At 39.0% G+C, this 57,671-nt stretch carries 53 protein-coding genes and 2 riboswitches (1 of these 55 running past the window's edge); of the genes, 12 read left to right on the forward strand and 41 right to left on the reverse strand.

The features are described from left to right. The 3 genes from BM390_RS08735 to BM390_RS08745 form a co-directional block, all read left to right on the forward strand. Positions 1-238: transposase (locus BM390_RS08735; protein ID WP_143103161.1), on the forward strand; the 238-nt coding region annotated here is incomplete at its 5' end. Positions 239-937: 699 nt separating this feature from the next. Further along, positions 938-1,315 carry a PH domain-containing protein gene (locus BM390_RS08740; RefSeq protein WP_062322553.1) on the forward strand — a complete coding sequence of 126 codons (378 nt, stop codon included), beginning with the start codon at positions 938-940 and terminating at the stop codon, positions 1,313-1,315. 248 nt (positions 1,316-1,563) lie between these two features. Continuing rightward, complete coding sequence (locus tag BM390_RS08745) at positions 1,564-1,821, forward strand: hypothetical protein (RefSeq protein ID WP_062322551.1); 258 nt, start codon at positions 1,564-1,566, stop codon at positions 1,819-1,821. A 91-nt stretch (positions 1,822-1,912) separates the two neighbouring features. Here BM390_RS08745 and BM390_RS08750 read toward each other — a convergent pair whose 3' ends face one another. The 3 genes from BM390_RS08750 to BM390_RS08760 form a co-directional block, all read right to left on the reverse strand. Continuing rightward, complete coding sequence (locus BM390_RS08750; RefSeq protein ID WP_082394532.1) at positions 1,913-2,356, reverse strand: YitT family protein; 444 nt, start codon at positions 2,354-2,356, stop codon at positions 1,913-1,915. Positions 2,357-2,427: 71 nt separating this feature from the next. Next, entirely contained in the window at positions 2,428-2,784 is a 357-nt protein-coding gene (locus tag BM390_RS08755; protein ID WP_062322547.1) for a hypothetical protein, read from the reverse strand. Between the two features lie 509 nt (positions 2,785-3,293). Beyond that, positions 3,294-4,106 carry a YitT family protein gene (locus tag BM390_RS08760; protein ID WP_062322545.1) on the reverse strand — a complete coding sequence of 271 codons (813 nt, stop codon included), beginning with the start codon at positions 4,104-4,106 and terminating at the stop codon, positions 3,294-3,296. Positions 4,107-4,780: 674 nt separating this feature from the next. Between BM390_RS08760 and BM390_RS08765 the strand changes: the two genes are divergently transcribed. Beyond that, positions 4,781-5,323, forward strand: a complete 543-nt coding sequence (locus BM390_RS08765) for a site-specific integrase (RefSeq protein WP_062322555.1) — start codon at positions 4,781-4,783, stop codon at positions 5,321-5,323. A gap of 70 nt (positions 5,324-5,393) precedes the next feature. Here BM390_RS08765 and BM390_RS08770 read toward each other — a convergent pair whose 3' ends face one another. From BM390_RS08770 to BM390_RS08795, 6 genes are all read right to left on the reverse strand, one after another. Beyond that, on the reverse strand, positions 5,394-6,383 hold the full coding sequence (locus tag BM390_RS08770; protein ID WP_062322543.1) for a hypothetical protein: 990 nt from the start codon (positions 6,381-6,383) through the stop codon (positions 5,394-5,396). A 15-nt stretch (positions 6,384-6,398) separates the two neighbouring features. Further along, positions 6,399-7,508: a tetratricopeptide repeat protein gene (locus tag BM390_RS08775; protein WP_062322540.1), complete on the reverse strand. Its 1,110-nt coding sequence runs from the start codon at positions 7,506-7,508 to the stop codon at positions 6,399-6,401. Between the two features lie 309 nt (positions 7,509-7,817). After that, on the reverse strand, positions 7,818-8,510 hold the full coding sequence (gene tenA, locus BM390_RS08780; RefSeq protein ID WP_089854345.1) for a thiaminase II: 693 nt from the start codon (positions 8,508-8,510) through the stop codon (positions 7,818-7,820). Positions 8,511-8,585: 75 nt separating this feature from the next. Further along, a riboswitch (TPP riboswitch) is annotated at positions 8,586-8,695 on the reverse strand. Between the two features lie 56 nt (positions 8,696-8,751). Further along, positions 8,752-10,626 (reverse strand): molecular chaperone HtpG, encoded by a 1,875-nt coding sequence (gene htpG, locus BM390_RS08785; protein ID WP_062322536.1) that lies wholly within the window; start codon positions 10,624-10,626, stop codon positions 8,752-8,754. A gap of 185 nt (positions 10,627-10,811) precedes the next feature. Then, positions 10,812-11,171: an IDEAL domain-containing protein gene (locus BM390_RS08790; protein WP_089854349.1), complete on the reverse strand. Its 360-nt coding sequence runs from the start codon at positions 11,169-11,171 to the stop codon at positions 10,812-10,814. Positions 11,172-11,273: 102 nt separating this feature from the next. Then, positions 11,274-14,024, reverse strand: coding sequence for an EAL domain-containing protein (locus BM390_RS08795; RefSeq protein WP_089854352.1), 2,751 nt, complete (start codon positions 14,022-14,024; stop codon positions 11,274-11,276). 167 nt (positions 14,025-14,191) lie between these two features. Continuing rightward, positions 14,192-14,378: riboswitch (Lysine riboswitch) on the forward strand. Positions 14,379-14,487: 109 nt separating this feature from the next. On the opposite strand from BM390_RS08795, the gene dapA reads away from it, so the two are divergent. Further along, positions 14,488-15,360, forward strand: a complete 873-nt coding sequence (gene dapA, locus BM390_RS08800) for a 4-hydroxy-tetrahydrodipicolinate synthase (RefSeq protein ID WP_082394530.1) — start codon at positions 14,488-14,490, stop codon at positions 15,358-15,360. 162 nt (positions 15,361-15,522) lie between these two features. On the opposite strand, the gene BM390_RS08805 is transcribed toward dapA, so the two are convergent. From BM390_RS08805 to BM390_RS08850, 10 genes are all read right to left on the reverse strand, one after another. Next, positions 15,523-16,152: a V-type ATP synthase subunit D gene (locus BM390_RS08805; RefSeq protein ID WP_062322526.1), complete on the reverse strand. Its 630-nt coding sequence runs from the start codon at positions 16,150-16,152 to the stop codon at positions 15,523-15,525. A gap of 7 nt (positions 16,153-16,159) precedes the next feature. Continuing rightward, entirely contained in the window at positions 16,160-17,536 is a 1,377-nt protein-coding gene (locus BM390_RS08810; protein WP_089854355.1) for a V-type ATP synthase subunit B, read from the reverse strand. Then, positions 17,529-19,313 carry a V-type ATP synthase subunit A gene (locus BM390_RS08815; protein WP_089854359.1) on the reverse strand — a complete coding sequence of 595 codons (1,785 nt, stop codon included), beginning with the start codon at positions 19,311-19,313 and terminating at the stop codon, positions 17,529-17,531. Before BM390_RS08815 ends, BM390_RS08810 begins: the two co-directional genes overlap by 8 nt. 17 nt (positions 19,314-19,330) lie before the next feature. Beyond that, on the reverse strand, positions 19,331-19,642 hold the full coding sequence (locus tag BM390_RS08820; protein WP_062322524.1) for a V-type ATP synthase subunit F: 312 nt from the start codon (positions 19,640-19,642) through the stop codon (positions 19,331-19,333). Next, positions 19,632-20,639 (reverse strand): V-type ATPase subunit, encoded by a 1,008-nt coding sequence (locus BM390_RS08825; RefSeq protein WP_062322523.1) that lies wholly within the window; start codon positions 20,637-20,639, stop codon positions 19,632-19,634. Before BM390_RS08825 ends, BM390_RS08820 begins: the two co-directional genes overlap by 11 nt. Before the next feature lie 20 nt (positions 20,640-20,659). Next, complete coding sequence (locus BM390_RS08830) at positions 20,660-21,244, reverse strand: V-type ATP synthase subunit E (RefSeq protein WP_062322521.1); 585 nt, start codon at positions 21,242-21,244, stop codon at positions 20,660-20,662. A 29-nt stretch (positions 21,245-21,273) separates the two neighbouring features. Beyond that, on the reverse strand, positions 21,274-21,750 hold the full coding sequence (locus tag BM390_RS08835; RefSeq protein ID WP_062322519.1) for a V-type ATP synthase subunit K: 477 nt from the start codon (positions 21,748-21,750) through the stop codon (positions 21,274-21,276). Between the two features lie 19 nt (positions 21,751-21,769). Further along, positions 21,770-23,734, reverse strand: a complete 1,965-nt coding sequence (locus tag BM390_RS08840; protein ID WP_089854362.1) for a V-type ATP synthase subunit I — start codon at positions 23,732-23,734, stop codon at positions 21,770-21,772. Beyond that, positions 23,721-24,047 carry a hypothetical protein gene (locus BM390_RS08845; protein WP_062322513.1) on the reverse strand — a complete coding sequence of 109 codons (327 nt, stop codon included), beginning with the start codon at positions 24,045-24,047 and terminating at the stop codon, positions 23,721-23,723. Before BM390_RS08845 ends, BM390_RS08840 begins: the two co-directional genes overlap by 14 nt. Before the next feature lie 232 nt (positions 24,048-24,279). Further along, positions 24,280-25,167, reverse strand: coding sequence for a CvfB family protein (locus BM390_RS08850; protein WP_062322511.1), 888 nt, complete (start codon positions 25,165-25,167; stop codon positions 24,280-24,282). A gap of 90 nt (positions 25,168-25,257) precedes the next feature. Here BM390_RS08850 and BM390_RS08855 point away from each other — a divergent pair, with 90 nt between their 5' ends. Then, positions 25,258-25,698 carry a YaiI/YqxD family protein gene (locus BM390_RS08855; protein WP_062322509.1) on the forward strand — a complete coding sequence of 147 codons (441 nt, stop codon included), beginning with the start codon at positions 25,258-25,260 and terminating at the stop codon, positions 25,696-25,698. On the opposite strand, the gene BM390_RS15480 is transcribed toward BM390_RS08855, so the two are convergent. The 8 genes from BM390_RS15480 to gltB all read right to left on the reverse strand — a co-directional run bounded on the left by BM390_RS15480 (position 25,681) and on the right by gltB (position 38,589). Beyond that, positions 25,681-25,836: a hypothetical protein gene (locus BM390_RS15480; RefSeq protein ID WP_177220690.1), complete on the reverse strand. Its 156-nt coding sequence runs from the start codon at positions 25,834-25,836 to the stop codon at positions 25,681-25,683. The genes BM390_RS08855 and BM390_RS15480 overlap by 18 nt on opposite strands. Positions 25,837-25,960: 124 nt before the next feature. After that, positions 25,961-27,217, reverse strand: coding sequence for a threonine ammonia-lyase IlvA (gene ilvA, locus BM390_RS08860; protein WP_062322507.1), 1,257 nt, complete (start codon positions 27,215-27,217; stop codon positions 25,961-25,963). A 228-nt stretch (positions 27,218-27,445) separates the two neighbouring features. Next, the gene (locus BM390_RS08865; protein WP_089854365.1) at positions 27,446-28,372 is read right to left on the reverse strand and encodes a manganese-dependent inorganic pyrophosphatase; all 927 of its coding nucleotides are present in this window, start codon (positions 28,370-28,372) and stop codon (positions 27,446-27,448) included. 87 nt (positions 28,373-28,459) lie between these two features. After that, positions 28,460-29,707: a glutamate-5-semialdehyde dehydrogenase gene (locus tag BM390_RS08870; RefSeq protein WP_062322505.1), complete on the reverse strand. Its 1,248-nt coding sequence runs from the start codon at positions 29,705-29,707 to the stop codon at positions 28,460-28,462. After that, positions 29,707-30,825 (reverse strand): glutamate 5-kinase, encoded by a 1,119-nt coding sequence (proB, locus tag BM390_RS08875; RefSeq protein WP_062322503.1) that lies wholly within the window; start codon positions 30,823-30,825, stop codon positions 29,707-29,709. Before proB ends, BM390_RS08870 begins: the two co-directional genes overlap by 1 nt. A gap of 410 nt (positions 30,826-31,235) precedes the next feature. Then, positions 31,236-32,309: a branched-chain amino acid aminotransferase gene (locus BM390_RS08880; RefSeq protein WP_062322500.1), complete on the reverse strand. Its 1,074-nt coding sequence runs from the start codon at positions 32,307-32,309 to the stop codon at positions 31,236-31,238. A gap of 255 nt (positions 32,310-32,564) precedes the next feature. Next, positions 32,565-34,040, reverse strand: coding sequence for a glutamate synthase subunit beta (locus BM390_RS08885; RefSeq protein ID WP_062322498.1), 1,476 nt, complete (start codon positions 34,038-34,040; stop codon positions 32,565-32,567). Between the two features lie 16 nt (positions 34,041-34,056). Continuing rightward, positions 34,057-38,589: a glutamate synthase large subunit gene (gene gltB, locus BM390_RS08890; RefSeq protein ID WP_089854368.1), complete on the reverse strand. Its 4,533-nt coding sequence runs from the start codon at positions 38,587-38,589 to the stop codon at positions 34,057-34,059. 197 nt (positions 38,590-38,786) lie between these two features. Here gltB and gltC point away from each other — a divergent pair, with 197 nt between their 5' ends. Further along, the gene (gene gltC, locus BM390_RS08895) at positions 38,787-39,734 is read left to right on the forward strand and encodes a glutamate biosynthesis transcriptional regulator GltC (RefSeq protein WP_062322496.1); all 948 of its coding nucleotides are present in this window, start codon (positions 38,787-38,789) and stop codon (positions 39,732-39,734) included. Between the two features lie 35 nt (positions 39,735-39,769). After that, positions 39,770-40,297 (forward strand): peptide-methionine (S)-S-oxide reductase MsrA, encoded by a 528-nt coding sequence (gene msrA, locus BM390_RS08900; protein WP_089854372.1) that lies wholly within the window; start codon positions 39,770-39,772, stop codon positions 40,295-40,297. Between the two features lie 841 nt (positions 40,298-41,138). On the opposite strand, the gene hisIE is transcribed toward msrA, so the two are convergent. From hisIE to BM390_RS08940, 8 genes are read right to left on the reverse strand one after another with little or no spacing between them, the layout of a single operon-like run. Beyond that, positions 41,139-41,792, reverse strand: coding sequence for a bifunctional phosphoribosyl-AMP cyclohydrolase/phosphoribosyl-ATP diphosphatase HisIE (gene hisIE, locus BM390_RS08905; protein WP_062322494.1), 654 nt, complete (start codon positions 41,790-41,792; stop codon positions 41,139-41,141). Beyond that, a complete protein-coding gene (gene hisF / locus BM390_RS08910) occupies positions 41,782-42,540 on the reverse strand; it encodes an imidazole glycerol phosphate synthase subunit HisF (RefSeq protein WP_062322492.1) in 759 nt (252 codons plus the stop codon). The genes hisIE and hisF overlap by 11 nt, the downstream gene beginning before the upstream one ends. Next, positions 42,537-43,244 (reverse strand): 1-(5-phosphoribosyl)-5-[(5-phosphoribosylamino)methylideneamino]imidazole-4-carboxamide isomerase, encoded by a 708-nt coding sequence (gene hisA / locus BM390_RS08915; RefSeq protein ID WP_062322490.1) that lies wholly within the window; start codon positions 43,242-43,244, stop codon positions 42,537-42,539. Before hisA ends, hisF begins: the two co-directional genes overlap by 4 nt. After that, positions 43,241-43,840, reverse strand: a complete 600-nt coding sequence (gene hisH / locus BM390_RS08920) for an imidazole glycerol phosphate synthase subunit HisH (protein WP_089854375.1) — start codon at positions 43,838-43,840, stop codon at positions 43,241-43,243. The genes hisA and hisH overlap by 4 nt, the downstream gene beginning before the upstream one ends. Then, positions 43,837-44,424 (reverse strand): imidazoleglycerol-phosphate dehydratase HisB, encoded by a 588-nt coding sequence (gene hisB, locus BM390_RS08925; RefSeq protein ID WP_089854379.1) that lies wholly within the window; start codon positions 44,422-44,424, stop codon positions 43,837-43,839. Before hisB ends, hisH begins: the two co-directional genes overlap by 4 nt. 28 nt (positions 44,425-44,452) lie before the next feature. Then, positions 44,453-45,733 (reverse strand): histidinol dehydrogenase, encoded by a 1,281-nt coding sequence (gene hisD / locus BM390_RS08930; protein ID WP_089854381.1) that lies wholly within the window; start codon positions 45,731-45,733, stop codon positions 44,453-44,455. Beyond that, a complete protein-coding gene (hisG, locus tag BM390_RS08935) occupies positions 45,726-46,352 on the reverse strand; it encodes an ATP phosphoribosyltransferase (RefSeq protein WP_062322488.1) in 627 nt (208 codons plus the stop codon). The genes hisD and hisG overlap by 8 nt, the downstream gene beginning before the upstream one ends. Further along, a complete protein-coding gene (locus BM390_RS08940; RefSeq protein ID WP_089854384.1) occupies positions 46,349-47,446 on the reverse strand; it encodes an ATP phosphoribosyltransferase regulatory subunit in 1,098 nt (365 codons plus the stop codon). Before BM390_RS08940 ends, hisG begins: the two co-directional genes overlap by 4 nt. 155 nt (positions 47,447-47,601) lie before the next feature. On the opposite strand from BM390_RS08940, the gene hisJ reads away from it, so the two are divergent. Further along, positions 47,602-48,411: a histidinol-phosphatase HisJ gene (gene hisJ / locus BM390_RS08945; RefSeq protein ID WP_062322486.1), complete on the forward strand. Its 810-nt coding sequence runs from the start codon at positions 47,602-47,604 to the stop codon at positions 48,409-48,411. Positions 48,412-48,504: 93 nt separating this feature from the next. Here the strand turns inward: hisJ and parC are convergent, their stop codons facing one another. The 3 genes from parC to BM390_RS08960 all read right to left on the reverse strand — a co-directional run bounded on the left by parC (position 48,505) and on the right by BM390_RS08960 (position 53,464). Then, positions 48,505-50,955, reverse strand: coding sequence for a DNA topoisomerase IV subunit A (gene parC, locus BM390_RS08950; RefSeq protein WP_089854387.1), 2,451 nt, complete (start codon positions 50,953-50,955; stop codon positions 48,505-48,507). A gap of 28 nt (positions 50,956-50,983) precedes the next feature. Continuing rightward, a complete protein-coding gene (parE, locus tag BM390_RS08955) occupies positions 50,984-52,939 on the reverse strand; it encodes a DNA topoisomerase IV subunit B (protein WP_089854390.1) in 1,956 nt (651 codons plus the stop codon). Between the two features lie 111 nt (positions 52,940-53,050). After that, entirely contained in the window at positions 53,051-53,464 is a 414-nt protein-coding gene (locus BM390_RS08960; RefSeq protein WP_062322484.1) for a CoA-binding protein, read from the reverse strand. A 253-nt stretch (positions 53,465-53,717) separates the two neighbouring features. Here BM390_RS08960 and plsY point away from each other — a divergent pair, with 253 nt between their 5' ends. The 3 genes from plsY (at position 53,718) to yidD (ending at position 55,628) form a co-directional block, all read left to right on the forward strand. Beyond that, positions 53,718-54,305 carry a glycerol-3-phosphate 1-O-acyltransferase PlsY gene (plsY, locus tag BM390_RS08965; RefSeq protein ID WP_062322482.1) on the forward strand — a complete coding sequence of 196 codons (588 nt, stop codon included), beginning with the start codon at positions 53,718-53,720 and terminating at the stop codon, positions 54,303-54,305. 145 nt (positions 54,306-54,450) lie between these two features. Beyond that, the gene (gene folE2, locus BM390_RS08970; protein ID WP_062322479.1) at positions 54,451-55,374 is read left to right on the forward strand and encodes a GTP cyclohydrolase FolE2; all 924 of its coding nucleotides are present in this window, start codon (positions 54,451-54,453) and stop codon (positions 55,372-55,374) included. Beyond that, complete coding sequence (gene yidD / locus BM390_RS08975; RefSeq protein WP_062322477.1) at positions 55,371-55,628, forward strand: membrane protein insertion efficiency factor YidD; 258 nt, start codon at positions 55,371-55,373, stop codon at positions 55,626-55,628. Before folE2 ends, yidD begins: the two co-directional genes overlap by 4 nt. A 118-nt stretch (positions 55,629-55,746) precedes the next feature. Here yidD and BM390_RS08980 read toward each other — a convergent pair whose 3' ends face one another. From BM390_RS08980 to BM390_RS08990, 3 genes are all read right to left on the reverse strand, one after another. Beyond that, entirely contained in the window at positions 55,747-56,733 is a 987-nt protein-coding gene (locus tag BM390_RS08980; protein WP_218161156.1) for an Rpn family recombination-promoting nuclease/putative transposase, read from the reverse strand. 499 nt (positions 56,734-57,232) lie between these two features. Beyond that, positions 57,233-57,532: a hypothetical protein gene (locus tag BM390_RS08985; protein WP_062323433.1), complete on the reverse strand. Its 300-nt coding sequence runs from the start codon at positions 57,530-57,532 to the stop codon at positions 57,233-57,235. Positions 57,533-57,534: 2 nt separating this feature from the next. Then, positions 57,535-57,671 carry the 3' end of an acyl-CoA thioesterase gene (locus tag BM390_RS08990; RefSeq protein ID WP_082394572.1) on the reverse strand. Its footprint extends 280 nt past the window's final position, so the window shows 137 of its 417 coding nt (coding positions 281-417); its start codon lies off the right edge, out of view; its stop codon occupies positions 57,535-57,537.

Here is a 57,671-nt window from a genome sequence, read left to right on the forward strand (position 1 = left end):
TCGGAAATATTCAGCTCCTGCTCGTGGTTCACAGGCATGGAAAACTATTGCTAAACGTCGCAGTTCTGTCGAAAGAGTAAATGGCTATCTTAAGGAGTTTTTCCAGCTTAATAATGTTCGTTACCGTACAGGAAAACGTGCAAAAGCTCACTTTGATTTAGTAACGCTTATTTATAATGCATCAAAACTAGCATCAGATCGTTTAGGCTCATTCCTAAAGCAATATCAAATAGCATAAAAAATTTTTAAGACAAATATTGAAATTCTGGTCGTGTTTGATTTTTTAAAAAGAGCAATTATGAAATTGATTCAGATTTCAATTATAAAATAGTGGCGTTATAATAATTGAAGAATACACCGCTATAGCAATAATCACCTGTGTTAATTGGCTCTTAGAGAATGTTCGACGTCCGTAAAACTTTTTATTCTCATATAACATGATGAAGAAAAGAATCGGAGACAGATAGTACGATATAAGGACTGGAAACAGGATGATTTCCTGTAGTCGAAAGCTTGGTATTACAGGATAAATCATGAGACAAGAACCTGCCGCATAAATTGGATAAATAAACATATGATACGAGAAAAGGAATTGCTTGTTGTTTTTCAATTGGAATCACTCCTTGCGTTTTTTGCTTGAATCATTGGTTAAGAGTTTAGTTACCACCCTGTTATTAATGCAATGCATTTACATATTATCATACGTGTTTTTTGTAAAATAGTAAATGAAATGGAAGTAAAATCATGTATATAATTAAATAAGGTAACACTTATCGGTTCCTGCCCTAATTTAAAATCAGAGAAAATAGAAGCTGATCAAGAAAATATTTTATATTTTATTTACAAGCAGATGGAATATTCATCTAATAATTTACAAGTAATAACCCATGTGGTAGGATTGAAATGAAATAAAAGATACGAAATGGAGTGAATGTTGATGGGTTTATTTGATGGTTTGATGGGCAACGCGACCGATGCGACAAGTAATGATATTGAAAAAGCGATTGGGCATTTATTGACTGACGGTGAAACTATCGAAGCGGGATTTAAGTTAATCCGTGATTTAATGGTGTTCACTAATAAACGTTTAATTATGGTTGATAAGCAAGGGGTTACGGGTAAGAAAACCGATTTTCACTCTGTCCCTTATCGCTCAATTTCTCATTTTAGTGTTGAGACAGCGGGTACTTTTGATCTTGATGCGGAACTTAAAATCTGGATTTCTAGTGCACAGGCGCCTTTATTTGATTTACAATTTAGAAAAGATGACAGTATCGCTAAAATTCAGCGTCTATTAGCTGCACATTGCTTATAAGTCTTATTAAGGAGCGTTTCTTATGATAGTCATGCGAGTCATTATCATAATCACCCTTCTCATTTTAGGTGTTTGGAATTGGAATTCGAGGTCCAAATGGGTGCGCGATAAAATGGAAGAGTTCAAAAGAGACCAGCGTTAAATGTTAAATAGTTAAGAGTAAAATACAGGTTAATAAGAGGTAAATTAGAAATCAGTTAAACTATATTACCTTTAATAGCGTGGATGATATAGGGAGGATGAGTTAAATGTACTGGAAACTACGTCTTCCACTCATGTTAGCTGTTTTCGGTATAGTAGCGGGACTGTTTGACGGATTGTCTGCCACTTTACTTGCGAATGCTTCATATGTTGCGAGAAGTGCTAGCTATCTCATGATTGTTGGAATCATTATCTATATCTTAGAAAAGACAGGAATTAATGAAAAACGCGCGCATGTTTTAATCAGCGTGGCAATGATTCTCTTTGGTTTTATTTTCGAAGCGTTTATGTTAAGCGCTGCTTAAGCATTAGTGGTGAGATAGCGACGTTAAGAATTGAAATAGCTTCACATAACTAAAACAAGCCAGCGACATTTATTTATGCCGCTGGCTTGTTTTAGTTTTTCACAAACTCCTTGTCTATTTCAACGGTCTTAAAAATATTAATAAATGCTATTGGATCGTGTTTTCTGACAATATCTTTAATCGTCTTCGTTTCGTAACGGGTAACGACCATCATCAGTAAATCCTTCTCCTCTAATGTATAGCCACCCTTCCCTTTTGACATTGTGATGTTGCGGTAAATTAAATCGAGTAATTCTTTTCGGATTGATTTACCTTCTGTTGTCACGATCTGCATCGTTAACTTAATATGATTCGTATGAATCGTATCAATTACGCGCCCTGTTATATAGATGTTTAGCATCGTATAAAGCGCGATATTCCAGTCAAAGACAAGGCTTGATATTAAGACGATAATGACGTTCATCGCTGTTAACAGCAAGCTAATGCTCATGTTACTGAGGCGCGAAACAATCATCGAAATTGTATAACGTGGCATAAAAGTTTTTATACCGATATTAAAACGCTGATTGTGTTTGATTTTTTAAAAAGAGCAATCATGAAAATGATTCATTTTGCTATTTTATTAAACTGAATTAACAGTTTAACAACCCAGATACTCATTATAATCCAGAAGTAAACATTACTAAATGAAATACCCGTATTAGAGTTACCACCTATAATAGTTAATAAACCAATTAGCAGAACTAAGTAAGCTGTGAAAATAATATCTTGAAACAATCTTTTTTTTAGTGAAACTTCAGATTTGTTTTTCTTGAAAATAACATCACTAATAACTATAAGGGCAATAAATGTGATTAGTAATATTTTTGGTGCTATTACCACAGTAGTAAAAAGATAATCAATAACAAGAAGTACTGATAATAAAAAAAGAAGAATATAATCCCATATTTTTAAGGAATTCAAATTTCCACCACCCTTGTACCCTTAGAAAATAATTGAACAAAATAAAAATAAACCCATAAATATCGTAATATACTTACATAGAGTTTGTATCTCGTTAAAAAGTATAGAAATCAACTCTTTCCCTGGATACAACATAATAATGAAATGCTTTCCATTTTATCGTATAACAATAATAGGGAAATTACAATTCGAAATATCATTAATTGTTTTAAATTGTTATCAGTTATTTTTCAAATAAAATATTTAAGTGCGCGTTGCTCTTGTAGTTCAGTATTTCCTCTTCAGGAAATATTTAAATTTAAATAGATTAGCGCAGTTACTTCATAAAATAGTGGTGTATTAGGTGTTTAAATAAGATTATTTTTTATCTTTTAACAATCGTATCGAACATCCAATGGATCTCTTGACGCTCAACGTCATACAAAAAAGTTTGAAGTGGACTTTAGCTGCAATAAGGTTGTGTATACATAAAACAAGCCGGCGACATAAATAAATGCCACTAGCTTGTTTTAATTTTTCGCAAACTCCCCGTCAATCTCAACGGTCTCAAAAATATTGATGAAGGCTTTTGGATCGTGCTTTCTGACAATATCTTTAATCGTCTTCGTTTCATAACGGGTAACGACCATCATCAGTAAATCTTTTTCTTCTAATGTATAGCCACCCTGCCCTTTAGACATCGTGATGCCGCGGTAAATTGAATCGAGTAATTCTTTTCGAATTGCTTCTCCTTCGGTTGTCACGATCTGCATCGTTAACTTAATATGATTCGTGTGAATCGTATCAATCACACGTCCTGTTATATAGATGTTTAGCATCGTATAAAGCGCGATATTCCAGTCAAACACAAGGCCGGATATTAAAACGATCACACCGTTCATCGCGGTTAACAGTAAACCGACACTCATATTACTGACGCGTGAAACAATCATCGCAATAATATCAAAGCCACCACTTGAACCAGAGAATTTAAGAATAATCCCAATCCCTAAACCGGTAATGACACCACCAAAGATGCTACCAAGCAATAAGTCTTCGGCTAAGTCGTAAATCGGAACAACATACAAGAAGAATGAGAGTGCGACAACAACTAAGAAAGTGTTTAACGTCACGTTCTTCCCTAAAAAGATGTAACCAATAATAAAAATAGGAATGTTGAAAACAATATTAAGTAAACTTGTGTCAAACGGGCTAATCAAGCTGACTAAAATCGCCAGTCCACTAACTCCTGCGCTTAGGACACCGGAAGGAATCAGAAATAAATTAAAGGCTAAAGCAATAATCACTGAACCAACCACAATGGAGCTGTATTTTTTTATCATAAGGCGTCCTCCTTCTTTCCTGCTTTTTAAATTTAGCAAATCTCCCCTCCTCGGTCAAGACAATTGACCATTCACGTTATTTTCTAAATATTAAATCATGTTCCTAATGAAACATAATAGATATTATGTTTCATTGTGAAAATATATGAAAACGTGATAAAATATAGGTTGAGAGGTCATTTTTCTATTTGTTTAATTATGTTAGGAAACATATTCTTAATTTACGTTCCTACATATTTTTGAAATATTTTTTTACTGGATATGTCTTTTATAAATGGATGAGTTATTACATAGCTCGTTAAATAGTTGCTTTTCCAGGGTTGCGTCTATGTGTGAACATGTCAATCTAAATGCAATAGTTTCCCTTTTTTTAGGGTGTTGTCAGAGGCTGTTTTAAGCGAATGAAATGTAATTTCTCGTATCATTGATCGTTTAATGCGAAATAATTGATATGTAAATGAGATGGTTAAATTGAAAGGTTGTGAAAGAAAATGGATAAAAAACAAGTCGCTCCTTTTGTCTATTTAACGGCAGGAGAATATCAATACTTATTAGAAAAATTTGGGGAGTACCGGTTGAAAGAAAAAATCAAACAATTGAATCAATCAAAGATTAAACAACCAGAACGTCAAGAATCGATTGTGTCTGATTATCACGCCTTACTTAGTCGTGGCATGCAGACGGTTGAACCGATTCGTGATAAATTATTGATTCAAGCGATGAAAGATGAATTAAAACGGGAATCAGACAGAAATTACTTCTTATTTGTGATGGGAATTAATACAGGTCTTCGTATCAGTGACTTACTACCGCTTCAAGTACGAGATGTTCGTGGGCAAACACATATAGTGTTAAAAGAAAAGAAAACGAATAAAGCCAAACGCTTTTTAATTAATTTTGAACTGAGACAACAGATTGATCACTATACAATTCATATGGCCGATGAAGACTATTTATTCTCATCGTATAAGACAGGATTACCAATCCAACGGGTACAAGCCTATAAAGTGTTAAATAAAACAGCGAGACGTGTCGGGATCACTAACTTCGGCACGCACAGTATGCGTAAGACGTTTGGTTTTTGGCATTATACGATTAATAAGAATGTCGCGCTCTTACAAGACATATTCAATCACGCTTCACCTGATATTACGTTAAGGTATATTGGGATTAACCAAGATATCGTTGATCAAAGTTTAGCGAGTTTTAGTCTATAGTAAAACCACCAACACTTTATTCATTGTGTTGGTGGTTTTATGTTTGAATGGTAAGTCTATTTTTTAATGGTCAACGTTCGTACCCGCTTTTATCTTGTAAAATAGTTTCGAATTCGCCAAAAGGCATGTCAGTTAACTTTTCTATGGCAGTGTAAATATCTGTGCCTGATTTTACTTCCTCAACAATACGTGGGAATATTTCGATACCTTCTAGTTCAACTAAAGTCTCAACAGCAACGTAAGCAATACGATAAGGATTATTATCTCCTTGCATTTCTTGACGCCAATCCTTCGGATAATACAGATCTTTTAGTGATAGGTCACCATAACTTTCATATTCTACATCAGAATTATTTATGTTTGAGATATACGTCGCCATTCCTTCATGAAACCATAAAGGGAATTGAGTGACATCGATATTCTGACTACCCAATAGGGAATAAAAATAATGATGAACATATTCATGTGATAGTGTTGTTTTTATAGTACGATCATTTTCTCCAGCTGTTAATACATAAATAGTTTTCTGATCACTACGGTAAAGTCCATTTAAACTATCATCAAAACTAAAGAGTTGAAATAATTCTATATCGTCAAACAAAATAATTTCTACACCGGGTATTGTATTTACACCAAAAACATCGGAACAAATATTTGTCACCCACAGAATTTCTTCTTCAATTTGATTAATAAATTCGTCCGTTTGATTTTGATAATAAAGAGTGTTGTTCGCAAAAGAGTATTGTTCAGCAGCTTCAATCACATTATTTTTTCGATAAGTATCGACAATGCCTTCTAAAGGCATCATCACAATCTGATGATTATAGACATTCACCAGATTAAAGATGAAAATAAATATAAAACTACTTGCAAATACATTAACAATCTTCTTGTTTGAAATAAATAATTGAACAAGCAATAATACAATAGATAAAATTAATGCATTTGTTACAAACACACCTCTTAGATCAAAGGACTGTAAAATAGCGCTTATCTCAAATGCTACAAAAAGTAATAATCCTGTTATAAAAAAAATCATACCAACAAAAATCTTAATCATTTAATTTTCACACCTTTATTCAATTTCTAGCATCCGATCGATACCATCTGAAAGTTCATTAACCGTTGATTGCCAATAGCTAAAGTCCTTTAATTCAAGTCCCATAAACGTATTATAATAGTCTTGTGCGCTTGTATGATCAGAAAAACGCAAGCTTAATCGAGTTAGGTTAGAAAAAATAATATCTTGGTATTCTCCTGTATAGGCAAGATTGTCAAATCCTTCTCTAGATATTTCATAGTCACCTTGGGTGCTTGTGATAAATGCGGATATTAGTTTTTCCTCAAGAATCCAATCGTTTTCTTCAACCATCTTTAGTAACGCGTTTAATTCGCTTATATTTTTTGTTAGATAATAGTTCTCGGCGAGTAACACATAACTTGATTTTAAATTAGGATAAATATTGATACGTTCTTTAAAGTATTGAATAGCTTGATCATATTTTCCATATTGATTATGTAATAATCCTGCGTTATAAAGAATATGTTCATGAGGATATTTATTCGCATTATGATAATCTTTTATCGCTGTTTCAGAAGCTTTTAATTTCATTGAATTCAGCGGTAAACCTTCTATTACATCTACCCAAGCTTCTTCTTTTTTCACATCAAAACTGTCGACAATTTCAGACCATTCTGCATAATATTGTGGGTCAGTGTTATTTATTTTTGTAGCAGCAACCGCATCATTAGCTATTTGTTGGGCATGTTCAAATTCCCCTAGCAATAAGTACACTTGTGATATTAAAAACAATGTTGTTGGGTGATGGCTCTTTACTTCATCATAAGCTTTTAAAAATTCTAGCGCTAACTCGTATTCTTCAATTTCTAGATAGCAAATGGCTAAGCTGTATAAATATTGGTCGTTTTGCGTATCCAGTAATAGTAATTCATTATAAATCTCAACCGCGTCATCATACTTTTCTTCTTTTTCATATAATGCGACTAACTCTTCTAAAGTTTCAATTTTTTCTTTCTCAATATCCACTAATTCTTCTTCATTTTCAATATCATTACTTAATTCTTGGTTATTTTTGTTAGGGGATATGATATTTTTTATATTGATGGTGAGTAATGTTGACAAAATAACTATAAATATAATAATGTACTTGTTTTTTCTTTGCATGTCATGTGAGCCCCCTACTTTCATATCTGAGATAAGTTAAAACAGGGAGAACAATGAATATTTATCTCTGTGATATAAAATAATTTGATAATTTTGTTAATAACATAACCATACCAAAAATTTCAAAATAAGTCCATAATAAATTGGGGATTTGTAGAGAAACTATTAGTTAAAACGTTTATGGTAAAGGCACCATTATCTTAAGAAACATACTATATTGGTCATCACAGTTTAGTCTATACGAAAACCACCAACAAAAAAAGTGTTGGTGGTTTAGGGTTTAGTCAATTAAAGGTTTATAGTCTGGTTTTAATTTGTAACTGCTATATGACGATAGGCGTCCATCGGCCATATCTCTAATGTGTACGCCATCTCCCAGAATAAATATTCATATTGACTGCTCTTTAAGAACAGATCAGTCCAACGTTCTTTTTCTTTTTCTGATGCGGTTTCTGCAAGTTGGTCTAACCGGTCGATTTGTTCTTTGACGAGTGTCATAAACCAATCGGAATGATACGCCTGTATCCACGTTTGATAGACGGGTTCTTTTGGCGTTTTGTCTTTTAACTGTTCACCGATTTCAGCATACAACCAGTAACATGGTAAAATCGCCGCAATAACGTCCCCTAGTTGGCCAAATTGACTGGCTCGGTACATATGTGATGTATAAGCATACGCTGTTGGAGCCGGCTCAAAGGATTGCTGGTCTTTTTCAGAGATATTTAATTGTTTCATAAAGGTCCGGTGAAGATCCAGTTCTGCTTCATAGGTGCCTTGAACGTGTTTAGCCATACTGTTCGTTACTTCTAATGAGTCTGCTTTTGCGGCAGCTAATGCTTGCGTCTTTGCAAAGTGACTTAAATAATACGCATCTTGCAAGACGTAGTAGCGAAACCGGTCGAGCGGTAAGGTGGAGTCCCCAAGCCCTTGTACAAAGGGGTGATCAAAACTCGCTTTCCAAATCGGATCAGCCTTTTGTCTTAATTCATCTGTAAATCTCATATAATTCTCTCCTTTTTCCAAATAAAAACACCACCGCTAAATAAGCAAGTGGTGTCGATCATTGAATAAAGAAAGTCAAATCTCGTCCCACTTCCCTCCGCTAGCATCAACTAGATCAGGTTCAAAGGGTCAAGGCATTCGTTGCCAATCTCAGTCACAGATCAGTGACTCCCCTAGTGGTGTTTCATTTGATTGTATTTTGATACTGTTACTGTAACATACTGACTATTAAAGTCAAGTGTTACTTCATCACTTTCCAAACATCATTGGCATAGCTTACTGGGTCTTCTACTGGTAAACCTTCAATCAGTAAAGCCTGATTGTATAGGACATTCGTGTATGTCTCCATCATATCTTCGTTTGATTGTGAGGCTTGTTTGAGTGACTTAAAGATATCATGATCCGCGTTAATTTCTAACACTTTCTCAGCTTTTACGCCTTGATTCTCAGGCATCATGCTTAAGACTTTTTCCATCTCAATGGAGATATCCCCTTCGTTAGATAGGCAGACAGGGTGTGTCTTTAAGCGTTTAGACAGGCGAACATCTGATACTTTACCTTTAAGAATCTCTTTCATTTGATCGAAAATCGCTTGATCTTCTTCAGAAGCTGTTTTTTCTTCCGCTTGATCGTCCTCAAAACCTAAATCACCACTTGAAACAGATTTAAATTCTTTTTCATCGTAGTTCAATAACATTTTAATCGCAAATTCATCAATATCATCAGTGAAGTAAAGAATTTCATAGCCTTTATCACGGACGATTTCTGTCTGAGGTAAACGTTCGATGCGCGCATGTGACTCACCTGTGGCATAATAAATATAGGTTTGGTCTTCCTTCATACGTTCAACATATTCGGCTAAGGTGACAAGTTTCTCTTCAGTTGATGAATAGAATAGAAGTAAATCTTTTAAGGTATCTTTATTTTGACCAAAGTCACTGTAGACACCATATTTCAATTGACGACCGAAAGCTTTAAAGAACGTTTCATACTTCTCGCGATCATTCATTAATAATTTCTTTAATTCTTGTTTGATCTTCTTCACTAAGTTTTTCTCGATTAGCTTCAACTGACGGTCATGCTGTAACATTTCGCGAGAAATATTAAGTGATAAGTCTTCTGAATCGACAAGACCTTTCACAAAGCTAAAGTAATCAGGTAACAGTTCAGGCGCTTTATTTTTAATTAAGACGCCATTTGAGTATAACTCCAAGCCTTTTTCAAACTCTTGCGAGTAATAGTTATAAGGCGCTGTTTCAGGCACGTAAAGAATCGCTTGATAACGAATATTACCATCGACACTCACATGTACATGTGTTAATGGATCATCATAACCGAAATGTTTTTCTTGATAGAAGTTTTTATAATCATCATCGGTTAATTCAGCTTTGTTTTTCTTCCAGATTGGTACCATGCTGTTGACCGTTTTCTCTTCAACAATCGTTTCATATTCATCTTCTGTACCTTCTTTTAATTTTTCTTCCGTTAGATCCATTTTAATTGGATAGCGAATGAAGTCTGAATAAGTTTTAACGATCGTTTGCAGTTGACGCGGATCTAAGAATTGTTCAAAGTCATCATCTTCTGTGGACGCTTTAATCGTTAGTGTGATCGTTGTACCCACATCATCTTTAGTCGCCTCTTCGATGGTAAAGCCTTCAGCGCCTTCAGAGTACCAGTGATACGCTTGATCTGAATCTACTGCGCGCGACGTTACACTTACTTTGTCAGCAACCATGAAAGCTGCGTAAAAGCCGACACCAAACTGGCCAATAATATCAAAACCATCTTTAATTTCATTGTCTTTTTTAAATGCCAGTGAACCACTTTTCGCAATGGTGCCTAAATTTTGTTCAAGCTCTTCTTTTGTCATACCAATCCCATTATCAGTGATTGTTAACGTACGATGATCCTTATCTGTAGAAATTTTAATGTAATAGTCCGATTGATCAAATGTAATCGACTCATCGGTTAATGCGCGGTAATACATCTTATCCATCGCGTCACTCGCATTGGAGATTAATTCACGTAAGAATACCTCGCGTTTTGAATAAATCGAATGAATCATCATGTCTAATAATCGTTTTGACTCTGCTTCAAATTGTCTGACGGCCATATGTTATTCCCTCACTTTTTAATATTTTTTATGTATTAGCACTCGACACTTTAAAGTGCTAACATATATTTTTTAACATATTTTTAACCATCTTGTCAATCCTTTCGTATCAGGTTATCGTTAATTAACTACGTTTAAACAGAAAAAACCACACCTCTAGGTGTGGCTAATTTCATCTTATGTGATTAATTGACTTGGGTATAGTCAATATGACGTTTCGCTTCTGTTTCTTTTTTCAAGTAATTGTATTGATCAGATAATGCGTCAAACCATGCTTTATCATTTGTTTGAAGGGCTAAGTCGATTAATTGTTCTAATTCACCAAGAGTATAGTATTTGCTATCTGGCTCTACTTGTAATTTGACCACGTGAACTTGGATACTGTGATTGGTTAAAAGATGGTTATCACTCGCAATCACACGTATTTGTACCCTGTTCTCTTCTTCTAGTTGTTTTTCGACGAAGCCATGAATACGCTCACCCTTGTTTGACTGTAATTTGACCCAATCCCCTACATTTACTTGTTTTCTTTCTTCTGCCCTCATGTTTGACACCACCTTTTCTATTAATTATTTTAAATTGACAGAATACTTAGAATAGTCATTTAAAATATTTAATAGTAATTTTAATCGGTTATGGTGATAATGTCAATAGTCTTGCTCAAACTGCTGTTTCGTAAGTGGTTGACTCATTAAGAAACCTTGATAAGCATCTAGTTGAACCGACTCAATTAATGCGACTTCTTCTGCCGTTTCTACTCCTTCTTGGATAATAATTAATCTCAACTCTTTCGCAAGCGTTACTAAACGTTTATAGCTGCTTAAACCATCCTCATCACTAAGTGCGTCATGGAGAGTCCCTTGTGAAAGTTTAATCATCTTAAAGGGTAGTGTTCGCAGTTGACGTAGGGATAAATAATGATCCCCAAAAGAATCAATCGCCACTTGAATACCAGCTTTTTGATAAGCGCTCAGTTTGATTTTTAAGTTTTTACATTTATCACGCGAGAGATTTTCACTGATTTCAATGACTAAATGTTCAAGGTTGACGTTTGCTGCCTCGAATTGCTGGTGGATAGATAAAAAGGTTTTCTCATCACGACATTCTTTTTCTGTTAGGTTAATATGCAACTTGATCGCTTGATGGTGGCGTTCATTGTATCCTGATAGGGTTTGTGTTGCTTCTTTTAGTAAAAACTGCGAGAATTGAGGCATTAAGCCGTTCTTCTCAGCAATCGGAATAAACACATTAGGTGCAATCGCGCCTAGTTTGTTATGCTGCCAGCGTAATAAAGCTTCAACGGCGCGGATATCTTTTGTTGCGGTATCAATAATCGGTTGATAGACGACGTAGAGCTCCTGGCGTTCGATTGCTTGGAATAAGTCTGTCTCTAATTGAATGTAAAGCGATACTTCTGTTTCAAGTGCAGGGGTATAAAATCTAAACGTATTTTTCCCTTGTTGTTTTGCTTGATACATACTTAAATCAGCATACTTAGTCAGTTCATTTAGCGATTGAGAATGTTTAGGGTATAAGCTAATGCCAATACTTGCCGTCACAATAAAGCTATGATTATCAAACGTATAGGGCTTCGTTAAGGTATGAATGATTTTTTTAGCTAGATTGGTCACTTCTTGTCGGTCTTCAGTGAAATAAGTTACAATCGTAAATTCATCGCCACCAAAGCGAAAGACGTAGTCACGGTCGTTGATGACGGCTTTTATACGATCAGCGACATCGATTAATAACTTATCCCCTGCATCATGACCAAAGGTATCATTCACATACTTAAACCGGTCTAAATCTAGAAACATGACCGCGAATCCTTCATTATCTCGATCTGTTTGTTCAATCGCTTCATCCACAATCGTTTTAAAATATTTACGATTACCAATGCCGGTGAGCTCATCGTGGTTGGCTTGATGTTCAATGATTGCTTGGTTTTCTTTAATTTCGGTAATATCGGTGGCGACCATCAATATTTCTTTCCCTTTGTCCTTTATACTCTCTATCGGTTGTTTTGTTACGCGATACCATCGAATGTTGCCATCTGATCCTACTTGTCTATCTTCATAGGTCGTTCGCTCCTGAGATAATAAAATCGACTGATGGAGTTTTAAGTGATAATGAGTGGCAGCTATATCATTCGTTACATTTAAAGCGTGACGGCCAAGCATTTCTTTAGCCGTATACCCGAATAGTTCAGCATATTGGTCATTAACAAGTGTATAGATGCCATCGGCATTCATCGTATAAATCATCATCGGACTAACGTTAATGATACGGTCTAAAAAGTCTTTTTGATTAGCTAATTGCGTTTCGTTTTTTCTAAGAACAAGCCGCGACTTTTCTAACTCATGGGCCATTTGATTAAACTTGTTATTTATCTCACCAATACGGGTGTTTGTATTTGTATAACGAATACGGTGGGTGTAATCCCCCTCACTTAGTTCATCAATGGCCATAATCAATGCTTGATACGGTTTCTGACTACGATAGTAAGCGTAGATCATAATGATGAAAAAGACAAAAGCCAGTCCAACGAGAATCGGTGCCAATATTTCAAATATATTGAGTATAAACTGATCAGCAAGTACTTCAGGTACAAAGAGGGCTAATGTCCAACCATTTCGATTTAATGGTTCAGCGGCCATCATAAAGTGAAGATCGTCATAATGAAAGACATTGATTGCCTCGTCTGAATTTGTTAATAGTTCATGATTATGACTATTTTCATGAAAATCATCGATGTCTTCTTGATAGGTCTCGCTTAACTGATTATAACTATAAATTAACTCATCATACTCATTATAGACCCCGATATAGAAATCTTCAGAAAATGAAAGAGAGTGGAAATAGTCTTGGAGTGTGTTATTAGCACTTAAATCAATAAATACATGTAACTGATTATCTTCAAGTGGTATGAGTAATTCTAAGAGATGGCTTTTTTCAATTGTTTTAGTCTTTTGTAGATAAGCTTCTTCAACAAATTCAATGCTATCTAATTGATAATCAGACGCACCCACTAAACCATAAAAAACGGACGTTTGTATGATTAAATCTTTATTAATAATAAAACCATAATCAATCATGGGAGAATTGTTAATTAAGTCTTTTAATGCTTGACGTCTCTCGGATGGATTTTCGCTTTCTAAATGACGTTGACCGACTGCGTAGCGTGTTAATTCATCCACTTCTGTTAATACACGATTGAATTGCTGACTAAAACGTTCGTTCGCTGAATACATCATTTCATCATAGTATTCAACGGTAAAGCGTTCCATCGTAAAAGCGGCAGCGTAACTAAAGAGAGTGAAGAAAGCCGTAATGATTGCCAGATTAAAAAGTATGGCCTTTATGACATGTTGATTCCGCCATTGGAAATTAAATTGTTTCATGTTGCTCCCCCTCTCTATTCGTTACCCTTATTTTAGCCTATAAAGAGGTTCGTTGACAATGTTAACAAATGGTTGTGCAAGTTTAGAAATATCGGAAAAATATTTGTCAAGACCTCTTTTTTTTGATATAGTTAAACCACAATCACATAGACTTCAATACATATTGAAGTGGGTATAGAGGTTGCACAAGACAAGAGTAAAAAAAACAGAGAGTCATAAACACTCGATGATGTTTGCTGAAAGGGTCTTGTGCCGAAGGATAATAGCTGTTTATGAGTTATTATGCTGGTGTTGTATTTAACAGGTACAACATTGTCATATAGGTTATATACTATATGGAGGGCTATCTCACGCATCAACGATAGTAAAATATGATGCAGCTCACTTAGCCTGAGCTGCTTTTTCTATGTCGTGAATGGATTCCCTCTACTTACCTTTTAAAAAAATATAATGAGGTGGAATAATGGACTTTAATCAAGTATTAACTGCGATGGTCACGCCTTTTAATGACCAAGATGAAATTAATTATGATGAGACAAAACGGTTGATCGATTATTTAATAGATAATGGCACAGAAGGTATTGTTGCTGTCGGTACGACAGGAGAATCTCCGACCTTGTCTCATGAAGAAAAGCTAAGTTTTCTAAAGTTTGTCGTTGAGTATGTCAATGGACGTGTGCCTGTTATTGCCGGTACCGGATCAAATAACACAAAGCAGTCTATCGTATTAACTCAAGAAGCAGAAGAGCTTGGCGTTGACGGTATTATGCTTGTCACCCCTTACTACAACAAACCATCACAAGAAGGGATGTATCAGCACTTTAAAACCATTGCTGAAAGTACATCATTACCGGTCATGCTTTATAATATTCCAGGTCGAACAGTTGTTAGGTTGGAATTAGATACGGTGCTTCGCCTAGCTGAAGTAAAAAATATTGTCGCAATAAAAGAAGCAACCGGTGATTTAGATTTAATCAGTCAAATAATCAAGGAAACACCGGATGACTTTGCGGTCTATAGTGGTGATGACAATTTACTCTTACCGATTCTGTCTCTCGGTGGAACCGGTATTGTCAGTGTCGCCTCACACATCGTTGGTAATGAGATGAATGACATGGTTCAATCATTCAAGTCAGGTGAGCATGCACAAGCAACGAAGATTCAACAAGAGATTGCCCCGGTGATTAAAGCGCTCTTCAGTGCACCAAATCCGACGGCTGTGAAATATGCTCTATCAAAAAAAGGATTAAATGTTGGACACGTGCGTTTACCACTCATTGCTTTAACTGAGGCAGAAATGACACATGTTGATGATGTTGTAGGTCGTTATTATTAACCACGCATGGTATGTATAGAGGGCTATCAGTCAGCCACGACTTGTCTTATATGAGTCGTGGCTTTTTCTGGTTCTTTATAAATCAAGTATTTTTTGAGTGATAGGCTTTATATCGATGGACACAAAAGAAACGCCACCTCTTATGTTGAGGTAGCGTTCGTTTTATTGTCCCATATCTTTGACTTTCATAATCCGTGTAATGCTTGCACGTTCATCCTCTTCAAGTTTCATTTGAATATAATGAATCGTTTCTTTAAGTTGAGGAATTTTTAAGTATTCCAATGCGTTTACACGACGGCGTGTCTTCTCAATTTCATCAGCCATTAATTGACACGTTTTTTCGATTTCAGAAAGCTTTAATAATTTAGGTAAAATAGTGTTAATGCGATCGATTGAATCATCGAGCTCACTGTTTGAGTTCAGTAACCCGTATTGCATTTCTGATTCTTTGTTATCTTCATCAACAGTAAAGTTCATTTCAGGTACCATCACACTCATAATATTCTTTTGTTGAATATCAAGGGTGATTGATTTACCTGGTACCGCAAATAATTCTTCAATAAACGCTTCGTTGGTAAGTGATTTAGCGACAACAAAGGCTTCCATCGACTCTGTCAACTCTTTTTCAACTTCATCACGTAACGTATTATTTTTACGAATCAATGTAATGAACTGTCGCATTAACTCATCTTGTTTATCCTTTAAAAGCTTGTGACCTCGAATTGATATTGCTAACCGATCTTTTAAATTGGAAAGCTCCATCCGTGTTGGCTTGACATTTAATCTAGCCATAGGTCAATCACTCTCCTTCCGGCATAAACTCTTCGATCAGTGCACTACTAATACGTTTAAGCTCAGTACGAGGTAAGATTGAGAGTAATTCCCATCCTAATGTTAAGGTTTCCTCAATTGAACGGTTCGTATAGAATCCTTGATTGATATATTCTGCTTCAAAACGCTTCGTAAATTCTACGTACAGTTTATCCGTATCAGATAACGCTGACTCACCTAGAACGACCGCCAATTCTTTCGCTTCAATACCTTTGGCATAAGCGGCGAACAATTGGTTCATTGTTGGTGCGTGGTCTTTACGTGTTTTACCTTCACCGGTACCTTTATCTTTCAGACGAGAAAGTGAAGGTAGTACGTTGATTGGTGGCTTAATTCCTTGCTTATCTAAGTCACGACTTAAGATAATTTGACCTTCGGTAATATAACCGGTAAGGTCAGGAATTGGGTGCGTAATATCATCTTCAGGCATTGAAAGAATAGGAATCTGTGTTACCGATCCTTTTTTACCGATAAGACGACCCGCACGTTCATACAAGGTTGATAGGTTTGTATAAAGATAACCTGGGTAACCACGACGACCTGGTACCTCACGACGTGCGGCTGAAATTTCACGAAGTGCCTCACAGTAGTAAGTCATATCCGTCATAATAACAAGCACGTGCATATCTTTTTCAAATGCTAAATATTCAGCCGTTGTAAGGGCCATTTTTGGTGTGGCAATCCGTTCAATCGCTGGGTCATCTGCTAAGTTGATAAACATAACAGAACGGTCAATCGCGCCTGTTTTACGGAAATCTTCCATGAAGTATTCCGCCTCATCAAACGTAACACCCATCGCTGCGAAAACAACGGCGAATTTTTCATCGCTATTAAGTACAGAGGCTTGACGGGCAATTTGTGCCGCAAGCTCTTTATGGGGTAAACCTGAACCAGAGAACACCGGTAGTTTTTGACCACGTACAAGTGTATTTAAGTGGTCAATCGCTGAAATACCCGTTTGAATAAATTCATCCGGATAGTCACGTGCGATAGGGTTAATCGCTTGACCATTTACGTCTAAACTTGTTTCTGGAATGATGTCTGGACCGTCATCCATCGGTTCACCTAAACCATTGAAAACACGACCAACCATGTCTTCTGATACATCAATAGATAATGGCTTCCCGCGGAAACGTACTTTTGTATCTTTGATGTTAATCCCGCTAGGTCCTTCAAAAATCTGAACCATCGCTTTATCTCGATTTACTTCAAGTACTTGTCCGTGACGGATTTCGCCTGTTTGTAGTTGGACTTCGACTAATTCGTCAAATTTAACGCCTTCTACACCTTCTACGGCCATCAGAGGTCCAACGACTTCGCTAACTGTTTTGTATTCCTTAAGCATTTTGCGTCATACCTCCTTCAGCAACAATCTGGTGAATTGTTTCTTTTGTTTCGTCTTTAAGCGCGCGAATTTGTTCAATATTATCTTCGGAGATAAATTTCGCACGGGCAATCTTATCACGTAAGTCCGTTGTTCCTTCAACGATTTCTTTGTAGTAAGCGCCAAGACGCATCGCTTCACGTGCTTCTTTCTCGAATGAAAGAATGAGGTCAAGCATGTAATATTGTTTTGTTCGTGATGTGAATGTATCGACATCATCAAACGCGTTTTGTTGGAGGTAATCCTCACGTAATTGCTGAGCAATGACCATCGTTAAACGGTCTTTTTCAGATAGTGATTCAATACCAACAAGACGAACGATCTCTTGTAGCTCAGATTCTTCTTGTAAAATATTCATTGAGTGCTGAACCATCTCAGACCAAGACACTTCTAAGTCATCGTTCATGAAACGACCAACATCCTCTAAATAAAGTGAGTATGATGTTAACCAGTTCACTGATGGGAAGTGACGTTTTTGTGCAAGGGATGAATCAAGTGCCCAGAATACTTTAACAACACGAAGCGTATTTTGTGTAACCGGCTCCGACGTATCCCCACCTGGAGGTGATACGGCACCAATGGCGGTAATACTACCTTCACGTTCTTCAGAACCAACCGTTAAAATACGACCCGCACGCTCATAGTACTCAGCAATACGGCTACCAAGGTAAGCAGGGTAACCTTCATCACCAGGCATCTCTTCTAAACGACCTGACATCTCGCGAAGTGCCTCTGCCCAACGTGAGGTAGAATCGGCCATAATCGCCACGCTGTATCCCATATCACGGAAATATTCTGCAATCGTGATACCCGTATAGATAGATGCTTCACGTGCCGCTACTGGCATGTTTGATGTATTGGCGATAAGAATCGTACGTTCCATTAACGATTCACCTGTATTCGGGTCAACGAGCTCAGGGAATTCGTTTAGTACGTCTGTCATCTCATTCCCACGTTCACCACAACCAACGTAAACAACTAAGTCCACGTCACTAAATTTCGCAATCTGGTGCTGTACAACGGTTTTACCGGCACCAAATGGTCCTGGTACAGCCGCAGCCCCACCTTTAGTGATTGGGAAGAATGTATCGATAACACGCTGTCCTGTAAGCATCGGCTTATCAGGATTTAATTTTTTCTTGAACGGACGTCCACGACGAACTGGCCAGCGTTGTAGCATGGTCACGTCTTTTTCACCGTTGTCTGTTTCTACTTTAGCCACAACATCTTCAAGTGAGAATTCACCTGATTCGATTGCAGTCAATTTACCTTTAATACCGTGAGGAATCATCACGCGGTGCTCAATAACTTTTGTCTCTTGAACAGTCCCGATGATATCACCTGGTTCTACCATGTCACCGACATTTTTTGTTGCATGAAAGACCCATTTATTTTCACGGTCTAATGCTTCGATATTAACCCCTCTTACTAAGAAGTTACTATCCGTTTTTGCTTTAAATGTATCGAGTGGACGTTGGATGCCGTCAAACATTTGTGACACAATCCCTGGTCCAAGTTCTACTGATAAGGCTTCTCCTGTTGTTTCAACAGGTTCGCCTGGTCCTACGCCAGAAGTTTCTTCGTATACCTGGATAGAGGCAACATCATATCGCATTTCAATGATCTCACCTACTAATCGCATGTCCCCTACATAGCAAAGGTCTTGGATATTTGCATGTTCCATACCTTCTGCCATAACTAAAGGACCGGAAACTTTAACAATTGTTCCTTTCTTCAAATAAGTCCCCTCCCAAATTATAAGATGTTTTGTCCAACGGCTTTTTCCATGTTCTTTTGAATACGGGACTTACCAATATTCAGTGATCCCTTATGATTCGGGATTAGGATAATTGCGGGTTGAACTTCTGCATCGTAACGTTTTATTGTATCCGGAATTTCCTTCGCCATTGCTTCTGTTAAGTATATGACCCCGTAATGTTCTTCAGCTAAACGATCAATCGTTTCGCGGGCAATCCGAGGTGTACTAGATGCAAACACATCAAATCCTAAGATTTTGAAAGGTAAGACCGAATCTTTGTCTCCAACTACTGCTATTTTATGGGCCATAAATTGGTCGCATCCTTTCTCTTATAATACCTTCATCAATTTGATTGTCTTTCCCAACGAGAATAAGTCGGAGATTTGCTACTTCTTTTTCAACAAAAAATAAGAAAGCAATCACCGGCATTGGGCCAAAGGCTTGGAATGTTGCTTCTTCCATTAATTCATCTATCGTTTCATCAATGACTTTGTCTAAAACCATAGGATCTAGATCATCTTTTTGATCATTGACAACAGCTGCTAAACGGCTCGCATAAGGTTTACCGAGGTACAGTTCATTGAGAACGTTAACGGCACCTTGCTCACTCGCTTCAATGATCGCTTTTTTAGAAATTGACCCTGAACTAGATAAGACCGTATGAAGGAATGAACGTGATTTATTTTGATGTAGACTTCTTACGACTGTTGATAAGTTGTCTAGATCAATTAAGACATCCGCCATTTGACTGATCGTTGGATTTTTCAAACGATCAGTGATTTTACGCATATGTTTGTAAAAGTACGTGTCCATGAAGACATCAGCTGCTTCTAGTCGACCATACGTTTCATAATCTTCAATCGCGAGTTGCACACCTTCGACCATAACAGGGTTTAACTCATCTGATTGACGTGCATTGACAAGTTGACGCAAGGCCGAAATCGGATGCTTGCCAATCGGAATGAGTAAATGATCAAACTCTAGCCCAGTAAAGCGTTGTTTTAATAATACTTTTAAATTGTGATAACTGTATCGAAGTGAGAAAATCTGAATGACTTCTGAATCTGGTGTCACTTCGTAAAGCTCATCATAAATATTTTTCACACGCTGCATCAAAAATGCATCAAAATTCTTATTTTCGAGCACGTCGTGCTCATCAAATAAATAATCGGTACTCTTTAGAATTTCAAGTGCTTCGCGCAAGTCTTCTGCACGTAATAATTTTTCATAATCATCACGTAAGAGTAGCTTTGTTTCATAGACACGAAGCAGCGTGTTGACGCCCTTATATTGAGTGTCCTGCATTTATTCTCCCCCCTTATTCATTAGTTTTTAAATGCTAAGGTTGCAAGTTGTGGAGAAAATTCTTTCTTCATTTCCTGAACAAGCACATCAAAACAGAAATTGTAATCAATACCGTCTTCTTGGACAATAAAGCCACCTTTTCCTTTAACTTCTTCATCAGCCACACTGATTTTCGGATAGTCGTTAAGGATCGCTTTTACTTCTTCTGATTGAAAAACAGCTACTGAGCGTGAACCAGGAACGATTTGCCACTGTTTGTCTTGTTCAAGTTGTGAAAGGACACCTGATAAAAAGGTAGCGAATGTTACATTGTCCCAATTCGCCATTTTTTCAGCAGCTTTATTGAAGACATCATGTAACAAGGCTTGTTTCTTACCAAGGACAGCATTTCGTTTGTTGTTCGCTAATGTTTGCGCTTCGCGATCATAGTCATTTTTCATTTGAGTTTCGATTTGTTCTTGTCGATTCTTTTGACTTTCCACAAGCTTTTGACGTTGTTCTTCAACTCGGTCATTAGCAACTTCTTCGTATTGCTCGATTTTCTTTTGTCCCTCTTCTTTGGTTTTAGCCAAAATCTGTGCGGACAAAGCTTGTAAATCTTTCATAGTCCCCATCCTCTCACTAATATTTTATCTTATGCTAAAACAAGTAAGAAGGAAATAACGAACCCTAGGATTGCATAAGTTTCAACCATCGCTGAGTAAATGATACCTTTAGAGTTTTGTTCTTCTCTTTTTGCTAAGATTTGTACAGCTGCAGTAGATACACGACCTTGAGCAAAACCAGCAGTTAAACCAGTAAATGCGATAGGAAGTGCGGCCATAAGCATATAGATTCCGTCAGCTAAAGGCATTGCTTGGTCCATGTTTAAGTAAATCAAGAAACCAATAACGAAACCATAAAGACCTTGTGTACCAGGTAGTAACTGAAGAATAAGTGACTTACCAAATTTTTCAGGTTGTTCTTTAATCAGTGATGCTGCTGCCTCACCTGTCATACCTACACCACGTGCTGAACCCCAACCAGAGAAGATAACCGCGATCGCGATCCCTAATGCTGCAAAGATAAATCCTCCGTTATTTTCTGCGTAAAATGTTAACCAGTTTTCCATAATAAAATTCCTCCATTACTTATGATTGTTTTTGATTTTTTAATTGAATATGTTTTTCAGCAGCTCTTAAAGGCTTAAGGGCTTTACCGCCACCTTCATAGAACTTACCGAAGAACTCAACAAAGATTAAACGTGCACCGTGCACATATGAACTAAGGAACGTAAGTCCTAAGTTAACAGCGTGTAACACGATGAATAATACTGCCCCGATAGTAAACCGACCAACGCCTGGAATAAAGCCAATGATCATATTAAAGGCAAGGGCAATACTACCACTTGATACCCCTAAGGCCATCAAACGGGTGTAACTAACGATATCGCCGATGTAACCGGTAATACCATATAAGTTATAGACACCTAAACCGACACCGAGTGCTTTGTTCTCTGAGCCAAGTGTTGTCGCTAGAATAATACCTAGTGCACTAGCAACAGCAACCACAGCCCCAATCGTGCCAAGAATTTCACTGTCTAAGACCATGTTACCGAGTAAGAGGATGATAATACCGGCAAAAATACCGATCCAACCTATACCATCACTAAAAGCTCCGAATTTGTCTTTATTTCTAAGCTTAAGATACGTGTTAATACCTAAGCCGAAGAAAATTTGAGTTAAACCGAAGATAACAGAAATGATTAAGATAGTAATAACATCATTTGTTGTCGATAACAAGACGATTGGCATCGCTGCACCGAAGAATGAGCCGTATATCAATCCCCAAATAATGGTTGGATACGATAGTAGATGGAAGAAACGCATGTTCTTCTTCATCGCGGGAGAAACTTCAGTGAATTTTAAGACAACGAATGTTGCCATCCATAACAATAGACCGTATCCCACATCAGCTGCCATCATACCAAAGAATAAGAGGTAGAACGGTGCTAAAAATGGTGTCGGGTCAATTTCGTTGTACTTAGGTAAATTGTACATAGCCGTTATGCTTTCAAATGGTGAGACGTAATCGTTGTTTTTTAAGACAACCGGTACATCGTCATATTCTTCCTCTTTCACGTCGTTGACATAAAGGACGTATTCCTCTTCTGGTAAGATGCGCTTGAGCGCCGCTTCCATATGAGGCACTTCTTCTTCTTCTAGCCAACCTTCCATAATAAAGAGGTGTTTTTCATCAATTAAAAACAGCTTGCTGCGTTCGCGTTGAAGTTTCGCTTCATAATACTCTTCAGTGAGCATCAGTTGCCAAACTTCTTTCGACATTTTAGCTAATCGGTCTTTGATTGATGTTGTTTCTTTCTTTAAAGCTTTTAACTCTTTATCAATGTCCCCTAATGCTAATCGAGGAGATTCAGTTAACTTTTCAGTGACTGTTTCAAAGTGTGCGTCGTTCAGTAAAGGTTTAATCGCGTCTTGATCCCGACGATCATAATAAACGGCTACCCCAATTTCATCACGCGTTTGATACACTTCATTGACATAGAGTAAGTCTGATGCTTCCAGCATGGTCATATATGTATTCTGATCATGCTGAGGAATGATACCAACACTACCTGTAATACGTTCCATCGAACGAAGATCGTGCGCACTAACATCGAGCTTTTTCCAATTTTTAAAGAAAGCTTCCTTGTCTCGTAAGTCTTTTTTTCGTTCAGCGATTGTATCTAATCGCTTCTCTAAATCAAGCACATCTTTCACAAGGGTTTTTGGCGAAAAAGTGAAAATCTCTTGTTCGAGTTCTTCTAAAGAGTATTCTTTTCTTTTTTCACGCAGTGTTTCTTTAAGTGGACGCTTTGGTAAATATGGCTGAACAAAGCTTAAAGCTGTCTGTACTTGGTCAATTCTTGTCTCATACTTCTTAACGATTGTTTCTAAGTTATCAACTTCGTAAGGTGACACGTCTAACTCACCTAAGTCCGAAGAAGGTAAATCAACAACCTCGAAGCGTTGCAATGCTTGAATTGATTGCAGCAACTGATCTTTTTGTTCATGAAAAGATATGAGTGTTAGTTTTTTCATTTTAGCTATTGCCATATGTCCTCATAACCTCCTCAATGACCGCATCAACCAATTTGTCTTCTTTCTCTTTAAAGTTTGTTTCTAATTGGCTAACGGCTTGATCTTCTTCTTCTTTAATAGAAGCTTTTAACTTATCGAGCTTTTCTTCTTTCAATTTTGACTGTTCTTCTTTGAAAGTGTTGAGATCTTTTTCAACCTTCTCTTTCATCGATTGAATCGTCTCTTCTGTCTCTTGTTCCATTTGTTTCAATCGGTCTTTGTATTCGCGTTCCAGCTCAATTGCTTCACGCTCAATTTGTTTGACTTGATCAATGGTATTTACACTCATTCTTTTACGCACCCCCAATCATTCAGCAAGCTTTTAAAAAGTTTAAAAAGCTTCAAGCATTACTATTATATCGATTATATCGACTTCGTTCAAATAATTTTGACTTAAATCGATTCTCGAACAGATTCTAAAACTTGATATAGTTAATAGGAAGAAAAAAATCAAAAATAATTTTCATAATGTGACTTCAGACCCAGTCTAAAGCTGTATAAACATTAATTATTTTGGAAATTTATGAAGGATGACTTTCAGATTCTGTTAATATGATTCTAGTGTCCTCAATCACAATTAAGCGATCTTTTAACAGTTTGCCTATGGCACGCTTAAATGCCGCTTTACTCATATTAAATGTTTGGCGAATAATTTCTGGGTCGGTTTTACTTGTGAACGGCATTTCACCGTCATGCTGTTGCATATAATTAAATAATTTTTCTGCATCAACCTCTTGCGCTTCTTGTTTACGTGGTAAGAGCGACATATTCAATGTGCCGTCTTGTTTCACCTTAATCACACGACCTTCAACCCATTCCCCAATTCTCGGTTCTCTGTTACGTTCTGTGTGGTGAATGAATGCACGGTAACCATCATCAGTAATCGCGACAGCCCCTTCTTTTCCGCTGCGGAACACTCGCCCACCAAGGTCTTGATTGAACAACGCTTCTGACGCTAAGTCCCAATTCCCTTCAAAATCAGCCTCTGAGACAGGATCAGCCAATAATCGATTGTTTTTATCGTGTTTCAGTGTGACATATAAGACGTCCCCAACCGTAGGCCAAGCTGACATATGCTCTGGTAGGTCATCGTTTGATACAAGCACATGTTTTGATGTCCCAATATCTACGAAAACACCTAGTCCTGGCTTTACTTCTGTCACTTCTGCCCAGTCAAACACATCGGTTGTGACATGAGGTATAGTGGTCGTTGCGATCAGTTGTTTTTGCTTATCGTGATAGAGGTATACTTTCACCTCGTCCCCCTCTGATAACGCTTCGTCCCCTGCTTCATTCGTATGCAGCAGTACTTCTAATGCCTCATGGTCGAGGTCAGTTAATACATAGCCTGTATCAATGACACGTTTAACCGTAAGTGTAACAATTTGTCCTGGTAAATAATTATCCATTGCATTGACTCCCATCTTGATTAAATTTATAATTTAGGCACATGCTATCCTATAACAACTGTTATAGAACAACGAAAGGTGATGTTTTAATTGATTTATGTTGATGCTGATAGTTGTCCAGTCACTGATGAAGTGATTGACCTTGCCTATAAACACGATGAATCTGTCACGTTAGTAAAAAGTTATGCGCATTACAGTTTAAAGTCGCTCAGAGACCATGTAAACGTGGTGTACGTTGATCAAGAAAAAGAAGCCAGCGATTACCGCATTATGCGCTTAATTAATCCTGGAGACGTGTTAATTACAGCTGATTATGGCCTCGCTTCTTTAGCTTTAGCAAAGACGCCTCACATCATACATCCAAGAGGCACGCTCTATAAGAGAGAAACGATGGATCAGTTACTTCAATCACGTTATCTTTCGAGTCAAGTGAGAAAAGCAGGTGGTCGTATGAAGGGACCAAAAGCCTTTACTGAAAGTGACCGGTCCCAGTTTGTTGATCGTTTTGGTCGTTTATTGGACCGGCTTTGATTCATCAGTGTCAGGTGCTTTTTCTGCTAATCCGCTTAAAATCCAACGTTTTGCTGTGTCATCATTAATGTCATATACTTTACCTTCTCTAAGTAATTCTGACTTATATTGAGACTGGACGAGCATTTTAACTTTCATTTCATAAACCTCCATTGTCTTGTAAATGGCTAACATAGTCCTATACCATTTTTTACTCGTATTTAAACATGAAAAAAAGAGGTGAAAGCCACCTCTCTTTCGTATTATAGCATACTTCTGATAATTAAATAAGCAGTTGAAATAAATCCTGGTCTTTATTTATTTCAATGTAACTAAAACCTTTGTCATGCATCCGATCAATAAGTGGTTCGTAATCTTCTTTATACTTGAGTTCAATCCCCACCAGCACTGGTCCTCGGTCACGATTATTTTTCTTCGTATATTCAAATCGGGTAATATCATCATCCCTACCAAGTACATCAGTTAAAAATGATCTAAGAGCGCCGGCGCGTTGCGGGAAGCTAACGATAAAGTAATGTTTATAACCTTCATAAATTAAGGAGCGTTCTTTAATGTCTTGCATCCGGTCGATATCATTATTACCACCACTCACGATGACCACGACATTTTTACCTCTGATCTCGTCTTGGTAATCTTCTAGCGCACTGACAGGCATGGCCCCTGCTGGCTCAGTCACAATCGCATTTTCATTGTATAAGTCTAGCATTGTCGTACAAATCCGTCCTTCTGGGATCGTCGCAAAACCATCGACTAATGGTTTCGCTATTTTAAAGGTCTTATCACCAATCCGTTTCACGCTGGCCCCATCCACAAATTTATCGACATAATCAAGTTTAACGACTTTATTTGCTTTAAAAGAAGCTTGCATCGATGCAGCCCCTGCCGGTTCGACACCGATAATTTTTGTTTCCGGGCTAATATTCTTCACATAAGTTGCCACACCTGAGATAAGACCACCGCCACCGACAGACATAAACATGTGTGAAACAGGCTCATTAATCGCCTCTAATATTTCAAGGCCAATCGTTCCTTGGCCGGCGATCGTCCGCTCATCATCAAATGGATGGATAAACGCCATATCATTCGCCTCACAGAATTTCTTTGATTCATCGCTCGCGTCATCAAATGTATCCCCCGTAAGAATGACATCAACCGCATCTCCACCAAAGAACTGAACACGGTCAACCTTTTGCCTTGGTGTCGTGGTCGGCATAAAGATCGTACCTTTGATGTTCATTGCTTTACACGAATAAGCCACACCTTGGGCGTGGTTCCCTGCACTGGCACATACAACCCCATTCTTCAGATCTTCCTCAGCTAAGCTTTGCATAAAATTATACGCACCTCTAATTTTAAAAGAACGCACGACTTGTAGATCTTCACGTTTTAAGTAGACATTACAGTCATATTTTTCAGAAAGAATCGGATCAAGAAGGAGTGGTGTTTTTGTCACAACATCTTTAATGCGCTGATGCGCGATAATAATATCCTTCACATCGATTGGTTTTTCTGTAGGCATAATACATAATCCCTCCTGCTTGATAAATAATCGTATCTACTATCCTATCATAATTTTCGAAAAACGGGAACTATTCTGAAAAAATACTCAGAGAAAGAAAAGGTTTTCTGTATTAGTACAGAAAGTGTGTGCATCCCAAAATGGAAATCAATGAGACATATTAAAAGAAAGCAAAAAGAAGCAGCATGAGTGCTCCTCCTTTTTGCTTATTTAAACTATGTCTATAAATTACGCCAAGATATCTGTCAATTGTGGCACGACTTGTTTCTTACGTGAAACAACGCCTTTAAGTACAGCGATGTCATCTTCAAGTTTTACCCCAAAGGCTTCATTAACGGCGGCTTGTTCGTTTCCAAGCGCAATAACTGTTGAATCATTCGTTAAAATGTCGGTGATTAAGAAGACAAATAAATCAAGGTGACTCGCCTCAATGACGTGAGTAATCGCCGTTTTAATCGCCGCTTTTTGTGCTAATAAGTCACGTGGGTCGACTGTGTTAACCTGGGCTACCTCAACATGTTTATCGCCCATTGTGAATGGTTTAGCATCCAGTGTTAATAAGTCATTCACTGATTTATCACTTAAATCAGCACCTGCTTTTAACATATCTAAGCCATACGTATGGACATCAACGCCTGCGATAGCTTCCAATTCTTTTGCGGCTTTGACATCTTCTTCTGTACATGTCGGTGATTTAAAGAGTAATGAATCAGAGACAATTGCTGATAGCATTAATCCAGCAATGTTTTTCGGAATGCTGACACCGTGCTCTTTAAATAACTTGTTTAAGATTGTGGCTGTACATCCAACAGGTTCAGCACGGTAGTATAAGGGATCACTCGTTTCAAAATTGGCGATCCGGTGGTGATCGATGACTTCTGTTACTTTTACGTCATCAATGTCACTCACACTTTGTTGTCTTTCGTTATGATCAACTAAAATCACGTGATCGACTTCGTTTTTAACAGTCTCAACGAAACGCGGGGCTTCTGTGTTGAAATAGTCTAGGGCAAACGCCGTTTCTTTACTGATTTCACCTAAGCGAACAGCTTCAGCCTCTTCGCCGATTTGTTGTTTTAAATAGGCATAGCTGATCGCTGATGCGATCGTATCCGTATCTGGATTTTTGTGTCCGAAAATTAATGTTTTACTCATAGTGACAACTCCTCATCATTTGTTTCATACGATGATAATTCTAACGCAAAAATGGTCAAATTTCATCTATAAATTTTATCTACGCATTTATTTCTTATATTGTCCATTCCCTTTTAACAAATATTTTGTTGAAGTGAGCGCTTTTAAGCCCATTGGACCACGAGCATGTAGCTTTTGTGTACTAATCCCAATCTCGGCACCAAAACCAAATTCAAAGCCATCAGTAAAGCGGGTAGAGGCATTATGATACACGCAGGCCGCATCGACATCATTTAGAAAGGCTAATACATGCTCATTTGTTTCAGAAATAATTGCTTCGGAATGTTTCGTACCGTAGGTATTGATATGCTTAATCGCCTCGTCTGTTGATTGAACCACTTTCATCGCAATTTCTAGATCCAAATATTCGGTTGCATAATCCTCGTCGGTTGCTAAGAGGATGGATGGCTCTTTATCTTTGACGGTTTGATCGCCATGAACGAGGACACCGTGTGAGCTCAATTCGTGAAGCAACGCCTCACCGTGTTGATCAAACCACGTCGCATCGACAAGAACGGTCTCAATTGCATTACACACAGATGGGCGCTGTGTTTTCGCATTAATGACAAGCTCTAGCGCCATTATGACATTGGCATCATGGTCAATAAACATATGGCAATTCCCTGCGCCTGTTTCAAGGACGGGGACAGAGGACTTACTGACAACCGTATCAATCAGGTTTTTACTCCCGCGTGGAATTAATACGTCCAAGTAGTCGTTTAAGCGGAACATTTTTTCTGCTGTGTCTCGTGACGTATCTTCAATGAGCTGAACACTATTCACGGGTAACGTTGTTTGTTTTAATGCGTCTTTAATGACATCAACGAGCACGATGTTCGAATAAATCGCCGAAGAACTCCCGCGTAAGATGACCGCATTACCTGTTTTTAAACAGAGGCTTGCGGCATCAATTGTCACATTGGGACGTGCTTCGTAGATCATACCAATGACACCAATCGGTACGGCAACTTTTTCAATCGCTAACCCATTAGGACGCGTGAAAGAGTCTAATACCTCACCAATCGGATCGTCGAGCTCAGTTAATTCCCGCAAAGCATCGGCCATTTGTTTGATACGGTCTTCGGTAAGGCGAATGCGGTCAATGACCGAGTCGCTAATCCCTTTTTCTTTCGCTTTGACTAAATCTTTTTCATTCTCTGATAAAATATCTTTTTGTCTTGCTTCAAGGACATCGGCAATTTTTAGTAGCGCTTGGTTCTTCTCCTCTGTTGAGGCTTGTTGTAAGCGCAGAGTTGTTGCTTTTGCTTGTTGACCTAATGTTTCTAGTGACGTCATTATTTCCCCTCCTGAATCGTTAATATAAGATTATTTCGATGCACCACTTCTGGGTGCGTACAACCGGTGAGTAACATCGCTTCTTGACTACTGAGACCGCGGACTTGTTTGATTTGGTCGGCGGAATAGTTGACTTGCCCTTTTGCGATTTGGTCTTGATTAAAGTAAATATCGACAATGTCCTGAGCATCAAAGTCTTCTTCCACTCCGATAATACCAGCCGCTAACAGACTCTTCCCATCAGATAACAAGGCTTTTTTTGCCCCTTCATCGATAATGACGCGCCCAGTTGGTTCTGAATGGTAAGCAATCCACTGTTTATGTTTTCTTACATGGACTGTTTCTCTCGTGCCAATATACGTCCCGTCACCACTCCCCTTTAGAATATTGACCAATTTATCTTTACCTTGCCCCGTACCAACAAAACAATTAACCCCGACATTTGTTGCGAGTTGGGCGGCGATCAGTTTTGATTTCATCCCGCCTGTCCCTACTTTAGATGATGAATCTTGGCTGGTTGTTTGGATCAATTCATTAGAAATATAACCGAGGTGATTAAAGCGTTTGGCATCCGCATATTGCCCCGGGTTCTTATCATAAATCCCATTGACGTCTGTCAAAAGAATCAGCTGATCAGCGTTCACTAATCCACTCACCTGTGCACTAAGCATATCGTTATCACCAAACGTCATCTCATCAATCGCCACCGAATCATTTTCGTTAATAATCGGCACCACTTTACGTTTTAAACACTCGGTGATCGTTTGATATACATTTGAGAACTGTTCTTTATTTGTGAAGACGTCTCTTGTCAGTAAAAGCTGAGCAGAGACATAGCCATGCTTTTTAAATGCCTGGTTATAGGCTTCAATTAACAGGCCTTGTCCAACCGCTGCAGCGGCTTGTTTACCTTGGACGGTTACGGGACGTGAGGAGTATCCCAAATCTCTAAATCCTGCTGAAATCGCTCCTGAGGAGATTAAAACAACTTCTAATCCTTCCTCTAGTAATTGCACAATGGCTTCCGCATGTTCAGTCAATTTTTCAATCGACAAAGAACCATCTTTTTTTGTCAGTGAACTGCTACCAATTTTAACAACAACACGTTTTTCAATCATGATCCATCACCATTCTTTCTCAAACTTTCATTTGTTTCTTTACATATGTTTTTTTATGATGTTGTTTGTGTATAAAGAAAACACTACTTTTCTCCATACATCTCATGTGATGCAATGGACGAAAAGTAGTGTTTCCGCGGTACCACCATTGTTGACTCAAAGTCTTGAGTCCTCTTATTTTGATAACGCTCGAGATCGTTAAATCTTAGAGCGGTTAAGTTTACCTTAACGACGATAAGAATAGGTTCAACGAAGAAGGGATATGGAGAAATGTTTCAGCCACATGCGCATTTCTCTCTCTGTCATATATTCATTGTTTACTGGTTCTTATTTATCCGTCTCTATTTAGATGTGATTCCATTATCTAAAAACAACGCAAAAATGTCAACTGAAAATTATCAGAAAACTTTTCATTTTTTCGGAACATCAACAATCCAGTTATGAGGGTCGTCAACCGTCCCATATTGAATCCCAGTCAGCGTGTCATAAACACGTTTGGATAATGCGCCAGTTGTATGATGATTGATTACATAGGACTGATCATTATAGAACAATTCCCCCATCGGCGAAATAACTGCGGCCGTACCTGAACCGAATGCTTCTTCCAGTTGACCGTTCTTATGGGCATCCAAAATTTCGGATAAAAGAATCGGACGTTCTTCTACTGTTATGCCCCAATCTTTAAGCAATTGGATCACTGATTTGCGGGTGACACCAGGTAAAATGCTCCCACTTAAATGCGGGGTAACGACTTTATCACCTATTTTAAAGAAGACATTCATACTGCCTACTTCTTCAATGTATTTTCGTTCATGCCCATCGAGCCAAAGAACTTGTGCATAGCCTTTCTTCGCGACGTTTTCTTGGGCAATCATACTGCCCGCATAGTTACCTGCTGTTTTCGCTTCACCGGTACCGCCTTTTACTGCTCTAATATACTCATTTTCAACGGCGATTTTAACGGGGTTAATCCCTGCTTCATAGTAAGCGCCAACGGGTGAGAGAATGATCATAAAGGTATACGTCTTAGACGCTGATACCCCAAGGTAAGGTTCTGTCGCAATGACGAACGGACGAATATAGAGACTTGTCCCTTCTTTATGAGGCACCCAATCTCGATCGATATCCACCAATGTTTGAATAGCTTCTAAAGCCATTGATTCATCAAGCGTTGGAATACACATACGCGCATTTGATCGATTCAAGCGTTTAATATTTTCAGCCGGGCGGAAGAGTTGAATCGTATCTTGCTTTGTCCGGTAAGCTTTTAATCCTTCAAAGACCGTTTGACCGTAATGGAAAATCATCGCGGCTGGGTCCATCTCTAATGGCTGATAAGGTACAACGCGAGGATCATACCACCCGCGGCCTTCTTCGTAATCCATGATAAACATGTGATCAGTAAATTGTCGGCCAAAGACTAAAGAATCATCGGCGGGTTTCTGTTTTTTATTCTCTGATGGTGTAATAGAAATAGTTTGCATTATACTTGACTCCCTTTTATTAATATCTTGTCTTTTTCTATTGTAGACCTAATCCGTTTCAAAAAACAATAGTTAATTTATGAATTTTCAAAACATACGTAGGTGTTATTAGTATCAGATACTAATTGCGCGCTAAACAGAGCCAATAATTATCTTGTATGACCTTTCATCGTTGGCGTTCACACGCACGATTTGACCAAATAGTCATAGAAAGTAATGAAAAGAGGCTGTCTCTTTTGACAGCCCCACCGTTTGTTATGCATATTGTTTAACTTTTTGGTTAATGAGATAATCATGGACGACTTTCGCTACTTCGCGGCCTTCTTGGATTGCCCACACAATTAGCGAAGGTCCGCGTCTGGCATCTCCTGCAGCGAATACATTTTTTACGTTCGTTCTAAAATCTTGATAGTCCGCATCAATCCGATTGTTTTTCATTTCGACACCGAAACGGTCTAACAATGATTGTTGCGGTCCGACGAACCCAATCGCTAAAATGACTAAGTCAGCTGGAATAACGTCATCCCCACGATCAACTTTTTCGTAACGGACGCCTTCAGTGGTAGAAATCTCTTCAATCTTCCTTGTGAATAAGGCTTGCACATGACCTTCTCCGTCATCAATAAACGCATGCGTTTCAGTTAAGAATTCTCTTACTTCTCGGTTAAAGATCATCTTTGCTTCTTTATGGGCATAATCTTCCCGGAAAACATTAGGGTAACTTGGCCATTCGTTACCTTTAGCCCGTGTTTGTGGGAAAGCTGGGGTAATCGCCAGTTGACGGACATTTTTAGCCCCTTGTCGAATGGCTGTCGCCACACAGTCAGCCCCCGTGTCTCCGCCACCGATCACGACAACATTTTTTCCTTCGGCTGAGAGTGATGTGTCTTTTTTGTCTAAGTAACTTTTTGTTTGTTTTGTTAAGTAATCCATCGCAAAGTGGATCCCTTTTAATTCGCGTCCTTGAATCTTTAAGTCCCGAGGCGCCTCAGCACCGGTACAGACGATGACACTGTCGAAATCCCGTTTTAAGTCTTCTGGTAAGATGTCTTTTCCAACGTCAGTATTTAAATTGAAAATAATGCCTTCTTCTTTTAATAAGTTGATGCGCCTTTCAACAATATCCTTATCTAGTTTCATTGTTGGAATACCGTACATTAATAATCCTCCGGCTCGGTCAGCTTTTTCAAATATTGTCACAGTATGTCCTTGTTGATTCAGTTCATCAGCTGCACTTAAACCACTCGGACCGGATCCGATAATCGCCACTTTTTTACCAGTACGTTCTTTAGGTATACGAGCGGTAATGTATCCTTCATCAAATCCACGGTCAATAATCGCCCGCTCAATATTTTTTATACCCACCGCATCATCATGAATACTGACCGTACAGGCCCCTTCACACGGAGCGGGGCATACCCGCCCGGTGAACTCAGGGAAATTGTTCGTCATCAGTAACCGATCAAGTGCCTCTTCGAAGCGCTCTTTATAGACTAAATCATTCCACTCTGGGATTAAGTTATGCAAAGGACAACCAGAGACTTGTTTATTTATATCAATCCCGGTATGACAAAATGGGATTGAACAATTCATGCAGCGTGCCCCTTCTGTTTTTAATTGTTCATCGGTCAAACGTCCTTGGTATTCTCCCCAATCCTTTAATCGGGTGAGATGATCACGCTCTTTTGCCACTTCTCGTTTATAGTCAATAAATCCTGTCGGTTTCCCCATTTATTTTGCTCCTTTCTTATTTAACTTTGAGTCCGGCTTTTATTTTGTCGGCTTTTATTTCATTGAAGGCGAGTAAACTAGCTTCTTCATGTGTCGAACCTGTTGACATAAAACCTTCAATTTTACCAGTCACACGTTTATAACGACGCGGAATGACTGAGATAAAGTGATTTTTTTCCGTCTCCCAGTTGTCTAAAATATCATGAGCTTTTACAGAACCCGTCAGCTTTTTATGATTAATAAGCTGTTGTTTGACCTTGTTTAACGCTTCGTTACTTAAAGAATCATCTAGGTCGACCAGTTCTTGATTAATATAGGCACGTGTGGCTTCTTTATTTGTTGTATAAAGATAAGCTTCACCACCTGACATACCTGCCGCAAAATTCTTGCCGATGGAACCAATGATGACAACCTGACCTGCGGTCATATATTCACAGCCGTTATCACCAACACCTTCTACAACAAGGTTCGCCCCACTATTTCTTACCGCAAATCGTTCGCCTGCAAGCCCGTTGATGTAACCTTCACCAGATGTTGCCCCGATAAAACAAACGTTACCGGCGATGATGGCTTGATCGGCCATTGGTTTCATCGTCTCTGTTGCCTCAATGATTAGCTTGCCACCTGAGAGCCCTTTTCCGGCATAGTCATTGGCGTCTCCTGTTAAGTGGATGGTCATCCCTTTTGGTATGAAAGCAGCGACACTTTGTCCAGATGAACCTGATAAGTGGATATTAATCGTATCTTCTGGTAGTCCTTGTTCACCGTGTGCTTTTGTCACATGATAACCAAGCGTTGTTCCGGTTGCGCGGTCAATATTAGTGACATGTAACTTAATATGTTGTGGTACTTTTTCTTCAATCGATGCTTTAAAATACGGGTAAAGAATGGCTTGGTCTAATGTTTCTTCTAACTGGTGTGCTTGGGTTTCTTTCTTTAAGCAAAAATCAGATGCTGGTTTATATAACAATCGTGATAAATCCAAGTACCTTGCTTTCCAGTGGAGGTTTTTACGTTCATGAATTTTGAGTAGTTGGGTTTGTCCGACTAATTCATCCACCGTCCTCACACCGAGTGAGGCCATGATTTCACGCATGTCTTCTGCGATAAATCGCATAAAATTTTCAATGTCTTCCGGTTTGCCGGTGAAACGTTCACGTAAGGCTGGATTTTGGGTAGCAACACCTACCGGGCAAGTATCCAAATGACAGACACGCATCATGACACAACCTAAAATAACGAGTGGCGCTGTCGCAAAACCAAATTCTTCTGCTCCTAAAATAGCGCTCATAACAACATCTTTCCCTGTGAGTAGTTTACCGTCTGTCTCTAATGTCACCCGTTGTCTGAGTCCATTTAAAATGAGTGTTTGGTGGGCCTCTGTTAAACCAATTTCTAAAGGTAAGCCGGTATGCTTAATACTCGTTTTTGGTGAGGCGCCCGTACCACCGTCATAACCAACGATACTAATAACATCAGCTTTACCTTTAGCTACACCGGCACTGATCGTACCGACACCGGACTTCGCGGCCAGTTTCACACTAATCCGTGCTTTTGGATTGGCATTTTTTAAATCAAAGATGAGCTGAGCTAAATCTTCAATCGAATAAATATCATGATGCGGTGGTGGTGAAATCAAATCGACACCTGGTGTTGAACGGCGTGTGTTTGCAATCCACGGATATACCTTATCACCTGGTAATTGACCACCTTCGCCTGGCTTTGCGCCTTGCGCCATTTTGATTTGTAATTCATTTGCGTGGACTAAGTAATCACTGTCTACACCAAACCGAGCGGACGCTACTTGTTTAATCGCACTCATTTTATTGATTAGCGGATCCGTTTGAATAAAGCGATCTTTTTCTTCCCCGCCTTCCCCACTGTTACTTTTACCCCCTAATCGGTTCATCGCAATCGCTAACGTTTCATGTGCCTCGCGACTAATCGAACCATAACTCATGGCGCCTGTTTTAAAGCGTTTGACGATTGAATCAACCGGTTCAACCTCACTGAGGTCAATCGCAACTTGTTCGTTAAAGTCAAGGAGATGTCTTAAAAAGCCGATGTGCTGGGTTTCCATTTGTTTGGTATAACGTTTAAATAAATGATAGTCTCCGCGCCTTGCGGCCCATTGTAATTGTGTAAGGGTCGCGGGATTATAGGCATGACTTTCACCGTCATGTCGCCACTGAAACTCACTACCTTCAGGTAACCGTTTGTCGCTTGTATTAAAGCCTGCCTCATGAAACATGCGTGCTTCTTGTTCAATCACATCAAGGGTAATCCCATCTAATACAGACGTCGTTCCGGTAAAGTGTTGATTAATCACGTCGCGACTAATCCCGACCGCTTCAAAAATTTGTGCACCTTGATAACTTCTAAAGGTTGAAATCCCCATCTTCGACATCACTTTAACGACACCGTCAACCATTGTCTCGATGTACGTATTGATCGTGTCCGTTAACGTTTGTGAGAGTGTCTCATCTTCTATCAATTGTTGATACGTTTCATAAACTAAATACGGTAAGATAGCATCCGCGCCATATCCGAGTAAACAAGCAAAGTGATGGGCTTCTTTCACTTCACCAGAGACAACAATTAAGCTGACCTTAGAACGAATCCCTTGACGAATCAAATATTGGTGCAAACTAGATGTCGCAAGGAGGGTTGGAATCGTGACGTTGTCTTCATTCATATCTTCATCAGTAAGAATGAGAAGCGCGTGCCCGTCGTCTATTAATGCTTCTGCTTTCTCATGAAGTGCCGTTAGTGCCTCTGACAAATGATTGGTAAACGTCGTCTTAAGACGTGCGCTTTTAAAATCGTCACCTAAGGTAATCAATTGATCGAGCTCTTCAGCGGTTAAAATTGGATGGGGCAATTCAATGCGTCTCACATTATCAGGGGAGGCATTTAAATAATCGCCTTCTTTTCCTAACCAGACTTTTGTTGATATAACATGTCGTTCACGATAAGCATCAATCGGAGGATTGGTGACTTGAGCAAATGTTTGTTTAAAATAGTGAAATAACGATTGTTGTTTATTTGATAATACCGCCAGTGGGGTATCAATGCCCATCGCGCCAATGGGGTCTTTCTTTTGTTCCTGTAAGGCAATCAAATAGTTTTCTATCACCTCATGGGTATATCCAAACGCGCGTTGACGTGATAAGAGATCTGAACGTTTTTTTACTGTTAACGATTGTGGCTTTGTGATATGGCGAACCTCATCAGCTAACCAGTTTTTATACGGGTATGTTGTCACAACCGATTCCTTGATTTCTTCATCAGGAATAATCCGTCCTTGTTCAAAATCGATAAACAACATTTCGCCCGGTTTTAATCGATTCTTTTCAATAATCGTTTCTTCATCAATCGGTAATACCCCAACTTCAGAAGCATAAATGATATCGCGCTCTTTCGTAATCACATAACGAGCCGGTCTAAGACCATTCCGATCTAAAATTGCGCCAAGTTGTTTACCATTGGTGAAGGTCATTGATGTCGGACCGTCCCATTCCTCAGACACCGCACTCATATAGCGATAAAAGGCTCTTTTATCTTCTGACATCGTCTCTTCATTCTCATATGGTTCTGGGATTAACATCATCGCCGCTTCTTGTGGCGATTTACCTGAGAGAATTAGGAATTCTAAGGCGTTATCAAGGACCGATGAATCACTGCCGTCTTCATTTAAAATCGGTAAAATGGTTTCAAAATCATCACCAAAGACATCGGCCTTTAAGTTATGTTCCCGAGCTTTCATTTTATTGATATTGCCACGTAACGTATTGATTTCTCCATTGTGAATTAAATATCTATTCGGATGCGCTCGCTCCCATGACGGAAATGTATTCGTGCTAAAGCGAGAGTGAACGAGACTAAAGTGAGACACGACATCCTCATCCTTTAAGTCAATGTAAAATTGATCGACTTGATAAGAGGTCAGTAAACCCTTAAAGACGATGGTTTGACTTGAAAAACTTGGTATATAGAAAGCTTCGTCATGTCCTTTTGCGAATCGTTCCATCTGTTTTCTCATGCGGTATAAGACGCGTTCAAAAGGTAAGCCCTGTTCAGCCACCGTTCGTTTAATAAATACTTGATACACTACTGGCGCTGATTCTTTGGCTAGTGCCCCAATCTGTTCAACGTTTGTCGGTACCTTGCGCCACGTCATTAATGTTTCCTTTTCTTGTTTTATTATCTGATTAATCTGACTTTTGTAAGCGGAAAAATGAGGATCATGTTGTTGGAAGAAAAACATCCCGACGGCATAGTCACCGGGTTCAGGTAAATCAATGGTTGGTAGGACCTTTCTGAAGTATTGATCAGGAATTTGAATCATAAGGCCAGCCCCGTCACCCGTATTCGGATCACTCCCTTGTCCCCCGCGGTGATCGAGCTTTGTTAACATATCAAGTCCGTTCTTTACAATGGCGTGGCTTTTGTTTCCATCTAAGTTCGCATATAAGCCAATGCCGCAATTATCACGTTCATAACTCGGTTGATACATGCCGTTTGCTTGTATTTTTTCATTGAAACGCATGATGATTGTCCCCCTCGTGCTTTTTTATATTTTTTGATTTGAATCTATTGTAATTGGACTGATTTATATATACAATATATATAAACCATCACTACTATCTCAAAATGAGATGAATATATAACGGTGGATTAACATCGTGTCAATGCCTCCCCCGTTTTAATCGGGATAAAATCAATCATACAAATGAGGGATAACCAATGGAATTTAGACAATTGAAGTACTTTATTGAAGTAGCTGAACGCGAACACGTCTCTGAAGCAGCGCTCCATCTTCATGTGGCGCAATCAGCCATCAGCCGGCAAATAGCTAATTTAGAAAGTGAATTAGGGGTACAGTTATTTGAACGAGAAGGTCGTAATGTGAAGTTATTGCCGATTGGTAAAATCTTTTTAGTGCATGCGAAAGAAGCGATGAAAGCGATTGATTTCGCGAAAAAACAAATGGATGAATACATTGATCCTGAGCGTGGATCAATTAAAATTGGCTTTCCGACCAGTCTAGCTAGTACGATGTTGCCGCACTTGTTAGCTGAGTTTAAAGAACAATATCCTCATATTCATTTTCAATTACGTCAAGGCGCCTATAACTTTTTAATTGATGCGATTAAAGCAAGGGAATTAGACATTGCTTTTTTAGGTCCTGTCGTAACGGACGACCCACAAATTAATGGAGATGTGCTCTTTTATGAACAAATGTTTTTACTGGCGCCAAGAAGCCATCGACTTGCGAACCGTAAAAGCGTTTATTTAACTGAATTAAAGGATGAAGAGTTTGTGCTTTTCCCTAAAGGCTATATTTTTGAAAAGCTTGTGGTTGACGGCTGTCAATCAGTCGGGTTTGATCCTCATGTCACAACAGAGGGGGAAGATATGGATGCGATCAAAGGTATGGTCGCAGCGGGTATTGGTTTAACAATCTTACCAGAAAGTGCCCTGCATGAGCAGAGGTCTAACTTTACTGTGACCATTCCCATTAGCAGTCCGGACTTAAAGCGGAGCGTTGGGATTATTACACCTAAGCACAGAGAACTTGCCCCATCTGAGAAAGTCTTTTATAATTTTGTCTTAAACCAGTTTAATTCAGAGACAAATCTATCAGACAATGTGATTGATGAACCGGGACAAAGCGATCAAGATTTAGATTGACGTTTCATACATTTAAAGAGAGAAGGAATAAACTTATGGCGAAAAAACAATTAGCCACGTTCGCAGGTGGTTGCTTTTGGTGCATGGTAAAGCCTTTTGATACGTGGGAAGGTGTGCATCAAGTGACGTCTGGTTATACTGGTGGTCATGTTGAAAATCCAACCTATCAAGATGTAAAATCAGGAACGTCAGGTCATTATGAAGCGGTTCAAATTAGCTATGACCCTGATATCATCGATTATCAAACAATCCTTGATTTGTATTGGCCGCAAATTGACCCAACGGATGCTGGTGGACAATTTCATGACCGCGGGAGTCAGTATCGTACAGCAATTTTTTATCATGATGAGATGCAAGCACAACTGGCTGAAGCATCAAAACAACGCGTAGCTAGCAGTGGTTTATTTACCGCCCCTATTGTGACGGAAATATTACCAGCGACAACTTTTTATCCAGCGGAAGATTATCATCAAGACTACTACAAAACACATAAAGAAGATTACGAAGCGGACCGACAGAGATCAGGCCGTGATGACTTTATTAAAGACCATTGGAAAAAGTGATGGGGATAAATAAGTAGTTTCGTTCACTAAGAGAAAAATGAAAATAAGCATCCTTTGCGTCTATTACAATTATTGTTTGTTGCACATATCAAATGGATATGAAGAAAAACAGAAATATATTACCCCTAAAACACCGACACAAGGGCTGAGATTAACAGATGAAAATTTATATTAAAGATATTATTTGTATGTGTAATCTAAAAGGCATTGCTAAAAAGCAGTGCCTTTAATTATTAATGCTAGTCATTTTTCATATTAACTAGTACAGCTTGTTACTTTAAAATTAGGGCTTTTACAAGCCCCCACTTCAAAACTCGTTAGAGTTTAAGTGGTGGGTAATTGACTCAGGTCTCTAGTCCCTTTTGTATAGACCATATAAGAAACCAAACAAAACAACTAAAAACCCTGGATATATTAGAAGTCCACCTCTAGTTGTGGTTGTAGTATCCAGTGTAATGATTGCACCTATCAATATAATACTTATTCCCAATAACATTATTCTTGTTGAATGCATAAGGCACCTCCTATAGCCATACCCCTCTTAAATAATTACGTTAGATGAATAAGTTTCTATATTTAGTTTAACATAATATTTTCTTTTATTTATCAAATTTTCAATATTTTTAAAAGGATTACTTTACTAATTTTTTGCGCTTACCCATAAACAATAGGAGGTTATTCCACCTCCTATTGTTATCATATTTAAGCTGATATTTCCAACGCATATTTTAGTTTTCTCTGAATTAACGAAACAACGTAGAAGATTATCTTACTTTTGTTCATACACTTTTTACAGTTACCCGCCCAACATTGAATCAGGATGGCTATTGAGATCAACACATTACCACTCGGTAACCTCATCCCGGTCTCCTTTATTATTACCTTTTTTCGCAAAACGTCGGGTGAGTTCTCGTTTGACATCGGTTAATTCAACGCCGGTATCTTCCATCAAGACAAAGGTGTGATAAATCAGATCACTTATTTCTAACGTCATTTCTTCTTTATCTGCATTTTTAGCGGCAATAATAACTTCGCCAGCTTCTTCGATTAATTTCTTGCTTATTTTATCGACCCCTTTATTAAATAAGTAGTTCGTGTAGGAACCTTCTTTTGGGTCAATTTTTCGTTCTTTAATCTCATCAATCAAGGTATGAAAAATATTTGGATCAATCGATTGATCGTCGTGATTTTCTCTCACATGATTGAAAAAGCATGATTCTCGACCTGTATGACAGGCCGGGCCATTTTTTTCAACTTCAATCAGTAAGGTATCTTGATCACAATCAAGCGTGATGGATAGCACTTTTTGGGTATGACCAGACGTGGCCCCTTTATGCCATAATTCTTCACGTGAGCGTGAGTAAAAGACCGTTTCGTTTGTTTCTAATGTTTTTTGGTAAGCCTCTTCGTTCATATAGGCCAGCATTAACACATCTTTTGTTTCATAATCAATAATCACCGCTGGGACAAGTCCTTTAGAAAAATCAGGTTTCACGAACAAGCACTCCTTTCTTGACACAGGCATCTTTTACATCTTTGACACGATAAGCCTCTTCATGAAAAATTGAGGCCGCAAGGCCTGCCGAGACATCGGTTGCTTGGAATACTTCGGTAAAGTGATCCGGATGCCCAACGCCACCTGAGGCAATGACAGGAATGCGCACCGCATCGACAATTGCTTGTGTCAGTGGTAAATCAAAACCAGTTTTTACCCCATCTGCATCAACACTTGTCAGTAATATCTCTCCTGCACCTAATGATTCGACTTGTTTTGCCCATTCAATGGCATCTAGACCCGCATCTTTAGAACCACCATGGGTCATCACATGCCAACCATCATCAAATCGCTTGGCATCGATCGCAACGACAATACACTGGTTACCGAATCGTGCACTTGCTTCTTTTACAAGATTTGGTTCGTGCACGGCAGCTGAATTAATGCCGACTTTGTCAGCGCCTGCTTGTAGGAGACGATTTACATCTTCAATCGAGCGGACACCCCCACCAACGGTAAATGGGACATGAATATTTTTAGCGGTCCTTTCAACAATATCAACCATCGTCTGTCTGGCTTCATTTGTCGCAGAAATGTCTAGAAAGACGATCTCATCAGCGCCCTGTTCAGAATAACGCTTCGCCATGTCAACGGGGTCACCTAATTCACGCAGTCCAACAAAATTTACACCCTTTACAACTTTTCCGTTTTTAACGTCAAGACAAGGAATGATTCGTTTGGCGATCATAGCTTCACCGCCTCGGATAAATCGATGGCTCCTTGATAAATGGCTTTACCCACAATCGCTTCTTCAATGCCAATCGCTTTTAGTGCTTCTAAATCACTTATTTTACTAATGCCACCACTGGCAACAATCGTTGCGTCAACAGCCTTGTTTAAGGCGTCTAACTGATCAATACTTGGCCCTGTCATGGTGCCGTCTTTTGAAATATCAGTAAAGACAATGGTCTCTACGCCAAGGGCCACCATTTCTTTAGCAAAGGTAATATAATCTTTATCAGAAACTGTCTCCCAACCATGCGTTGCCACGCGCTTATCTTTCGCATCAATGCCAACAACAATCTGTTTCTTGTAAAGAGCGACCGCTTCTTTTAAAAAGTCAGGACTCTCAATCGCCGCCGTACCTAACACAATCCGGTCGACACCTAGAGTGACAAGCTCTTCAACTTCTTTCATTGAGCGAATGCCCCCGCCAACTTCAATCGGCACAGTTGAATGTTCAACCAAGGTTTTAATTAAGGGGTATTGGCGCTTATTGGGATCTCTTGCCCCATCTAAGTCAACAATATGGACAATCTCAGCCCCATTCTCGATAAAGGTTTCAAGTTGTTTGATTGGGTCTTTCGCGACTTGTTCTGACTTGTTAAAATCGCCTTGATACAGTCTCACGCACTGTCCATTTAGTAAATCAATCGCTGGTAATATTTTCATCGTTTCACCTCATTTAAAAATGTTTGAATAATGTCTGAGCCTACGTCGGCGCTTTTCTCTGGGTGGAATTGGATGCCGAAAATATGCCCTGAGCGCACAATCGCCGTAATCGCTTCCCCGTAGTTACTTTTGGCGACGATATAGCGATCATCCGTCTCCGCTTGATACGTATGCACAAAATAAACAAAGGTTTGTTCAAAAGATTTGAAAGCAGGATGCATATCAGAGATCTTTAGCTGGTTCCAACCGACATGCGGCAGAATATAATCGGTATTAATCTTTCTTACGGTACCAGGGATGAGGTTTAACCCTTTCGCTACCTCTCCTTCTGTGCCCTCTGAAAACAACAGCTGCATCCCTAAACAAATGCCTAAGAATGGTTTTGTTTTGGCTAAGTCAATCAATAAATCATATAAATCGCGCGAGTAAATCTCTTTCATCGCTGCTTGAAACGAACCAACACCAGGTAAGACAATGATATCAGCTTGATATAATGTGGCCTTGTCATCGGTTACGACAACTGTCTCTCCAAGCTTTTCAAAAGCATGTCTCACACTTAATACATTTCCCATGCCATAATCGACAATCGCAATCATTCAAGCAGCCCCTTCGTTGAATTAACCCCTTTAATTTCAGGATTAATTTTAATAGCTTGGGAGAGCGCTTGACCGAGTGCTTTAAAAATCGCTTCAATTTTATGGTGTGTATTTATTCCATACAAAACACGTGCGTGCAGTGTGATACCAGCATGAACCATAAAGGCTTGTAAAAATTCGCGCACAAGTTCTGTGTCGAAATTGCCTAATGTCTCATTCGTGAACTCAGCATCTAACACGAGGTAAGGTCGACCGCTAATATCAAGGGACACAAACCCTAGCGCTTCGTCCATTGGTACGTAAGCTGTTCCATAGCGATTAATCCCGACTTTATCACCTAGGGCTTCTTTAAATAATTGACCGATGACAATTCCAACATCTTCAACCGTATGGTGACTATCAATATGTAAGTCGCCATCTGCCTTTACTTCAAGCGAAAAGCGTCCGTGTGAAGCAAAGAGTGTCAACATGTGATCAAAAAAACCAACCCCCGTATCGATTGAAACGGGTGCTTGTGCATCTAAATTAAGGGAAACATCGATGGATGTTTCATATGTTTGTCGTTGTTTTGTACTTTTACGCATGTTCATTCCTCTTTTCTTTATCCATCAATTAATCTTCAAATCGCTTAATGACCGCTTCAGCATGACCATCCAATTGTTCTTCTCTGGCGATTGTGACAACGTCATTTTTCGCTAGTTGTAGCGCCTCTTTCGAGTAATATAAAAACGTCGTTTTCTTAACGAAATCATCAACAGATAAACCAGATGAGAATTTTGCTGTACCTGATGTTGGTAAGACATGATTAGGTCCAGCGTAATAGTCACCAAGTGATTCCGGTGTGTAATGACCTAAGAACACGCTGCCGGCATGCTTAATATAGCGTAAATAATCAAGTGGTTGATCCACTTGAATTTCTAGGTGTTCAGGTGCTAGTATGTTAGACAATTCAAATGCTTCATCAAGGGAAGCGACATAGACGAGTCCTCCTAAATCCCTTAAGGCTTTTTCGGCAATCTCAACCCTTGGTAACACGCTTAACTGCTTTTCAAGTGCTCGTGTTGTCTCATCAATGAGTTCTTTTGATGTGGTAAACAAATAGGCACGTGCTAACGTATCGTGTTCTGCTTGGGCAATTAAATCACTAGCAATATGTTTCGCTTGTGCGGTTTCATCGGCAATAATCGCGACCTCTGACGGTCCAGCGACCATATCTATGCCGACATCACCGAATACGAGGGACTTTGCAGCGGCGACGTAAGCATTACCAGGTCCGACAATTTTATCAACTTTCGGTAATGATTCTGTTCCGTAGCTTAGACCGGCAATGGCTTGAATCCCACCAACTTTATAAATATCCGTTACCCCGGCAATATCCGCGGCTACAAGTAGAATAGGATTGATGGTCTCGCCGAAACGCTCAGGTGTCACCATGATGACGTTGGTCACGCCTGCTAAAACAGCCGGAATCGCATTCATCAACACCGATGACGGGTAACAAGCGGTACCACCAGGCACGTAAATACCGACATTCTCAATTGGCGTGTACAACTGTCCGGATACAATGTCTTTATCATGCTGCATAAATCGTGATTCTTTCAATTGTTTTTGGTGAAAGCTTCGGATATTGTCCGCGGCACGTTTCAATGCATCGATAACATCTGGTTTAATCTGATCCCAAGCAGCTTGTCGCTCCTCATTAGAAACTTTTAAGTCACCTTCTAACTTGCCATCAAATTTTTCAATGTAGTAAAATAACGCCTCATCTTTATCCCGGCGAATATGTTTAATGACATCTTTAGCCACTTGTTCAATGTGTTCTTTTTGTTCATTAGGTGCTTGTTGATGCTTAAGTTGGGCAAGAAAACTTTCTTTATCTAGAATGTTAATCATGCTCGTTTCCTCCATTCGGCTTAAGACGGTCAATCACGGGCTTTAGCTCTTCTCGTTTAATCTTCAAGGCAGAACGATTGGCAATCAGTCTCGCACTAAATTGCATAAACTCTTCTTCAACGACTAAGCCGTTTTCTTTAAGGGTATTACCTGTTTCTACAATATCTACAATCGCATCCGACAAACCTAAAATAGGTGCTAGTTCAACGGACCCTTCTAATTTGATAATATCAACAGACTCACCTTTCTCTTTATAGAAAGCTTTGGTGATACCGGTATATTTACTCGCAATGCGTTTTTTTCCATTTGACCAGACTTTTCCTTCCTCGGTGGCTACTGCCATGCGGCAAGCACCAAAAGGGAGCGGGAATAAGTCAAACACATCAGGTTGACATTCAGCTAAGATATCGCCGCCGACAATGCCTAAGTCAGCAATGCCGTACTGGACATAGGTTGCGACGTCTGGTCCTTTAGCAAAAATGAATTGAAAATCGTCCGTATCAACCCGTAATTTTCGCCCTTTATCCGTTAAAGGCTCAATATCGTAACCTAACGATTGATAGTAGTTTAAAAATTGCTTTTCTAAACGCCCTTTTGTTAGCGCAATAACTGGCTTCACTTCGCTCCCTCATTTCTTAAATCGATGATTGTTTCGTAATCTTTTTCGTTCGGTTCACTATAGACGACATCAACGATTTTGTCGGTCATAGTGCGTCGTTTTAGTTCTGCGAGTACGTGCGTCTCTTCTGATGCGATAATCGCTACACGAGAGAGCTCTTCCACTTGAACAGACCCTGCAAGTACATCGACATCAAAAGCTAAGCCAATCGCTTGTATCGACTGATTAAATTGTTGATACAATTTATCGTACCGTCCTCCAGAGAAACATTCTTCTCCACTTGTTGTTAAGTAACCTCTAAACATCGTTCCGCTATAATAAGGCAATTGTTTGACACGACCTAAATCAACAATGGTTTGATCTATTCCCAGTTGTTCCAGAACGTTGACTAATTGAGTCAACTCTTTTATGATGGTCACAATCGTATCATCATCTTGATATTTAACTTTATAGCGGTCAAGAATTGAGACATCACCATAGGCATCAATCAGATCCAAGAGTTGTTGTTGGACCCGCGTATTGTTTTGCGTGAGATCCTTTACAACGTCTTGACGCTTATCGTGCATCGCTTGACGCAGTTTCGTCTCTTCATCTGGTGTGAGTGATAGTGGGGCAATCATTGTTTCATAAATGCCGGTATGACCAAGTTCGATGACATAGTCCGAGACATCAACAGCTGATAAGTAGTCAATCGCAAAACATAGTGTTTCTATCTCGCCCTCAATCGGAGCCGTACGAATCATCTCAATGCCTGCTTGTCTACTTTCAATACCGTCTTTATCTTGGGTAAACACAGAACCTTGATAGAACCATTTTGATTCTTTTGGATTCAGTTTCATCAGAGCTCTAGCGATAGCAGTCGTCCAATCAGGACGGAGAACTTCAATCGCACCTTCTCGGTCAAACCACTTTAATAACTGTTGAAAAGGCATTCCAACATGTGGATTCGTAAAAGTATCCGCATATTCTATCACCGGTGTTTCAATCGCTTTAAATCCGCGAGAAACCGCGACATCATTAAAGATTTGGTATACGTGTTGTTTTTTTAGTAGGATCTTGCCAATTTGATCTTGACTGCCATCAGGTAAAAACATACTGTCACATCCGTTTCTTTATTACTCTACCACTTTAGCGCGATAAAGTATTGATCGTGTTATTAATTTAACATTATTTTATGAACTGGTCAACAATTTTCTCTTTTCTAATTGTTCAGTTAATTATATCATACATAATAGAAGGAGGTTTTTAAATGTCTAATTTAGGAGATTTTCATATCCATACCCCATTTTGTCCACACGGAACAACCGATTCATTGAGTCAGTATGCAGAAAAAGCATGCGCATTAGGGTTAACAGCTATCAGTTTCACTGAGCACGCCCCACTACCTAACGGGTTTATCGATCCAACCCCAGACCAGGATAGCGGCATGAGCCCAGACCAAGTAGACGCTTATATTCAAGCGGTTCAAGCAATAAAAGAAACGTATAAAAACCGACTGACCATTCATCTTGGGTTTGAAGTCGATTACATTGAAGGATTTGAAGAGGACATCAGCCATTTTCTTGACACCTATGGTGACGTGATTGATGATGCGATTTTATCCGTGCATATGCTAAAGGACCACACAGGTAAGTTTCATTGTCTTGATTTTAGTTCGGAGGCTTTTGGTGAGTTAGTAACAGTGTTCGGATCAGTCGAAGCGGTCTATCATGCTTATTTTCAAACGATTGAACGATCTGTCTGTAGTGATTTAGGTAAGTTTAAGCCGTCACGTATCGGTCATATCACCCTTGTTGAAAAGTTTAAGAAAGTGTATCCTTATACGTATTCACAGGCTATGATGCAACAGATTGACTGCTTATTATCATTAATAAAAAAAGAAGGTTATAGTCTAGATGTCAATACCGCTGGTTTATTTAAACCCCATTGCGGTACGCTTTACCCTAATCCAACGGTGTTAAAACTTGCCAAAGAAAAACAAATTCCTTTACGGCTAGGTTCCGATGCCCATCAAGCATCTGACGTTGGTCGTCGCTTTCAGTTAAGTTTAATTGAATGAATGATCTAGACAAAAGTCAAACAGCCGTGAATGGTTATAGCCATTCACGGCTGTTTTGTATATGATCCAATGGTATTATAACAGATCTAACGGTTATTTATCTTCTTTAAATGGCGCTTCATAGGTTGTTTCTTTATAAACATTGATGACATCGCCAACTTGATCTGTGTCCAATACAAATGAGCCGTTACTATAACGGTCACTTAATGATAAGGCCATGGGGTGGTGGACACTACGGTCACCACTGATTGTTTCAAGTACGATTTGTTCAAGGTTACTACACTCTAAAAATCCAATGACACGGTGTGGTTTCCCTTTTAATTCACGCAACATGATTTGTCCACGGTTCGCTCGTTTGGCTGTTTCAAACAACGACAGCGCCATACGTTTCATGGCCCCGCGCTGTGTGACTAAGGTGAAGAATGTGTCATCATCATCCCCTGACATCACTAGACCACTGACGACATGTTCATCTTGTTTCAGTTGAATCGCTTTAACACCAGCAGCACGTTGGCCTACAGGAGAGATTTCAGCCTCGTTATAACGAAGACCGTAGCCGCGATTTGAGACGACGAACACATCTTGTAAGCCGTTTGAACGGTAAACGCTAATCACTTCATCGCCCTTTTTTAGTCCGGTCGCAATGAGTGGTTTTGAATAACGACTGGCTTCGTATTGTTTTAATTCTGAACGTTTGACCATGCCGTCTTTTGTAAAGAAAATCAAATACTCTGAGGTGTTAAAGTCTCTTATTGGCATCGCTTCAATAATCTTTTCACCTTGGTCTAAACCGACTAAATGAGAGGCGTGCTGGGCGAGGTCTTTCCAACGAATATCTGGTAAAGTATGCACCGGCGCATAAATATATTTGCCGCGATTCGTAAACATTAACATTGTATCGGTTGTATTGACTTCATAGAGCCCAACTAAATGGTCTTCTTCTTTCATCGCTAAATCCGCGCCATTGGAGGCTTGATAAGATCTTAAGCTTGTCCGCTTAATATAGCCATCATGCGTTACAGAAACTAAGACATCTTCACTCGCAATCATCACTTCTAAATTGATTTTTAGTTCTTCCACTTCTTTTTCAATCGTCGTTAAACGCTCGGTGTTGAAACGTTTCTTCAAGTCTTTTAAGTCTTTTTTGATCACGTTATCTAATGTCTGATCATCGGTCACAATTTTTTCTAACCGACTCATTTCTTTTGTCAGGGCCTCAAGTTCTTGTTGAAGAGCGGTAATATCTGTATTTGTTAGACGATATAATTGTAAATTGACGATCGCTTCGGCTTGTTCTTCAGTAAATTGATAAGCCTGTTTAATGCGGGTTTTCGCGTCTTTTTTATCGTTACTTTGACGGATTGTTTGAATTAATTCATCTAATACTGAAATCGCTTTGATTAACCCCTCAACGATATGGTGACGAGTTTTAGCTTTATTTAAATCGAACTTAGCTGCTCGTCTAATCACATGACGTTGGTGTTTAATATAAGCTTCTAACATATCAATCAGTGACATAAGCTTTGGCGTTTTATCAACGATCGCAACCATATTAAAGTTGTAGGTTATTTGTAAATCAGTATTTTTATAAAAGAAATTCAAAATCCCTTCACTATCAGCTTCTTTTTTGAGTTCTATCACAATGCGCATCCCCGTACGATCGGTTTCGTCACGAATCTCAGCCACACCTTCTACTTTACGGTCGAGTTTTAACTCATCCATCCGTTTAACTAGGTTGGCTTTATTAACTTCATAAGGAATTTCAGTGATAACGATTTGTTCACGCTTGCTACGTAACGTTTCAATCTCACATCTACCTCTGACAACGACTTTTCCTTTACCGGTACGGTAAGCTTGTTTAATACCATCTTCCCCTTGAATAATCCCACCTGTTGGAAAATCCGGTCCTGGAATGAATCGCATTAACTCATCGATTGTCACATCAGGTGCATCAATTTTCTTAATAACCGCATCAATGACTTCATTTAAGTTATGAGGCGGGATATCGGTCGCATAACCAGCAGAGATTCCGGTTGATCCGTTAACAAGTAAATTAGGAAAACGCGCTGGTAAAACGACAGGTTCATGGTTGGTATCATCAAAGTTTGGAATGAATTCAACCGTCTCTTTGTCAATATCACGCAGTAATTCACTGGCAATTGACGCCAGACGCGCTTCAGTATAACGCATAGCTGCGGGTGGGTCTCCGTCAACACTCCCGTTATTCCCATGCATTTCCACAAGCACATTGCGTACTTTCCAGTCTTGCGATAATCGTACCATGGCTTCATAAACTGAGCTATCACCGTGTGGGTGATAGTTCCCAATCACAGTACCAACCGTTTTGGCTGACTTTCTAAACCCTTTTTCATGGGTATTTCCTTCTTTATGCATTGCATAAAGGATCCGGCGCTGGACCGGTTTAAGTCCATCACGCGCATCAGGTAACGCTCGGTCTTGAATAATATATTTACTATAACGACCAAAACGGTCGCCAATCACTTCTTCTAATGGTAAATCTAAAAATTGCTCACGTTGTGGCAAGGTTCTTCCTCCTTAACTCGATACTTACTTATGATTCGGTATGAATATTCTCATTTTCGATAATGTTTGTTTCTTCATCTAAGCCAAATTGCACATGTGATTCAATCCATTTACGACGCGGCGCTACTTTATCTCCCATAAGCGTTGTGACACGGCGCTCAGCTCGAGCTAAGTCATCAATTGTCACGCGAATCAATGTACGAGATTCGGGGTTCATGGTTGTGTCCCAAAGTTGATCAGCATTCATCTCACCTAAACCTTTATAACGCTGTAAAATGTATCCAGATTTTAATTCTTTAATTATTTCTTTCATTTCTTCGTCACTCCATGCGTAACGAATAGTTTCTTTTTTTCCTTTACCTTTTGAGATCTTATAGAGTGGTGGTAAGGCGATGTAGATTTTACCTGCATCAATCAGTGGACGCATATACCGATAGAAAAACGTGAGTAAGAGCACTTGAATATGAGCGCCATCTGTATCGGCATCTGTCATAATAATGACTTTGTCATATTGGGCATCGTCAACATCAAAGTCAGCTCCTACCCCGGCACCAATCGTGTGTATAATCGTGGAAATTTCCTCGTTTTTAAAGACATCTTCTAGTTTTGTCTTCTCTGTGTTTACAACTTTCCCTCGCAATGGTAAGACCGCTTGGAACTTCCGGTCTCGTCCTTGTTTAGCTGACCCACCAGCCGAGTCACCCTCCACGAGATACAGTTCATTCTTTTTTGGATTGCGCGACTGCGCTGGCGTTAATTTACCACTGAGTAAGGCATCTTTTCGTTTTTTCTTTTTGCCTGTTCGAGCATCGTCACGTGCCCGGCGAGCCGCCTCACGTGCTTCTTTAGCACGAATCGCCTTTTTCAATAAGGACTGGGCAAGTTCAGCATTTTCTTCTAAGAAATAGCTCAATTGTTCACTAATGACAGTGTCAACAGCCGTTCGTGCCTCACTTGTACCCAGTTTTCCCTTTGTTTGACCTTCAAACTGGAGTTTTTCTTCAGGAATTCTAACGCTAACAATACTTGTAAATCCTTCCCGAATATCACTTCCATCTAAATTTTTATCTTTATCTTTGAGTAAATTAATTTTGCGTGCATATTCATTAAAGACGCGGGTGACGCCAGCTTTAGCCCCTGCTTCATGCGTCCCGCCATCCTTCGTTCGAACATTGTTGACAAAACTTAAAATGCTCTCAGTGTAGCCATCATTGAACTGAAAACTAAAATCGACTTCAATGCCGTTATGTTCACCTTCAAAGGCGACGACGTCATGTAAGACATCTTTATCTTCATTTAAGTATGTAACAAAAGCTTTTAGTCCTTCTGGATAGACGTATTCTTCCGTAACATCATGCCGTTTGTCGATTAAGGTAATGTTGATTCCTTTCAATAAAAAGGCCGATTCACGCAGGCGTTCTGATAGAATGTCAAATTGAAATGTTGTTGTTGAAAAAATAGTTGGATCTGGTTTAAAGTGAATGGTCGTCCCTGTCTGTTTTGTCTTTCCGATTTCTATTAAGTCACCATCAGACTTACCGCCGTTTGAGAACGATTGTTGCATGATTTTACCGTCACGTTTAATGGTGACCGTTAAACGTTCAGATAAAGCATTAACAACCGATGCACCTACCCCGTGGAGACCACCAGACGTCTTATAACCGCCTTGACCAAACTTACCCCCAGCATGTAAGACAGTTAAAATAACTTCAGGTGTGGACTTCCCTGATTTATGCATACCAATCGGCATTCCGCGGGCTTCATCAGTCACGGTAATGCTGTTATCTTGTTCAATCGTCACGGTTATTTTTTCTCCAAAGCCCGCGAGGGCTTCATCGACGGCGTTATCAACAATCTCATAAACGAGATGGTGCAAGCCGCGGGCATCGGTTGAACCGATATACATCCCTGGTCTTTTTCTAACGGCTTCTAAGCCTTCTAATACTTGAATTGAATCATCGGTATAATTATTTGTTCGTGTCAACGTTCTTTTTCCCCTTCCAATTGGTGATCGTTCAATCACCAAATAACGAACTGTTGTTTGAATAAGCTCATAAAGTATAGCATGACTGTTTTGAAAAAGACAAGTGTCCCTTTAATCCATGACTTCATAATACTTTACTTTGATACAGGTATCCATAATAAGTTTCACTTGATCATGATAGCGCTTAAATACACCTTCATCATAAATACCAAGTTGCGCCCAGACAACGGGGGCTTCAATGGCTATCGCTTCTTTCACGATATCTTCAAGAAAAATCGTTTTTCTAAACACATTAACGATATCAACTGGCTCATCAATATCCGATAAGGATGAGACACTGGCTTCCCCAAGCGCTTCGTTAATGGTTGGGTTTACGGGAATAATTTTGTAGCCTTGTTGCTGCATCAGCTTACTTACTTGATACGATGTGCGGTGTGGTTTATCCGATAATCCTACCACGGCAATCGTTTGACTTTCTGTCAACAGACGCTTAAATGTTTGATTGGATGTTTGTTCAGTATACATATCGTCACCTCTTATATTTGAATTTTTTTACTGTTATAATGGCGTCACCTTTAGTTTAAGCCTTTTTTTAGTGTTTGGTCAAATTGAGATGATTTTTCGAACGAATGAAAAGTTAAATCTGTCCACAACTCACACACAATGACACATTGAAACCGACGGAGAAAAGTTTAGCACCTGGTCTTAAAATGCTTTTACTAAGAGTGAAAACATGTTACAATAAAGCGATGAATCTGTATGAAAAGAGGAACTTAATATGCTCTATTATGTGTTATTTATTATTTTAGCTTATTTACTCGGGTCTATTCCGTCGGGATTGATCGTTGGTAAAGTCTTTTATCAAACCGATATTAGAGAACATGGCAGTGGAAATCTTGGCGCAACCAATACTTTTCGTGTTTTAGGTAAAAAAGCCGGTATTGCCGTCACGATAAGTGATGTACTTAAAGGGACCTTCAGTATCGCTCTTCCTTTTTTCTTTAGTCCGATTGAAGTAAATTTACTTGTCATTGGTGTTTTCAGTGTCATTGGACATATGTACCCCATCTTCGCTGGATTTAAAGGTGGTAAAGCTGTCGCAACATCTGGTGGTCTTGTCTTAGGATTAAGTCCGTTATTATTCTTCATCATTTTAGCGACCTTTTTCGTATTACTTTACACCACTAAATATGTGTCATTGTCATCAATTGTGACGAGTTTTATTGCGGTAATGACGTCCTTGGTGATGTCTCGCTTTGATTTACTGATTTTAACGGCGGTGTTACTGACGTTTATTGTCTATCGTCATATTCCTAACATTAAACGTATCATCAACAAAACAGAACCAAAAATTACTTGGATGTAACCATGGAACGCACGTGTAAACGTGCGTTTTTTTGTTGTCAATCGCCTAACAGATAAAGAAAGTTAAGTTAAATAGATTGAAACTAACCGTGACTCTTAGTATACTCTTTAAATAAGAGAGAGAACCGAAAGGGGATGCATTACCCATGACCCAATATAAAAAACAGTTACCAGAAAAACAAGAACGACACCGCTTATTTGGTTCGGTTTCACCTGGTAAACGGACAAAACCAACAGAAAAAGACGAGATGGCTGATTTACAAAATACGCAAAATGACTTCTTATTTCACATAGATGCCGTAGGCATTACAAATGTCACCCATCCGATTAACATCCACGGTGAGATGGAACCGACGATACAAACGTCAGTCGCTAAATTTACGATGACATCCTCAATAGTCCAACAAAGTAAAGGGACGAATATGTCACGATTTACTGAACAACTAGAAGCGTATTATCAACAACAGCGCTTAAAGACTAATTTAGAAGACTTAAAAGCTTTTACGAAAGAATTGAGTTCGCGACTTAAAACAACCGATGCGACGATTGAGGTGACGGTGCCATATTTTTATCAACAACGCGGCCCTCATTCTCAGTTACAAGGTTTAAATCACGTGGATCTCACAATCAAGGTGACGTATGACACAGCATCTGGTTTTACTATCCACGTTGGCTTAGCGGCAACGATTACGACGCTATGCCCGTGTTCAAAAGAAATAAGCGAGTACAGTGCGCATAATCAACGCGGCATTGTGTCGATTACGACGGAACTTGATCCCTCATTTGATGAAACAGCTGGCGACTGGAAAAAGCGGTTGTTAGATATGGCTGAATCTAATGCGAGCGCACGGATTCATCCGGTGTTGAAACGGACAGATGAAAAAGTTGTGACCGAACATGCGTATGAAAATCCTCGGTTCGTTGAAGATATGGTGCGGTTAGTGAGCGCTGATTTATATGAATGGGATGATGTACTTGCCTTTAAAGTGACGTGTCGTAATGAAGAATCGATTCATTTACACGATGCCATCGCATCAATCACTTACGATAAACGAGCTGAAAAACGATGATAAAAAAGTTCCTACTTTCGATGATACGCTTTTACCGTAAATATATTAGCCCGACAAAACCGCCGAGCTGCCGGTTTCAACCGACTTGTTCAAGTTATGGTTTAGAAGCGATTGAACGATTTGGTGCTTTAAAAGGCGGTTATATGACAATCAAACGGGTATTAAAGTGTCACCCCTTTCACCCAGGTGGCTTTGATCCGGTGCCGATAAAAGATGAAAATCAAAAAAAGTATCATAATCATACCAATCACTAATGAAACAGGAGCGTGTAGCTTTTAATATAACGATATAGAGTCATATTAAATAACTTCAAGACAAAAAGACAGGTCTTCACCTGTCTTTTTGTCTTATTGATATGAAATACGTAAACAATTAAAGATATTTATTTAAGTCATCTACTGTCTCGATCTGATGAAAGTCATTTACCATTGTTTCAAGCGTTTGGTCGTCTAACTGTCGTAGCTTATTTTTTGTTTCTTCAGGCAAGTACTCAATTTTTTGACTGAGGAAGGTCAACAATGTCTTCGCAATACCTTCTTGCTTACCTTCTTCTTTACCTTCTTCTCGTAACACATCAGCAATGGTCTTCATAACATCACTCCCCCAAGGATAGGCTTGTTCTAATATTTTTACTATATCACGGATATCATTTTTTGTGAATGCATCACTTACATTAAAAATATACCGCATCAACGTTTCAAAATAGGCGATACCGGACGCTTTTTCATCTAGCGTATTTAACGCTTTCGCCGCCTGATAGATACTCTCTTTTAAATCCGCTGGATTTTTCGTATAAAGATTGCGCCATACCGTAAAAAGTATCTTTAATTGGGCGACCCCTTTTATTTGTTCGTCTTGATACGTCGATACGTCAAATAGTAAATAATGATAATTGGGCACGTACCGTTTCATGTCATCTGTGAGTGTATCATATCCCTTTACCACGTCACCTAACGACTGGCCCGCATGCCACGTTTGTTTTCCGTGATAGATCACGAGAGGCAAGATGAGAGGTAACGTGTCCGCATCCTTTCGGTGGTGTTGTCTATCCCAAATCTTCACCATATACTTCAGTAACTGAACGGCGATGTTTGGACTTTGATAGCTTTTATGTTCAAACAATAGATACAAATACCCTTCTTCATTATGAATATTAACTTTAAACAATAGATCAGAAAAAACTTCCTCTAAATCTTTAGTGATAAAGCTGTCTTTCTGCGGCTCTATTGTGTTGACATCAATCTGTTCAACAATATGAGCCGGTAAATAATACGTCACGAAATCTTTTGTCACATCCGTATGCCGAAATGTTTCTTTAAAGAGTTTATCGTGTGGATTTTGAACGTGAATGTTTGCCACCTACTTTCGCTATCGTTTACTTCTAATACCTTGTCACTTTTTCTTAATGTCCTTCATACTGTCAACAGCGAGAGGGTTCTTGTCTAATTAGATAACTACAGCATATAGCGATTTGCCCGCCCTATCAAGTCAATAAATATCGGTTATTATCGAAATTCAAACCCGTTTCAAGCATCTATTTATCGTGATACTCAACCTTATTTGATTTTAGGGCTAACCTTTCATGTATTTTTTATTTTTCTGTATAAAAAATCGGTTAAGCCACTCCCTTTTTTCAGCTGGAAACCAACCAATAGATCAACCATTCTTCAATTTTTAAGTTTCATATGTAATGCCGTGAAACCTGATGTAAAGGTAGGTATTATCACAATTCCGCACTTTTATAACTAAGCTACGGTAAATCTGTCAAATGTCTCGTATCGATCAGATCACACTACTTACCGATACGACAAAAAATAAGCAGGTAAGCGGACCTCCGCCTTTACCTGCTTATTGTTAGTTATAAATTAAATCGTTTAACCTGATCAATGTGACCTTCTTTTTCAAGAATCTCTTTTTGAAACGGTGGAAACAAATCAAAATGAGGGTAGTCTTCTTTATGATCAATCCAATCGGGGTGTAAACCGTACTGGGCTCCCCATTGCTTCAATTTGTTTAAGTCATTTGAACCAACTTTTGTGACGGATGTGGCGTCTTTAAATCGATGATCCTGCCAGTAATGTGTTAAAAAAGCAATCTCTCCCCGTGCGACTTGTTCTTGCCATTGTTTCAGTTCTTTTCGTGTAATACCAAAAGCCATGATTATGTCATCGCCTCTATATAAGCCGCATGCCAATCGGGGAATCGTCGTCTGACTGAAATCGGACGGAAACTATCTTGTTTGACAATCACGTGATCACTAAAACCTGTGACTAATAACTCATCATTATGATTAGTGA

The sequence above is a fragment of the Halolactibacillus miurensis genome, from assembly GCF_900116255.1.
Lineage (GTDB): Bacteria > Bacillota > Bacilli > Bacillales > Amphibacillaceae > Halolactibacillus > Halolactibacillus miurensis.

Coding starts and splice junctions, on each gene's coding strand:
- gltC (WP_062322496.1), top strand. CDS start 38,787: ATGGAATTTAGACAATTGAAGTACTTTATTGAAGTAGCTGAACGCGAA.
- msrA (WP_089854372.1), top strand. CDS start 39,770: ATGGCGAAAAAACAATTAGCCACGTTCGCAGGTGGTTGCTTTTGGTGC.
- htpG (WP_062322536.1), bottom strand. CDS start 10,626: ATGGCCGTCAGACAATTTGAAGCAGAGTCAAAACGATTATTAGACATG.
- hisA (WP_062322490.1), bottom strand. CDS start 43,244: ATGAAAATATTACCAGCGATTGATTTACTAAATGGACAGTGCGTGAGA.
- BM390_RS08745 (WP_062322551.1), top strand. CDS start 1,564: ATGTACTGGAAACTACGTCTTCCACTCATGTTAGCTGTTTTCGGTATA.
- BM390_RS08985 (WP_062323433.1), bottom strand. CDS start 57,532: ATGGCTTTTGGTATTACACGAAAAGAACTGAAACAATGGCAAGAACAA.
- BM390_RS08870 (WP_062322505.1), bottom strand. CDS start 29,707: ATGACGTCACTAGAAACATTAGGTCAACAAGCAAAAGCAACAACTCTG.
- BM390_RS08820 (WP_062322524.1), bottom strand. CDS start 19,642: ATGGCCCATAAAATAGCAGTAGTTGGAGACAAAGATTCGGTCTTACCT.
- BM390_RS08765 (WP_062322555.1), top strand. CDS start 4,781: ATGCAGACGGTTGAACCGATTCGTGATAAATTATTGATTCAAGCGATG.
- BM390_RS15480 (WP_177220690.1), bottom strand. CDS start 25,836: ATGAAAGTTAAAATGCTCGTCCAGTCTCAATATAAGTCAGAATTACTT.
- hisD (WP_089854381.1), bottom strand. CDS start 45,733: ATGATTAACATTCTAGATAAAGAAAGTTTTCTTGCCCAACTTAAGCAT.
- BM390_RS08850 (WP_062322511.1), bottom strand. CDS start 25,167: ATGGATAATTATTTACCAGGACAAATTGTTACACTTACGGTTAAACGT.
- BM390_RS08880 (WP_062322500.1), bottom strand. CDS start 32,309: ATGCAAACTATTTCTATTACACCATCAGAGAATAAAAAACAGAAACCC.
- hisH (WP_089854375.1), bottom strand. CDS start 43,840: ATGATTGCGATTGTCGATTATGGCATGGGAAATGTATTAAGTGTGAGA.
- BM390_RS08885 (WP_062322498.1), bottom strand. CDS start 34,040: ATGGGGAAACCGACAGGATTTATTGACTATAAACGAGAAGTGGCAAAA.
- BM390_RS08865 (WP_089854365.1), bottom strand. CDS start 28,372: ATGAGTAAAACATTAATTTTCGGACACAAAAATCCAGATACGGATACG.
- BM390_RS08960 (WP_062322484.1), bottom strand. CDS start 53,464: ATGTATACTGAACAAACATCCAATCAAACATTTAAGCGTCTGTTGACA.
- BM390_RS08775 (WP_062322540.1), bottom strand. CDS start 7,508: ATGCAAAGAAAAAACAAGTACATTATTATATTTATAGTTATTTTGTCA.
- BM390_RS08795 (WP_089854352.1), bottom strand. CDS start 14,024: ATGAAACAATTTAATTTCCAATGGCGGAATCAACATGTCATAAAGGCC.
- dapA (WP_082394530.1), top strand. CDS start 14,488: ATGGACTTTAATCAAGTATTAACTGCGATGGTCACGCCTTTTAATGAC.
- BM390_RS08740 (WP_062322553.1), top strand. CDS start 938: ATGGGTTTATTTGATGGTTTGATGGGCAACGCGACCGATGCGACAAGT.
- BM390_RS08770 (WP_062322543.1), bottom strand. CDS start 6,383: ATGATTAAGATTTTTGTTGGTATGATTTTTTTTATAACAGGATTATTA.
- ilvA (WP_062322507.1), bottom strand. CDS start 27,217: ATGCCTACAGAAAAACCAATCGATGTGAAGGATATTATTATCGCGCAT.
- folE2 (WP_062322479.1), top strand. CDS start 54,451: ATGACCCAATATAAAAAACAGTTACCAGAAAAACAAGAACGACACCGC.
- gltB (WP_089854368.1), bottom strand. CDS start 38,589: ATGCGTTTCAATGAAAAAATACAAGCAAACGGCATGTATCAACCGAGT.
- hisJ (WP_062322486.1), top strand. CDS start 47,602: ATGTCTAATTTAGGAGATTTTCATATCCATACCCCATTTTGTCCACAC.
- BM390_RS08835 (WP_062322519.1), bottom strand. CDS start 21,750: ATGGAAAACTGGTTAACATTTTACGCAGAAAATAACGGAGGATTTATC.
- BM390_RS08790 (WP_089854349.1), bottom strand. CDS start 11,171: ATGAGGGCAGAAGAAAGAAAACAAGTAAATGTAGGGGATTGGGTCAAA.
- hisB (WP_089854379.1), bottom strand. CDS start 44,424: ATGCGTAAAAGTACAAAACAACGACAAACATATGAAACATCCATCGAT.
- BM390_RS08840 (WP_089854362.1), bottom strand. CDS start 23,734: ATGGCAATAGCTAAAATGAAAAAACTAACACTCATATCTTTTCATGAA.
- BM390_RS08760 (WP_062322545.1), bottom strand. CDS start 4,106: ATGATAAAAAAATACAGCTCCATTGTGGTTGGTTCAGTGATTATTGCT.
- BM390_RS08750 (WP_082394532.1), bottom strand. CDS start 2,356: ATGCCACGTTATACAATTTCGATGATTGTTTCGCGCCTCAGTAACATG.
- BM390_RS08830 (WP_062322521.1), bottom strand. CDS start 21,244: ATGAAAGATTTACAAGCTTTGTCCGCACAGATTTTGGCTAAAACCAAA.
- BM390_RS08825 (WP_062322523.1), bottom strand. CDS start 20,639: ATGCAGGACACTCAATATAAGGGCGTCAACACGCTGCTTCGTGTCTAT.
- BM390_RS08805 (WP_062322526.1), bottom strand. CDS start 16,152: ATGGCTAGATTAAATGTCAAGCCAACACGGATGGAGCTTTCCAATTTA.
- proB (WP_062322503.1), bottom strand. CDS start 30,825: ATGATTGAAAAACGTGTTGTTGTTAAAATTGGTAGCAGTTCACTGACA.
- BM390_RS08845 (WP_062322513.1), bottom strand. CDS start 24,047: ATGAGTGTAAATACCATTGATCAAGTCAAACAAATTGAGCGTGAAGCA.
- plsY (WP_062322482.1), top strand. CDS start 53,718: ATGCTCTATTATGTGTTATTTATTATTTTAGCTTATTTACTCGGGTCT.
- yidD (WP_062322477.1), top strand. CDS start 55,371: ATGATAAAAAAGTTCCTACTTTCGATGATACGCTTTTACCGTAAATAT.
- hisF (WP_062322492.1), bottom strand. CDS start 42,540: ATGATCGCCAAACGAATCATTCCTTGTCTTGACGTTAAAAACGGAAAA.
- BM390_RS08940 (WP_089854384.1), bottom strand. CDS start 47,446: ATGTTTTTACCTGATGGCAGTCAAGATCAAATTGGCAAGATCCTACTA.
- BM390_RS08810 (WP_089854355.1), bottom strand. CDS start 17,536: ATGCTTAAGGAATACAAAACAGTTAGCGAAGTCGTTGGACCTCTGATG.
- tenA (WP_089854345.1), bottom strand. CDS start 8,510: ATGAGATTTACAGATGAATTAAGACAAAAGGCTGATCCGATTTGGAAA.